Raw genomic sequence first — 57,671 nt, forward strand, 5'->3', positions numbered from 1 at the left:
ATGGTACGCCTAGCCGTCCAGTTGAAGTAGGCCCAAGTAACCCAATTGAAGATGTTACGCCTAGCCATCCAATTGAAGATGGTACTCCTGAAAATATGGCTAAAACGGTTGAGGCTATGTCAGCAGAGCAAAAGTCAAACCTTCGTCGCAAGGCTGCTCAAATTCGTGATGCTGTTAAAGCCCGTTTTGATCGCTAAGTTATAAGCTAATTAAACATATATTAAGGAGGCAAGCGCCTCCTTAAGTTTTTGTGGAAATAAATTATGATTAGTAAATTTCTCAAGGCACGTTTAATTGTAGGTTTATGTGTCGCGGCCAGTTCGGCTGCAAATGCAGAGTCAACTGGCGGCCTGCAGGTGTTTCAATATAATGATGAAGTCATTGCTGTAGCGAGTGGTAGTGTGCAAGTGACTGAAGAGTTGAACTTTAGTGCTGAAGTTGATTCAACGGGTTACTTAGAGGTCGGTGCTGGCTACGGCATGATGTTGGGTCAATTCTATACCGAAATTGGCGGACGTTATGGCCGTGCAGATACACTTGATATCTATGATGTGAGTTTAATGTCAGGTGTAATGTTAGGTCAGAAATGGATGCTTTTTGCTAATACGGCACATGAATGGCGTGAATCAAACCGTATTATAGGTAGTTCTATGGGACTGTTTGACCAACGTGAATGGCGTAATAGCATTGGTGTTAATTACAGTCCTGCTTCATGGGTTAATTTGGGTTATACGCTCAATCATGATCGCTTACTTTCAGGTAACCGATTTTTAGAAGTGGAAAATGACAATATAACCAGTCATGACTTTATGTTGACGTTCAAACCTAAATACGTTTCACCTTATGTGAAATACACCTATGGTGAATACCGAGTTAGACCAGGCGAACCTGTGACATCAGAAAGCCAAGTTGAATTTGGAATTAATTTTAATTTTTAAAAAAATTTATTATAAAATCAAAAATAACCGCTTTTAACCATTTGGTTGCTCTCGCCCATTACCTAAATTAATGGGCTTTTTTACGTTTGCTCTTCAAGCGTTTTTAGCACTAAATCATTTAACCATTGCGTTAATGGATTTTGACGATTTTTATAATGAAAATAAGTAGATATTTTGTAATCAAAAACATCCTCTTCGGTGTTAACCTTTATTGCCCTTAATTGAGGGTAGTGACTTATATCTAAGAAACCTGATAAAGGTGCGATCATGTCGGTTTCGCTAATAACATCTAAGATGGCAGATGGTAATTCTGAGCGAAATTTAACCCGATAGTTTAGATTGTTTTTTGCGAAGACTTCCTGTGCTATCGTTCGTTGATAATTCCAGTCTGCAGCAATAATTGTAGCGAAATCATATTGAGCCGCTTCAGATAAACTGATAGAAGTTTTTTTACAGGGATGATCTTTTCGAACGTAACATTTAAAACGTTCTGTCGAAATATACTTCTCACTCACTTCAGATGGCAATTCAGGCATTTGATAGGTGATACCTAAATGAAGTTGGTCTTGCTGAATTTGAGCTAATGAATCAGTAGACCATTTATACATTTGAACATTACATTTAGGTGCTGATGCCATAATATTTAGAAATAGTTTGCTGCCGATGCTGTTGAGCAAAAATGGCGAAAGCGCAATGTGAAACGTGTCTTCTAGTGCGGCGGGGTCAAATTCATTAACACTGTTTACCGCCAGTTCAAGGTCTTGATAAACAGGGCTAATCGATTGAAATAAGTTGACAGAAAAAGGAGTCGGTTCGAGCCCTGAAGGGATCTTAACAAACAATTCGTCGCCAAAGTGGTGTCTTAATTTTTGTAGAGATTTACTGATAGCTGGCTGACTTACAAATAATCGGCCAGCGGTAAGGCGCATATTGCGTTCTCGATACAGAATAAAAAAGACATGCAATAAATTTAAATCAAGGTTTTGAAACAAGTTTTTAGCCATAATACGCCTGATATTTTTACTTTTGTTTAATTTACTCCTTATTCTTTGACCTTACAATTGAATCTCTTTTTTAAAGATTTTTACATATGTGGCTGTTATGTCTGTATATTAACTATACAATTACTAAGCTTTCAAATATCAAATCATTTTTAGGTCTTTTTGCTTTTTAGTACTAATGCCTGTTTGTTTAGATGACTTCATATCGTTAATCTTAAAATGCATCGTTTTAATAAGTTGTCTAACTCTGAGAGTGACTTACATGGTTAGATTAGTGACTACAGCACGCAAAGGATAAGCATGATGTCTACAGTTATATCTCGTTGGTTTCATAAGATCATAGTTGGTGTTGTCTTGTATGGCTTTTCGTATGGCGCAATAGCACTGGAATGGCCGCAGGAAGTTCAGACGAAACTGGGGACATTGGTTGTCTACCAACCGCAACCAGAGTCGCTTAATGGCAATGTACTACAAAGTCGTGCAGCGATGTCATTTGAGGTTAAGGATCAAACAGATCCCGTATTTGGTGCATTTTGGTTTAGTGCCCGAATTGATACCACTGACGATGTAACAACCGTGCGTAATATTCAGGTGACTGAAGTGCGTTGGCCATCTTCAACAGAAGAAGATCAGCAAACCTTTACCGATACCGTTTCAGAGGCACTAGCCACTACAAGCTTTGAAATCTCAATGGAGCGATTGTCCGCCAGCTTAGAAACCGCGGAGCAAGAAAAACGTAGCTTAGATAATATAAAAAATGATGCACCAGAGGTTATCTTCAGTTCTACCTTGAGTGTTTTGCTGTCTTACGATGGTGAGCCACAATTTAGGGAAATCGAAAATAGCCCTTACGAACGTATTCTCAATACTCCTTTCGCTGTTGCCCGTGACACCCAGTCAAAGAAACTCTATTTAAGTAGTGGCACATATTGGTATGTGGCAGAAAATCCTATGGGGCCATGGCAAGTCACACTTTATCCACCTGAAGATTTGGTTAGTATGGTGAACACCGAGGAGGATGAACCAGCTAAAAGCACCGCCAATGCACCGCATATTATTACCTCGGATGTCCCGACAGAATTGATTTCAACTGATGGCTCGCCCAATTGGCAGAGTTTAATCGATGGCAAACTTTTATATGTCAGTAATACAGAAACGGCCTGGATCCGTGAAACAACATCAGGTGATATGTATCTGTTACTTTCGGGTCGCTGGTTTAAATCAAAAAAACAAGCTGGACCTTGGGCATTTGTGCGCGGGGATAAATTACCTGAAAGCTTCAAAGATATTCCACCAGAATCCGATATTGGTGGTTTAAGGGTTTCTGTTGCGGGCACTGATGAAGCAAATCAAGCCATGTTAGATGCGCAAATTCCGCAAACAGCAGCGATTAAACGTGACGAAGCTAAGCTTGAAGTGGAATATGATGGTGAGCCTAAATTCGAGGCGGTAACAGGCACTTCAGTTTCTTACGCCGTTAACACTTCAACCCAAGTTTTATTGATCAACAAAGTCTATTACGCCGTCGACAATGGGGTGTGGTTTACATCGGCATCAGCAAAAGGCCCTTGGATTGTTGCTGATGATATTCCGAATGAAGAAATTGCAAAAATCCCGGCAAGTTCACCTGTCTATAACACCACTTACGTACAAGTTTATGACTCAACACCGGAAGTCGTCTATGTAGGTTATACCCCAGGCTATATGTGGTCTTATCCATATTACGGCGTGCCTATTTATGGCACTGGTTGGTATTACCCGCCATATTGGGGAAGATATTATTATCCTCGTCCACCGACCTGGGGCTTACATGTAGGTTATAACCCTTGGACAGGCTGGAATGTGGGCGTGAGCTGGAGTAATGGCTTTTACCGTGCTGGTGTTGTGTGGGGAGGTGGCTACGGCTATCACCGTCCTTATCGATGCTGCGGTGGCTATTATGGTGGTGGATACCGCCGCCCTGTGGTGATTAATACCGGCAATATTAATATTGGTAACAGTATTAGTGTGGGTAATCGAACTAAGGTGTCTAATCGAATCAATTCTACAAACATTAATGGTAATAGAATTGGCAAGCAGAACAATTTGTATAACCGCCCAGCCACTCGCGATCGTTTAGCGAGCCCTGCTGTTGCCAATAAAAACTTGAAAAAAGCCACTTACAATAAGAATCGCAGCAATGATGTGTTTGCAGATAAACACGGTAATGTGGCTCGTGATAATCAAGGTAAGTGGGAGAACCGCAGTGATGGCAAGTGGAATACGGCTCCTGCTACTCGGGACTTGAGCAAGCCCGCTAATATCAATAAGCCTAGTAATATTAGTAAACCTAGCACGCTGCCATCCACTCGTCCGTCGACGTTACCTTCGTCAAGGCCGTCAAATATGCCAGCAACGATGCCTTCTTCACGTCCATCGAATATGAATAACTCGATAAACCGCAGTCGTCCAAGTGGTGGATTTGATCACCAAAGCTTAAATCGCTCTCGTCAAGCCCGTCAATCAGGCATGGCAAGAGAAGGGCGAGGGCGTGTACATCGCTAATTGAGCCAATAAGAAAATAAGCCTGCAAGTTGCAGGCTTTTTTATTATTCTGACTATTAAGTGAAATATTTAGCTGCACAACAATAAACGGACATTATTTATGTGGAACACCCTGCAAGCCTATCGGTCATCAATTATTTTATTGTCAGCTTTATTGCTTGGCGGATTACTTGGGACTGCATTGCCAGAATTTGCTATCAAGCTTAAGCCTATTGGGCAAATCTTCCTGAATTTATTGTTTATGATTATTGTGCCTTTAGTGGCCGTGAGTGTGATGTCTTCAATTGCGAAGATGACGGACTTAAAAAGGTTAGGTTCTATTTTGGCTTCGATAATGGCCGTGTCTGTGGTGATGGCAATGGTGCCTGCCATTGGGATTGTGTTATTGGCACTCGCCTATGATCCTGCTCAAGGAGTCACACTAGAACTTGCGGAAACCGTAGAAGCCGCTGGCAGTATGGACTTTGTGAGCTTATTGACCACCAATGATTTTGTTGGGTTGTTATCAAAATCGAACATTTTAGCGCTGATTATCATGTCAGTAATCAGTGGTATCGCCATCGGTCAATCAGGCGAGGATGGCCGTAAAGTATCGGCGTTACTTGATAGCTTGAATACCGTGATAATGAAAATTATTGCGATATTAATGCATGTTGCGCCAATTGGCTTAGGTGCTTACTTTGCGGCAACGATGGCCAGTCAAGACGCTGAATTAATGGGAACATTTGCAAGAGCTGTAGGGCTATTTTTAGTCGCAACAGTGGTGTATTTAACCTTAGGTTCGACGCTTTATGCATGGGTCGGTGGCGGTTTAGCAGGAGTGAAACGCTTTTGGCAAAACATGCTTGAACCAGCGGTGACAGCGTTAGGGACAAGCTCATCATTAGCAACCTTACCAGTGAATATCAGGGCTGCGGCCAAAATGGACTTAAATGAGCAAATCGCTGAGATAAGTTTACCGCTACTGGTGAACCTTAATAAAGGCGGCGCAGCGATGATAACTGCACTCAAAATCGTATTTATTTATTCGCTATTGGGTATGGTGTTCACTTCCGATGTGTTTATGCTAACCATCTTGATATCTGTACTGTCAGCGTTTGTTATTGGTGGAGTGCCTGGTGGCGCTTTTTTAGGTGAGATTTTTATTGTTACTACCTTAGGCTTGCCTTTGGAAGTGATCCCTATTTTGGTGGTATTAGGCGCGATAACTGATGCGGCTTCAACAGTCATTAATGTGGTTCACGACTTGACTGCAACACAAATTATTCAACGTATTAATGGTAAACACTATCAAGCTGCAGCAAACACTGCTGAATAAACTTTCATATTAACTCATCTATCATTCGAGCCTTGTTTTAGGCTCGAACACCCGAAAAGCACCTATATTGTTAAGCCTATTTTGAGTATCAACTCAATATTTATTGATGATCCTCTCACTTCTTTAGAGTAACTATTCAGTTTTGCGTGCTAATGGTTGAACACTCTTTGAGCGTGTGTAACAATGCTGCACCAAATGTGTAGCATTTTTTTTACAGGTTGAGCAGGCTTACATTAGTCCTAGCTTTTCTAGACTGTAAGGCAATAAAACGTCGGTATAAGGCGTATTAATACAATAACCTGAGCATGGAATCTCAATGAAACTTTCTTTTCGCCATTTGTTATTTTTGGTGATGATTTTAACGTCACTCATCCCCATTACTGCAATATCATTTTGGTCGGCAAATTCAGCTCTTGAGAACGAATATAATATGGTGCATGACAAGCATCTATTACTCGCGCAAAACATTACCAAAGCACTTAATCGTTATGCGATTGATGCACTCGCTATTTTTACCACAGTAACCAACAGCAACTCCCATCAGGGTGTTGATAGCATCATGTTTGATTTATTGAACACCGTTGATGTGGTTTCAATTGGTGTCTTTAACCCCCAAGGACAACGAGAAAGCGTCGTATATGGTGCTGAAAACTCTCAACCTTTAAGCCTAACCGATACCAATAACCCATTTGATTTATCTGAATTATCAGAAGCGCATTTTACTCCTATTCATAAAAATGGTGTGCTACAGCCAACCTTATACATGATACGTCAAACCCCAGATATGCGTATTTGGTTAGCGACGATGCATGCCACTTATATTGAGCAATTACAATCGGCGGTGATGTTCGGCGATAAAGGCCATGCGGCAATTGTTGATAAGCGAGGTAACGTGTTGGCTCATCCCAACAAAACGTGGCAAGCAGAGGCTAAAAATATCAGTAAAGTGAGCATCGTTAAGCAGATGATGGCGGGTGAAACGGGGGTAAGTCAGTTCTACTCGCCAGCGGTAAAAGCGGACATGATTGCGGGCTTTGATGTGGTGCCTACCACGGGCTGGGGAGTCATGATCCCACAACCTCTTGTTGAGCTCGATCAACGTGCTTTTGTCGTTATAAAATTTACTCTTTTAGTGGCATTGGTATCGCTGATTGTATGCAGTGTGTTTAGTTGGTGGATTGTCGGCTTAATTACTCGACCTATCGATATTTTAACGGCTAAAACTCGTGTCATCACTGATATTCGTTCGGATACGCAGAGACACCCTAGAGGTTTTCATACCGCAGAATTTGCAAAGTTATTTGATAGCTTTAGACAAATGTCATTAGAAATTAGAAATGGAAGAGAAGAGCTAGAGGTGAGAGTTGCTGATCGCACCGCTGATTTAGCCGAAGCTCAAGAAAAAGCCTTACAACTCGCCAATCATGATGCGGTGACAGGGCTAGCTAATCGGGTCGCGATTAGAGATAAAATTGCTGAGTTATTACAGCAGCAAAAACATTTCTCATTATTGTTTATCGACCTCGATGGTTTTAAAGGGGTGAATGACCAATATGGACATAGAGTGGGTGATAAATTACTAAAAACCTTAGCAGATAAAGTCAATAACCATCTATTTATTCACGATATTCTTGCTCGTTATGGTGGTGATGAATTTATCGTATTAATGCCGAATATGGATTCGATCATTGCTGCAGAGTGTGCGGCTGAAAAATTACTGCAACTATTTTCTGAACCGGTAATTATTGAAGACAGTGTGATTTGTATTAGTGCGTGTATTGGTTTGGCTTTATCAAGTGGCTTTGATAAAGACACTGATAGCTTGATCCATAGAGCGGACACTGCAATGTACCGCGCAAAACGCCAAGGCAAAAACAAAGTTACCATCGCGAGTTAATCATGCATGCGCAATATATACTAGAATTTATATAATGTCGTTAGAGGTCATATGTCAATAAAATCTGTATGTTACAGCAACCCCTTATCAAACGCTCACAAGGGTTTCACCTTAATCGAGCTTGTTGTGGTTATCATTATTTTAGCGATACTTGCAGTGATTGCTGCGCCAAAGTTTATTAGTTTAAAAGAAGATGCATACGCAGGACAAATGCAAGGGGTGTCTGGTGCGATTAGCAGCGCTAAAGATTTAGTGTATTCCGCTTGCGTAATTAGTGCTGATTGTGATGAAACGGCTGCTGCTTCAGGTATTAGTAATAGTATTGTTGTAGAGGGCCAAAACATTACGCTAGCTTATGGTTACCCGAGACATACTAACGCTGGTATTGCCCGCGCTATTAATATCGTTGATGGAGATGATTTCGAAGTTACTTCATATAGCATTTCTGGACGCAGTGGTTTACGTATTAGACCTGCTGCAGATTATTCAGTGAATGATTGCGAGATCCGCTACTCTGAGCCGCAGGCCGCAAAGGAAACCCCGGTAGTTGAAAGGGATTTAGAGGGGTGCTAGTTCTTTTTTAGGTTCAAAGTCTGACTTTATCATTCACTATGTTCAACAGCGATGATGGCTTAAGCTAATTTTTAAGACTGAATTTTAAGACTGAATTTTAAGGCTGAGTTTTATCTAAAGTTAATTAGGTCATCGCGTAAGATAAATCAGCAGTCGTTTCAAATATCACCTAGCCCGCGTATAAAAATGGATTTTTACTCAATGAAAGTTTTGATTTCAATATCGGTTTTCTCTTTTTTAATGCAGATCTGCCCACCTGTGATGGCAAATGTGTTCAATACGGTTGTGAGTGTGCAATGTAATGAGTGCGTTTCTAGTGATGATTATCGTGTTGCCGCCATATCAGCCCTGAGAGACAGAGAACAAAAAGTCGTTAATGTGGTTAATTTTAATGAGTTTGACGTTCGTAAATTTGATGTCAAAAAACTGCAAGTGGAAGTGTGTAGTGATTATAGTAAATCAGCGACCAAAGGTTTCTGCAGGATGGAAGATGGCTCGATAGTAAAGCCGCTTAAGCTAACTAATATTGCCCGTGAACAATTTATCCTTTTCGCAGAAGAACTGTATCAAATCGATTTCTTTCAACCCATTAACATATCAGTAGATTACCAAATTGCAGGCTCTGCTTGGGAGTTAATCGGCAGTGGATACTTGCCTAATAAGGTGAGTGATACTTGGCGTCAACAAAGTGAATATTCAGATCTGGTAAATCGTTATAAACACGGCATGCAGGTAAGCTATCAAACTGGGATTTTTGTGACGAATTTATCCCCGAAAATAGTGTATAGATTCTCTGATGAGTCGCAGTTTAATTCTGAAGTTGACATGATTGATATGGACGAACAGCTGCATTATAAATTTATTGCCCTGCAAGATGAGCATAATAATTTCCTCGACATTGCCGAAGATCCAATATTTACTCTCGGAGATAAGTTTCAGTTTGAATCGCAACAAAGTGAAGACTATATGGTGATGAAAAAGGTTGTGGGAGCTTATGGTTTTATGACTGAGTCAAAAGCAACACTTTCAGGCATTGCCGTGACTATTGTGGCATGTACTTCGAGCGATAACCCTTGTCAATATAGTGCTTTTTAGGTCGTTATTGACCAGCTCACATCTAGTTATTCTTTTTGCTCTTTTGGTACAAGGTTTCCCTAAGAATCAATTCAATCCGAGTAACAGGGATTTTAATAAGATTGGTATGGGGGAATTATTTAGTCAGGTTTAATGAGTGGTGATATTAAAACCTAACTTGGTTACGTCCGCGATCTTTAGCACGATACAGGGCTTTATCAGCAAGTTTCATACTTTGTTCAAAACTTTGGTCTGACTTATGTTCTGCGCAGCCAATAGAGACGGTGACATTCACGGTTTTCTTTTTTACCGGCGCTTTACCGCGACTCTTCTTTGAATTGGTTTTACGGTTTTCGTCCCGTAGAACGATGTCATAATCTTCAATGCTTTGTCTAACATCATCAAGGTGTGAATAGACTTGGTCTATGTCTTTACGTGGAAATACAATGGTAAATTCCTCACCACCATAACGGAAAGTTTTACCACCGCCTGTCACCTTAGCGAGTTTTACTGCGACCAGTTTTAACACATCATCACCAACATCATGGCCATAGGTGTCATTAAAGCTTTTAAAGTGGTCGATATCGACCATGGCAACGGTATATTTACGTCCTAATGCTAGGCTCAAGTTAAATAATGCTCGTCTAGAAGGCAGTCCAGTTAACTCATCTCGGTAAGCTAAGAAATACGAGTCAAATAGCACTGTAATTAAGAAGCTAATCGCGATGCAGCAAAATAGGATAGATAAGGGTAAATTGGTCGGGATTAAAAAATAGCAAAGCCACAATAGTAAGCAGATCCCTAAGCTGGTTTGCGCGAGATTACTGTGCCAACTGAGACGGAAAATCAGCACGATGGCTAGCGGATAAATTGGCAATAAATGCAGTGGCGAGCTTTCTACACTCAGGCCAAAACTTTGCTGAAATTGATGTAATCCCTGTGAGTATTGTCCGATAAGATAAACCCAGAGGTAAGCCAGTACCCCACATATAACAACTCCCCCCATGCGGTAAAAGCTATGCACACTTATCACTCCACGATCTTTAATAAAGCAAAACATGCAAATGACCAGAGTGCCAAATAGCGGTAAAAACTGATGGATTATAGGGGAAAGAAAGAGTCGATGACTTTGCAGGGTATAAAAGCATAGTAATAAAAAGCCGATATAAAATAGACGGCTGCGATTGAATTGCAGACAAATTAATGATGATGCAGCGAGTAACCAATACGGTGCGTAATGCAAAGTATCTTGCCAATCTATCCAGTGACTCTGAAAGTGCGCCAATAAGGCTAATGACAGAAATGTAATAAAGAATGGCAGTATAAAAAAGCGCAAGGTATGCATTAAGCTGCTCATTAAATCCACCGTAATAAAGCTATCGTTAAACGAAATTGAAAAGAAAAAGCTGCGGCTACATTAACGATGTAATTGTTTTGAACCGACAGATAAAAGCTAAACCTAAATTAAAAATCTGCTCTAACAGAGCGACCTTGGACTAACTAAACTGAAATATAAGTTAAATAAATTGGTTTCTATAGCTATTTGTCTCACTTTTGAGACTGTGACTCATTCTGGTTAGGACAGTGTCAGTAAGTCGGAATATCCCAGTTTTGTTTGTTGTGTTTTATCTTATGATTAGACAAGCAATAAAAAAGGCGTAAACAACGATGTTACGCCTTAGTATTTAGATTGCAGTAACTCTAACGAGGTTATGACCTGAGTTAGCCTTTTTCCATCGCTTCGATGAATTTGTTTGATTCAGCAATCGATTTGTTCATCTCAGTAATCAAGCTTGAAATGTCAGATTGTAAGCTATTAAATTCACCTTTAATTGCGCCAATTGCTTGGGCATTTAGGTTGTGCTTTAAGTACAGCATATTGTCTTTCATTGCAGTTAAGATTGGCGGCATTTTCGCTTCTGCACGACGCATTCCCTTAACTAATGAATTATATGAGCGCTGAGTTTCATTGAGTTTATTGGTGCTATTACGACGAAGGCTCGCTTTACTGATTTCTTGAATTTCAGTTTCCCATTCGTCAAATAAAGCTTCGGCGACATCTTCGACTTTATCAATACGGCTGCCAACTTCATCTGCAGCAGCTTGAGCTGACTCATATTCATCTTTTGCTTTGTTGTAAGCATCCTCAAGATCGCCACCATCAAACGCCAGCAAAGCCTGCATTTCTTCTAGCGCTGAACTGAATTGCTCTTGAGCTTCTTCTTGGGATTCTTTCGCTTCTTGAACGCGATCGACCATGATGTCACGCTTGTGATAGCCTACTTTTTCCATTGCACCATAATAGGCACTTTGGCAGCCACTTAATAACAAGCTGACGCTAAGGAATACTAGTGATATCCATTTCTTCATCTTCTGATCTCTTTATTGTTGTCGTTGCACTAATCTGCTTTAAATATGGCTGCGTCGATAACGCTCCAAAGATGAAAAACAGCACCAATAATCGCTGGGATAATTAACACCCAAAAAAAGTAACCTACTGCTGTAATACAGAAAAATAGAATTGCAGCTATAATGCGTCCTTGAACCAGTTGGCCTAAACCTGGAAAAAAGAAGCTGGCAATTGCGGCAATAACATTGCCTGCAGAACCTTGTTGAGACATTAAATTGCTCCCTAGGAGTGTAACTATCGTGTTATAACATTGTACGAAGTTAAACGCGTAATTGAAATTAATAAATCAGAGAATATTGTGACAAATAAGATAGATGTAGCTTATCTAAAAAATATGAATGTCAGCATTTGGCGGTTTTTAGTTCACCTGAAGCAAAGATTGCAGGAAGACCAAATCAATGTCAAAGCCGGACATTTAGCCTATGTGACTTTGCTATCGTTAGTGCCAATGGTGGCAGTGATGATGTCGATGTTATCTGCTTTTCCTGGTTTTTCAGGTATTCGCGGTCAGATCGAAAACTTCATTTACAGTAATTTTATGCCCGCATCAGGGGATACGGTACAAATTTATATTAATGAATTTGTCGATAATGCCTCAAAAGCGACCTTTGTCGGTGTCCTGGCCTTAGTTGTTGTCGCATTAATGTTGATCTCGGCGATTGATAAAGCCTTAAATAATATTTGGCGCACCACAGAAAAGCGCTCTTATGTGGTGTCATTTTCCATGTATTGGATGGTACTGACACTCGGACCCGTTTTAATGGGGGCGAGCATTGTTGCGACGTCTTATGTTGTGTCACTCAAGGTATTTGATAGCAGCGAAATATCTGCCTTAATGACTTGGATGGTGGAGCGTTTGCCGATGCTATTTTCAGTGGCTTCAATTTTACTGCTGTACATGGTGGTACCTAATAAAAAAGTGCATTTTTGGCATGCTCTTATTGGCGCAAGTGTGGCAGCAATACTCTTTGAGGCGGGTAAAAAAGGGTTTGCATTTTATGTGACTCAGTTTCCAAGTTATGAAGCGATTTATGGTGCGCTAGCAACCATTCCTATTTTATTTGTTTGGGTCTATTTGTCTTGGGTCATCGTGCTATTAGGCGCTGAAATTACCGCAGCGTTGCCAGAGTATCTCACCTCGGGTATTTTTTCAGTTAAGAAAAAAGCCCAGCTTCACGCACAGGCTAAAGCAAATACAAGTAAAGATAACGCTGAAATTGAAGACGTTGATTCTCACTCTGATGTGATTGAGCTGGCAGTGTCTAACCCAGAAAATGACGCCACAAAATCAACGGAGCGATAAGCGATACAGTAGGTGTTCATGAACAACATGAATAATTTATCTGTGCTTAAGCTAGCACTACACGGTATATTGCTATCCAAGTGGTAAATAATAATAAAATATTGGCTATGACTTCATCATGAGGTTATACCGGAAGTACTTACAAGGAACGAAAATGAAAAAATTGCTTATTGCGGCATGTGTATTAGGTTTAACAGCTTGTGCTGCAACCGACAATTCAACAACAGAAAGTGCAACCAATGCTGCCCCTACAATGATTAATATGGCAGGTATGACAGATCAGCAAGCCACTGATGAATTGTATAACGCATTATTGAAATCAAGCTATTTAGCCACCAAACTCAGCCCAACCAGCGTGGCTGTCCAGTTTGGTGATAATCAATTTGTGTTACAGCCAAGTATGAGTGAGGAAGGCGTAGATAGAATTTTAACTAATCGCTTATTTGCTGTTCATCCGCAATTACATGGCAGTAAAGAACTGCTTGTATTGATTGGATCATTAAACCAAAAACTGAACTTTGCTAAGTTTGTTATTCGCGAGAATGGCGGCGTGATCCAAGTGCAAGGTGCAGCTACATTTGTCGATTCAATTGAGTTAGAAGAATTACGTCGTTTCATGTTGTGGACCGATGAAGGCCTTAAGCAAGTGGGTAAATCACTGCCAAAAGGTTCAGAGGATTTGATTAAGCCAATTCCTGTTATTAAGCCTGACGCAGGCGCTTAATATTGTAGAATGTGTTCATAGATCCCGTAAATTAGGACATAGCATTGATTGGACTAATCCAAAGGGTGGCACATGCCAGTGTCACTATTGCCGCTGAAGGCGAAGATCCCGAACAGGCTGAGCAAGTTACAGGTAGTATTAATAAAGGTTTATTAGTGCTGCTTGGGGTCGAGAAAGATGATGACCTTGAAAAAATGCGCAAGTTAGCTAAAAAAGTTATCGGCTACCGCATTTTCAATGATGAAAATGACAAAATGAACCTTAACCTTCAACAAGTTGGCGGAGAGTTATTAGTCGTTTCTCAATTTACCTTGGCTGCCGATACCGGTCGCGGTTTACGCCCAAGTTTCTCCTGTGCTGCTACACCCGAGCAAGCAAATGAATTATACCAAGCGTTTATCGCCTTTTGCCGTGAACAAGGCGTAACAACGCAAACGGGCTCATTTGGCGCCAATATGAAAGTTGAACTACTTAATGATGGCCCAGTGACTTTTAACTTGCAGGTGTAACAGGTGTAATCAATGAAAACTGACTCAACAATGACAGCAAGATTATTGCTTGAGCTGCAACAGACATGGCACCAAACCATTCCTGTGAGTCAGTTTATGCAAGTGACCCCCGTTCATTTTGATGGTGATCAATTTTCCTGCACAGCACCGATAGCACCCAATATTAACCTACATCAAACGATGTTTGCTGGCAGTATTTATACTCTGATGACGTTAACGGGTTGGGGAATGTTGTGGCTGCAGCAACGAGTCCATGGGGTTGAAGGTAACATCGTCTTAGCCGATGCCCATATCCGCTATACCGCGCCTATTACTCAAGCGCCTCAAGTCAGTGTCACTTGGCCTGAATCAACATCACTTGATGCATTAAAAACAGGCGGCAAAGTGAAAGTGACACTAGAGATTCAGCTACATTGCGCAGATAAACTCTGTGCAACTTTCACTGGTCTTTATGTTAGTTATTAAGTGACTCACAACACAGTAAGTCTTTCATTGCACCGGCATTTACAGCGCAGCTAAACCCTTCAGCTTCAAAAATATCACAGCCCTTTTGTGCCCGAATGCCTGCACCACAATATACAACAAATTGTTGTTGCTTTGCTTTATGTGCGCGCAACCATTGAGCAAGCTCTGTTAATGGAACATTGATGGCATTAGGCAGGTGACCTAAAGCAAATTCATCAGGGTTTCTAACATCAATTAACGGCGCGCCTTGCTTAACGAGCTGCCAGCAAATATCTGTTTCTTGTTTGCCTGCTAGTTTTGTTGCAGTGCTTGATAAATTGCTATGGTCTGAAACTATAGTTGCGTCTGTCATGATGAACCCACCTGCTAATGTTAACTCTACGAATCGTTTATTGACTATCTATAAAACTTATCTCTATAAAATTCATTTCTATAAGATTTATCTCAATAAGATTATTCTAATAAAGCGTTTAAATCAAGCCTGAAATAATTGCTTCAAGCTATTGGTGTCGGTAGAACAATTAGCAAGTTGACTTAAAGGGGGCTGTTTATCGCGGGAAAGTTGAGTAGTGAGTAAGCAGCAGGCAGTAGGGTGGATCAGTTTTATCGCTACAGCATTTATTGATGCTGTAGCGATTTGTCATAAGGGCGCTAGTAATATTTTCTTAAATATTTAGTGGCGTACTTTCTCAGTTTTTTCTGTTCTGCAGTTTGTGATACCGCTTCAACAACAGGTTTATATTTTTCGTTGCCTGAGCTTGCTAGTGCGCGAGTTACCCAGGCATAAGTATCAATAGCAAGCTTACTGTCATCCATTAAGCGCATTGGTTTGAGCTGTGTCGCTAATTGCTCTAGCATAAAATCGTCAAAAAGGTATTCGTTGGCGATTCGTTTAGCTGCGATTCGCATTAACTCTAAATCGTCACCTCTTAAGGCTGCGGCATAGATATTTTGACGATGTGGCTGCTTATTATCATAGTGGGTTTTATCTTGAAGGATCACATTCCACACTTGAAATTTAGATAAATCGTCAACGGCACGTTTAGCATATTTACGGATTTTTTTATGGGCATACCCTTCAGAGAGGGTTAATAAGAAATCATGGTATTGTGGGTCGCCTGAATATCCTAAGCCCTTAATTAACCAAGCAGTATTATCAATGGCGTGCTTATCAGTTGCAGTATGCATTTGGGCGACAATTTTTGCTTGGATGGTGTTGTAGATACTTGGGTCTTCAAGCCCCACCAAGATCATTGATTCAACAGCTTGCTGTTGTTTATAGGTATCATCACCCGTAAAAATCTGTTGGTACTCTTCTGTGGTGTAGGTTTTCGCTAATGTCATAGAGCTGAATAAACAGCAGCTAATGATGAGTGTATTCAAGAGTGTATTGAGTAGCAGTTTCATTCTATATCCTTATGAATGAGTGTAGAGTCATAGCAAGCATTTATGCCTGCCACCGTTTAAAGATTAATGACGTATTTATGCCACCAAAAGCAAAATTATTGCTCATGACATAGTCGGTGTTAATCGGTCGGACGTCGTCCTTAATATAATCAAGCGGTGCACACTCTGGGTCCACTTGATCAAGGTTAAGACTTGGAGCAAACCAGCCTGCATTCATCATCTCAATACTGACCCAAGCTTCTAGCGCACCACATGCGCCGAGGGTATGTCCTGTGTAGCTTTTAAGTGATGAAATTGGTGTGTGTTCACCAAATACTGCATAAGTGGCTTTTGACTCTGCAATATCACCACGGTCGGTGGCGGTGCCGTGAGCGTTAACATAGCCAATTTTTTCTGCATCAACATCGGCATTTTTTAGTGCAAGACGAATAGCCACTTCCATGGTGTCGGCATTAGGCTGTGTAATGTGCAAGCCATCAGAGTTAGTGCCAAAACCAACGAGTTCAGCATAGATGGTTGCGCCTCGAGATTTTGCGTGCTCAAGCTCTTCCAAGACTAAGGTACAAGCGCCTTCGCCGATCACTAAACCGTCTCGTTGACTATCAAAGGGTCTCGGAGTGGATTGAGGTTCATCGTTCTTAGTGCTGGTGGCAAATAAGGTGTCAAACACCACCGCTTCAGTGGGACAAAGCTCTTCACCACCACCTGCTAGCATTAAGGTCTGTTGACCAAATTTAATGGCTTCATAGGCATAACCTATTGCTTGGCTACCTGATGTGCATGCACTGCTGGTGGTGTGAACGCGGCCTTTAAGGCCAAAAAATACCCCGACATTTACCGCTGTCGTATGCGCCATCATACGAATATAGCTGGTGGCATTGATACCCGACATATCCCCGTTTTTTAGCATATCGCCAAAACCAATAATGGGCTCAGTGCTCCCAGTTGATGAACCGTAGGCAATGCCCATGTCACCAGAAGATACCACCGGGTCACCTAGCAGACCTGCATTTTCAAGGGCGATTTCGCTGGCGCGTGTTGCCATAATGGACACTCGCCCCATAGAGCGAATTTTTTTACGTGAATAATGCTTTGGCTGTTCAAAATCAGTGACTGGTGCAGCAAGGCGAGTATTGAGCGAAGGGTATTTATCCCACTCCGTCATAGTGACAACGCAGTTATATTTTTGCTGTAATCGCTGAGCAATCGTTGGCCAATCATGGCCTAGTGCTGAAATGCCGCCGATGCCGGTAATAACGACTCTATTGCTCATATCATGCCTCCATTAACTGAGATTACTTGGCGAGTAATATAAGCTGCATCATCAGACATTAAGAAGTTAGCCAGCCCTGCAATTTCATTGACTTTACCCATACGGCGCATTGGCACAATTTGGTTAACCATATCTTTAGGGAAGTCACTTACCATATCGGTTTCAATTAAACCTGGTGCAATACAGTTAACGGTGATTTTACGTTTAGCAAGCTCAAGTGAGAGTGCTTTTGTTGCGCCAATAAGCCCAGCTTTAGAGGCGCTATAGTTTACTTGACCACGATTACCAGCAATCCCTGAAACAGAAGCCATAGTAATAATTCTGCCACCATTTCTAGCTTGGATCATGGGCATAATAGTGGGTTGAATAACGTTATAAAAGCCGTCGAGGTTAGTATGGATCACGCTGTCCCATTCATCTTCTGTCATTGCAGGAAATGCGGTGTCTTTGGTTATCCCAGCGTTTAAGATCACGCCGTAATAAGCTCCATTCTGGGCAATATCTTGTTCAATTTGTGCTTTAGCGGCTTGTCTGTCTGCAACATCAAAAGCAATCAAACTGGCATTAACGCCAAGGGCCTGAATTTCAGCTTGGGTCTGCTCTGCAGCATTCACATTACTGTGGTAGTGAACTGCGATATCAAAACCTTGAGAGGCCAATTTTAACGCGATGGCTTTACCTATTCCGCGGCTTGAGCCTGTGACTAAAACTCTGTTATTCGTTGCTGTCATGTTTTCTCCAAAAGTGCAGCGCCAGCTTGCTGTGATTGTTCTGCGCAAGCGGCTATGCTTGGCTACACTTGATTGTCTTGTATGTACGCTTGGGTATCTTGGGGTTGAAATACGTTAACATTGGCTGAGGCGATAACCGTGGCACCCGCTAATATTTGGCAATCAAATACCGCTAAACCAGAGTCTTCTTGATATAACCTTGTCACGCTAATTCGATACTTTTCGCCTAGTGTAAATTGTGGCTGATGCATGACTAATTTACGTGTGCCTAATAAAAAACCGACTCGAATTTTATCATCTCTTAAGTGGGCTTCAACACCGGCTAATGCAGCAATACTTTGCGCCATATATTCAATGCCGACATAATTGGGAACGCCACTAATTGCGTGGTTAAAGTAAGCACTTTGTGGGGTAATTTCCACTTCGGTGATAAGGCTGTCTTGCTGGTGTTGAATGACTCTATCTATCAAGATCATCGGTGCTCTGTGGGGCACAAACTCAGCAATGTTTTTTGCTAGTAAAGTGTTATCTGCAATATTTTCAGACATCTTGGTTTCCTGCTTTCGCGAAAATGATACTGGCATTACTGCCACCAAAAGCAAATGAGTTACTCATAATATAATTCAGTGGCTTTGACTGAACCGTACCATTTAAAGGTGCTGACTCAACAAGAGGTAATATTGGATCGTTTGGATCTTGTTGCTTATCCCATACGTGGGGAGGCAGTAATTGATCTTGGTTGAATGAGCTTAATAACAAATAGCAAAATGCTGCTTCAATGGCGCCAGCAGCACCCAAACAATGACCCGTTAAAGGCTTGGTCGAGCTGCATAGAGGGATTGTATTTTGAGTACTCGTGTTAGAAATAGTATTTGTTATTTCGCCTGCAAACACTTGATGCATGGCGACTGATTCCATCGCATCATTCTTAGGGGTCGCTGTGCCATGTAAATTGACGTATGACACTTGGCTTGCATTGATATCGGCATCATTAAGTGCAGCCTTCATTGCTGCAATCGCGCCTAAACCTTGAGGGTGCGGCGCTGAAATATGGTGTGCATCAGAGGACTCCCCGATACCAGCAAGCATCACCTCAGGCTGACTATCTAGGGTATTCGCTTTTTGCAGTAGGAATAACGCTGCACCTTCGCCAATATTAATCCCATCTCGATTTTGGCTGAAAGGGTTACATAGGCCTTTAGAAACAGACTCAAGGGAATTAAATCCATTTAATGTTAATTGGCATAAGCTATCAACGCCACCGACAATGACGACATCGCATAAATTAGCATTAAGTAATCGTTGGGCGCTGGCAAACACTTTGGTGCTAGAAGAGCATGCTGTTGAAACGGTATAGCAAGGGCCTGTTAGCTCAAAGAGTTGGCGTAAAAAGTCACTGGTGCTACCAAGTTCTTGTTGAGCGTAATGAAAGCTCGATGGGAAATGACCGTTTTGCTGATGATAATCAAGCGCCGCTTCGCCTTTTGAAATACCTGATGTACTGGTACCAAGTACAATGCCTATTCTATCGTGACCAAATCGTCTTTTGGCTTGCTCAATGTTCTGTTTTAACTGAATTGCAGCCGTAAACAATAATCGGTTGTTTCGACAATTATACTGCGCAAGCCTTTCGGGAATCGCCAACAAGTCAGTGTCTTTGATTGCACCTACGCGAGTGGTTGCATTAAACATTAACTCATCACGCGGCACCATAAAATCAGTATTACCAGCAAGTAAATGTGCTAATACAGATTCAGGAGTTTGGCCTAATGGAGTACATAGTCCAATTTGTGTAATTGCTATGGAACGGCTCATCGTCATTGGCTTTTATCTTGTTGGTGATGGTTAATATTCACTTTGGTTACAAGCATATTGATTATAACCTGTTTCGTTTTTACCATTTTCATCATAATAAGGGCGATATCGATAAGGTGATATTTGCGGCTGGGAAATGCAATATTACCTCAGCAAGCCAAGGATCCGTATTAGAGTAATCAATAGTGATGGCTTGCTGATCATTGACTATAAGTGCACTACAGCGCTGCTTAGTGCAATCGATATCATGCATTTCACCTTGATTAAAGTACGGATTAACTTGCTCATGAGGCCAATATATCAGCTGCATGATCGCCATCAAATACTCTGCCTTAAAATCCTCACCCATAAGCACGTTTTGCTGACTGATGACCTCATCACCATCAAAGGTCACTGTGAATAAAGCCTGGCCTATTGGCGCAAGACCCACCAAAGTCATTTGGGTTGAGTTAAGTTCCAATTGAGTCAGTAATTCGTGGTGTTTTTCACCATGAGTAAAACTGTTTTTTTGGCTGAGCAGTTGTTCATTATTGGTTGGCGCTTGTAGCATAGGTGCAAGGCAATAATTCACTTCTGGTGTCAGTTTAACGCAAGTTTGACGCTGCAATTGTTGACTACAGCCAGAAACGAACATGGCCATAATGACAATCGAAAAAGCAATGATTCGAGACATAATTAACTCGCTTTATTGTGGTCGCGACACAGGTCGACAATCATATTGAGTCGACGCTCAGAGTCTTTTACAAACGGATTGTTTCTATCCCAAGCATAGCCTGCCAAGATAGAGCAAATCATTTGTTTTATGGTTGGGTTTGGGTCGTCATAAAAAATGACATCCTGAAAACGACCATCGTACCAAGCTTGAACATAGGTGCGGAAGGTATTCACCCCTTGCATTAATGGCTTGGCGTATTCTTGTTGCCAATCGACTTCATTGCCATCAAGTTGTTTGATTAAGGTCTCAACAGCCATTGATGCTGACTGCATGGCAATCGTCACACCTGATGAAAATACCGGGTCTAAAAATTCTCCAGCATTACCTAATAGTGCAAACTGCGAAGTCGCTAAGGTTGATACATTGGCCGAATAACCCTTTAAACTGGCGCAAGGCTGCAATACTTTGGCATTGCTCAGTAGAGCTTTTAAGCCGGGTTCTTCGTTGAGTAGTTGCCATAACTGTTCTTCAAGATCGCCTTGGCAATGCTCAATTAAATGAGGCTCAGCAACAACACCGACTGAACAACGTCCATCACTAAATGGGATAAGCCAATACCAGATATCTTTTTGACTAGGGTGAACACTGATGAGAATCTTCTCGCGATCAAAACTAGCATCAGTGATGTTATCTTCGATATGAGTAAAAATGGCACTGCGAGCAGGTAAATTAGACGGTTTTTCTAAGTGTAATAACCTTGGTAATACTCGACCAAAGCCACTGGCATCCAGCACATATTTGGCGGTGACGCGATAAACGCTATCGTGCTCATCTGTCACTGTTAAAATTGACGTAGATGAAGCATTTTGACCTAAATCGATATCATTAACCTGGTGCCCATAACGAATTTCAACGCCTTGTGAAACCGCGGTATCAGCGAGTAGTTTATCAAACTGTCCTCGTTGAACTTGGAATGTCGTTCCTGGGCCTTGAGTAAATTTTTCGGTAAAATCAAAAGTGGTGTAAGTGCCATTATGACGAAATGCCGCGCCGTTTTTGAATTGGAACCCAGCCTGCTCAACGGCCTCAAGCATGCCTGCCTGTTCAATAAACTGCATGCAATAAGGCAATAAACTTTCGCCAATTGAAAAGCGTGGGAAATGCTGCTTTTCAAGTACAAGCACTTGTTTGCCTTGTTGATGAAGTAAACTTGCAGCAATGGCTCCAGAAGGCCCTGCGCCGATGATGACGACATCGATATTTATGTCTCGCGGTGTCTCTTGTGGTGCATCCATACTGGAACCTACAGGGTTATTTACCATTATGTACTACTTCTCTGGTTATTATACTTATCAAGGGGGCGAGTAAAAAAGTGAATCCAATGCCAAATAATAAAGTGAGGCCAAAATAATGTATCGCATTGGTTTGACTAAAGGCCAATAAGCCAAAAGCCAATAAGGTTGAACAGGCGGACATCAAGACTGCCATCATCACGCCACTTGCCTTAGCTGGAGAACTTGATTTTACCGAGGCAAAAAACAAACTGTAATCAATGCCGATCCCTAACACGAGGATCAATGCTAATGCGTGAAATAAGCTCAGTGGTGAGCCGACGACGCTAAGGCTAGCTAATGTAAGCAGTATCGAGCTCGCGGGTACAGATACAATACCGATGGCCAGTTTTATGCCAAATTTAACACTAAAAATGAATATTGCGACGACGCAGACTAAGACCAGCAATTGTAAGGTCAGCTGCTTAAATTGTGCCATTAGATTAGATATTTCGCCGACTTTATCGATAACGTTAACCGATAAACCACTTTGCTCTGCGCGAATGGTGAGCGCGGATAAATCATTAATCCCGCCTAATAAAATAATGCTGCCAAACTGATGTGATTCACTGTTCGAACTGGCTTGAGAATCCGTTTTTATATTAGCTCTTATATTAGCTGTTATATTCGCTGTTATAGGAGTCGTTGTACTCATTTCTGCGTTAGGGCTTAACCACAAACTGGCCAAATCATTGCTGGCAATATTGAGCACAGAATCTGGAGGAATAAACTGGTTTTCGCTCAAGGAAAGCTGGTTCAGCAACTCTGCTTTAAGCGATTCATCTAAACCAAGAGCGTCAATAATCTCATCTAAATGATGGAGGTATAACTGCTGATAAGCGAGATAGTTTTGCTTTTGTTTCTGCACACTCGGTAAGTAACGATTTAAGCTAACAAAACTACTGATTTCGTTGGCAACAACCGCATCAGATAGCAAGGTTGACGCTTTGTCGAGTTCGTTGAGTAAGGCTTGTTCATCATTTGCCGTGACCAAGATAAATTGATTATCCGTTCCGCCACTTAGCACTTGTCTGAGTTTATTCTCTTCAGTGGTAATCCGTTCAGGGCTTTGTTGTAAGTTACGAATATCATCGTTACTTTTGAGTGTGGATATCCCGCCAATCATGAAGAGAGCAATAACACATGCCACCGCAGATATTTTCAAATTTGCATGTGCGCTGTGAGTCGTAACGTTAGTGAGCCACTGCAAATACCGCTCAGCCCAAACCAGCAAGAACGATGAGGTGGGGAGTCGAGAGTTAGCTAATAATGGATAGGCAAAGACTAACGTTAAGTATGCGCCTAACAGACCTGCTGCGCAGAATATTGCCACCTGTTGCATACCTGGAAATGGTGTCATTCCGATCGCAATAAAGGCGATGGCGCTGGTTAATAAAGCCAGTGTCATTGCAGGTAAAATTCTATTGATGACTGCTGTGGCGTTAGGTTTATTTAACAATAGCTTTTCACAGTAAAAGTGAAAACTATAGTCAATGGCAACGCCAATCAAACTGGTGCCAAACACCAACGTCAGCAAGTGTAATTCACCAAATATAGACAGGGTGGCAACCACTGCAAACAAGAAACCACTAGATAAGGTCAGCACGGCAAGCGCTAATGGCATCACACTTCTAAACCCTAGCCAAACTAATATCATCACGCCGAGTAACGACAAAGAGCCAATGGTCGATACTTCAAACTTAGCGGAATCGGTTGCCGCTTGCGCATGAAATAAGGTTCCCGCTTTCAAGACTTCAATATCGGTATTATCACCGCGGTATGAATTGGAAGCGTGTTGTGAATGAACAGGTTTGAGCGAGCTGAAAGCATCATTTAATACGGTCATTTGTTGCTGCTGACCATCAGGGTTAAAGGCGCTCTTAACGCCTTTTGCCATAACGATAGCCACAAATTTTTGCTCAGATTTACCCAATAAAATATGTTGTTCACTCGTGAGCTTTTGTGTCGGAGCGAGCGCAATGAGGTTGTCAGGAAAAAGCAGTAAAGGGTCCTGAGTCAGCAATGCACTGCTGGCATAGCCAAAGCTACTGTATAGTTGCTGCTGAGCTGCGAGTAATAATTGCTGCCAGTCTGCAGAGTGTTCAGTATCAGCAAGCAACCCGTATTGCTCATCGGTCAGTAAAAAAAAGCGCTTATCAAAGTAATATTGACTTAATGTCTGCATCTGCTGACTTTCGCCACTGCGGATATCGGTAAATACATCGGGTGACTGCTGTAACTGCTCGATTAAGTGAGTTGCAGCATTGATAGCTTGCTGCTTGTTGTCCGCTAATAGACCAATATATACCTGATCTGCTAAGCGCTGCTCAACCTTATCAAGTGCTTTTTGGGTTAATGGGGTTTCAGTAAGCTTTGGCAACATAGCCAAAATGTTACTCTGAATTTTAGCGCCTGATTGCCATAGCAAAACGCCATAAGCGCTCACTAGCGCAATCAATAAGCACCAGATGATAAAGCGTGGAACAGCTTGTTTGGGTGAGTTAAACCAACTAGCCAGTTTGGACATTACTTGGCTTCACTAACGGCATCTTCAGTCGCTGCGACTGGCAAGAGTGTCATTTTTTGCACATCCTCTTCAGTCAGTTCTTGGACGACATTTGAAAAATGAATAAGGGTTATATCCGTCGTGGCACTGGCTTGTTTTTGGGGAAGGCTAGATAGCATAGTAAGGCGATTAATTTGCTGCTTACCATCAACATTGCCACCTTCTAACACCATCGCGCCAATGGCTTGTTGAATTAATGGATCTTTTGCCACTAAGCCCAGTTGCCAGTCAGTGTTTTCCGAGTTGTTATCTGGTGTTTCATTAGCCGCTTCAAACATAAATAAATCAAAGTCTTGAGCTAATACATCAAGATCACCCGTTAACAATGCTTGCATCAATTGCGGCAACTGCTCAGCCATTGCTGCGCTGGTTTGATTGGCTTTGCTTTGAGTGATATTGCCTAAGCTATCTTGTTGAATCAGGGTATTTTGTTTCAGTAATAAGGTGCTGTTGAAAGGAGAGGTTTGTTGCCAAAGTAAGCCGATATTTTGACTAAAAATAAACTGACCGGCGCTTTTAAGTGGGCGTTTTAGTACCGCAAGAGAACGCGTTTGCTGAAACTCACCTTTAGCTTGTTCACCTAACTGAAGGTTCTGCGCTAAGGTGTTGAGTTGTGCAGCGGTCGCTGGCGTCGTAAATAGCGTAGCTAACTGCAGGTTGGATAGCTCAGACTCAGTCTCAGTCTCATCTTGACTTGTAATGGCTGCAGTTGGTTGAGCTATCGCAGTACCAGTAAGCAGCGTTATAGCAATGATTGCGGTAAGTAAGGCTCTCATTAACTGACACTCTTATTAATAAGGGTTTCATTTGCAGTGGCATTTTGCGCTACTTCTTGGCTATGACTGGCAAGTTCAGCAGCTAATTCATTTTTTACATCACCTTCAGCCAACAACGGTAAAATTTTCTGCCTAAATACAGCAGGGGTGACAAAGCACAATTCTTCGGTTTCGATTTCTACCGCTGCTTGAATGGTATAGCCTTTTGTTATTCGCTGGCCGGTTTCAGCATCGCGAATTTGATAGTTGATCCTCAGGCGATTTTCCCACTCAACAATGGCAGCATGCACAATTAAGTGCTGATCGAAGGTACTGCTTTTTACATATTTAAGCTGAGTATCCACAATGGGCCAAGCGTAACCTGAGTGCATCATTTGACGGTAGTTATAACCGAGTTCATCGAGCAATTTACAGCGAGCGACTTCAAAATAGCGTAAATAGTTACCATGCCAAGTGATGCCCATTGAGTCCACATCATGAAAGGGCACCACCATAGCGAGTTCGGTGCTGAAAATGGCTTTCATATCAGCAAACCTCCCACTGACCTAATTGAATTTTCTCGACCGTTTGACGTAAAACCGCTTCCAGTGGGCGATCTTCAGTGAGTAACTCAAAGTCTTCGCTGACCTGTGCAACAGTTTTAGCTAACGATGGTGTTAATGAATCTTGTGCTAATTCATTTTGGGCGATACGTAAGTGTATCCCCTGTGTCATCGCTAATAATGCGGCAGCAGCCACTTGTTCAGTAAGTTGTAATACACGCATACAGTCACGTGCAGCAATAGTGCCCATGCTGACTTTATCTTGGTTATGGCACTCTGTGGAGCGAGAAAACACACTGGCTGGCATAGTGTTCTTTAATGCTTCAGCAGTCCAAGCAGACACGCCAATTTGCACTGCTTTAAAGCCGTGGTTAATCGCTTGTCTTGCCCCAACGGCTGCCGATAAGTTAGCGGGTAAGCCGTTATTAAATTTGGTGTCCATCACCAATGCCATTTGACGATCGATTAAATCGGCAAGATTAGCGACGGTGTTTTTCATTGAATCCATCACAAATGCGATATGACCACCATAGAAGTGACCACCATGAAGAATATGCTCACCTTCGCCATCGACAATTGGGTTGTCATTGGCGCTGTTTAATTCGGTTTCAATGAATTGACGCATAAATGGCAATGCATCTTGTAGTACACCAATGATATGCGGTGCACAGCGAATCGAGTAACGATCTTGTAATCGGTCTGAGTTTCTTGGGTGGGTGTGATGGTTTAAATCTTCACGGATCCAAGCTGCAATTTGGTTTTGCCCCGGGTGCGGTTTAGCATCAAATAAGATGTCATCAAAGTGATTTGAATTACCTTTAAGTGTCAGCGATGCCATAGCAGTTATGCGACTGGATAAGCGTGCTAAATACTGAGCGCGATCGTAAGCTAAACAGGCTAAAGCAGTCATCACTGCGGTGCCATTCATTAATGCTAACCCTTCTTTAGGACGCAGCGTTAATGGCACAATATTTAGCTCGGCGTATACCTCTTTTGTAGCGCGGCGCTTACCTTGATAAACCACATCTCGCTCGCCAATCAATACCGCTGCTAAGTATGACAGCGGGGTTAAGTCACCGCTTGCGCCTACCGATCCTTCTTCAGGAATAACAGGGGTAATATCGAGGTTAAGTAATAATTCAATGCGCTGAAGTAACTCATAAGTCACTCCTGATTTACCCACAGCGAGTGAGTTTAATCGACAAGCCATAATGGCTCTAGATTGCATCGGCGAGAAAATATCACCTAATCCGCAGCCATGAAAACGGGACAAATGTAGCGGTAATTCATGGACTAAATCCAGACCAACAGTGACAGTACATGAGTCGCCATAACCTGTTGTTACGCCATAAACCACACCTTCTTCGTTTAATAAGCTATCGATAAAACGAGCACCTTTTTGAATGTATTCTTGGTACTCAGGTGTCTCATTTAACTTTACAGGCGCCCCTTTAGCGACACTGACGACTTGCTCAAGGCTAATAGATCGTTGACCGAAGTTTACCGTTGCCAAATTTGGGGTTGCTGAAGATGAAGTCGATTGGCTCATGGTATTACTGTTCCTGCTTATTGTTAGGTGAAGAGTGCTGTGACGAAGCCGGTTGTGCAGAACTGCTCGGTGTTGAACTGCTCTGTGTTGAAGTGCTCTGCGATGAATCAGATTCAGCAGTTGTTTGTGCTTGTTCTGCCTTTACTCTTTGTGAGTCTTCGTCGCGACGCCAAAAATCATAAAAATTAAACCACTGCAACGGTTGGCTGGTAGCAAAATGTTCAAGACGGCGGCTATATTCACAAGCCGCGTCATCTAAACGCTCAGTACGTCCGGCTCGTGGGCCTTTTAAACTATCTGACAAGTGTTCTACATGAACTCGGTATCGACCTTGTTCTTGTAAACAAAACATGGTGTAAACAGGACAATCAAGCAGGCCAGCAAGGATAAATGGACCTTGAGGAAATGCCGCTTGTTGATCAATGAAGTCGTGATAAAACACTCGACCGGCAGTATCTGATGAAGTGCGATCTGCGGCTATCACTACTAATTCGCCAGCTGCAATTTTATCTTGCAATAACATGGCTGTACTTGGGCCAAGTTCGTTAACCTGAATAAGGTTTAATCCACTATTCGGGTTAAGCTGCTTCAGGACATTATTAAAGTTTTCAGCATGGCTAGTGAGCACCATGACATTCACTTTAACCTGCTGCTGGTGGATAGAAATCGCTCGGCAAAGTTCAAGATTACCTAAGTGAGACACTAACAATACCGCGCCTTGGCCTGATTCAACTTGGTCGGCTAAGACATGCCTATCAGGAAAGTCGACTTGGGCGAGTTTAATCCGATCGCACCAAGCATCAATTCTGTCTAATGCAGCATTACCAAAGGCAAAAAAGTGTTTCAGGCTGTCTCGCCAAGTGACAGGATCTGATAACTGTTCATGTTGTGGGTGCTTGAGTTTAACTCGACGTAAAAAGTCCATTGAAGCATTTCTAGCTGTCACACCCGTCAAGAAGAAGTAACAAATCACTGGGTACATGATCGCTCTACACAGCCAATGACCGCCTAAACGGTAACTGTCGGCGATGAGCTTTATACCCCAGTAGCTGCCACGTTCTCCCATGGCAGACCAATGTTTATTAGCGTTTTTTTTTGAAAGTATTTTCGGTAGGCGCTTTAACATGCCGAAGAACAACCCAGTGTGCATGGCTGAAATACGGATGTTGTCTTTAACTCCCTGAAAGTGGCTGATGCCATCTTCTGGGTAGATCACTTTGGTTGGAATGTGTGTTACTGGTACACCTTGCCAGTGCAGTTTCACCATGATTTCAATATCAAAATCCATTCGCTCACCTAATGCTTGCTCGCGAAAGAGTTGCTCAGTTGCCGCTAAAGGGTAAACCCTAAAGCCACACATAGAATCTTGAATATCAAAACTTAAGGTTTCAACCCATACCCAAAAATGAGTGATGTAGCGACCATATAAACGGCCTTTAGGCACAGATTCATCATACTGAGGTTTACCAGAAATCAGTGCAAGAGGCTCCGCTTCACTGGCGGCAATCATAGTAGGAATATCATCTAAGCAATGCTGACCATCGGCGTCGATTTGCAATGCATGGGTGAATCCATCCGCGAAGGCTGCACGCAGTCCAGTCGTCACAGCAGCGCCTTTGCCACGATTAAATGGGTGAGTTAACAGCGTCACCCAGTCATATTTATCCGCTAACGATTGTAATAAATAACGAGTCTCGTCATTACTACCGTCGTTAATCAGATAGCAAGGTAAGCCAAATGGCGCTAACGCCACTAAGGTCTCTGCGATGGCCTGTTGATGATTATAATTGGGAATGATCAGTGCCAATTTCATGATTGGCGCTCCTTGCTGCTAGTGCTTGAACCAGCATTTTCTGTCAGTGCAATACGGCCAGAAGCATAGCGTTTTTCACCATCACGGTAGCTGAAAGTGAGTTTTGATTTTGCGGCGTTATGGCTGATAAATAACTCCACTTGGCTGTCGGGCAGCATCAGCTGCTGGAATTTAAGTACTTCAAGGCTGGCAACATCGGGCTGATAACCAAATGCCTGACAACCTAATTGAATAGCCCAGTCGAGTTGGGTTACGCCAGGTAAAACTGCTTGCTCTTCAAAATGGCCTTTAAAGTAATCCAGTTCTGCGGCAACAAAAATTTGCCAACTGATGCCATCATCAGTGGTTTGCTGACTGATTATTTGGGGTAAAGCTGATTTAATCATCATTAAATACTGTCAATAAATCCGTTTGTATACGCTTACCTTGTGCATTGACAGGTAAGGCTTCTGGGTAGCGCCAACGACGAGGTAAAGTCACTCGTTCGAACTCGCTAAGTAAATGTTTTTTAAGGTGGTTGTTAACACTCAATTTACCGGAGTCATCCAGTTGTGCTAGACCTTGTTCTGTTAAGGTGATGGCTGCACCTAGCATCATCCTTGGCTCTGTTAATTGAACCACCGCAGCTTCTTTGACAAACGGGTGCGTGCATAGCAAGCCTTCCATCTGCGCCAAGGATAAGCGTTTTTCTTCTACTTTCACGATACGATCGAGACGGTGAAGCAAGGTAAAACGCCCGTCGGCTGCAAGCTCAATTTTGTCATCACATTTTAGCCACTCAGAATCAGAGGCTAAATATGGCGATTTGATCATTAAGGCGCCATCTTCTGGATTGCTGGCAATATCAATTTGACTGAATGGTAGCCAGGTTCTGTTTGGCGACATTTGACGACGATAAGCAACGCCGCCAGTTTCAGTGCTACCAAAGACTTCAATTGGAAATTGGCCATAACAGGTATGAATATGCTGCGACGCTTCATAGCTTAACGGACCGCCAGAGCTGAAGATAAGGCTTGGTGCAAGCTGTTGTTGCTCAAACTCAAGGGCTTCAGGTAATCGTGACAATTGCGCAGGACTGCTGACTAAACATAGGTTTGGCATTAATGCGATGTAATAACTCAGGGTTTCTGGGTATTCAATTAAGTCACTTAAAAAGGGACGGCTGGCAGCTAATGGCCACAATATTTTAAACAGTAAACCGTAAATATGTTGGTGAGAAACCGTTGATACCACACTACATTGGGGTAATCTTGACGCAAAAGTGCTTTCTAATACGCTGACTTCGGCATCTAGTTGTTCAATGGATTTTTGAATCGCTTTAGGTTCACCACTACTGCCTGAGGTGAATAGGACTAAATCACCGATTTGAGATGATTGTGGCCAAGGTTTATTGGATAAGCCCATTTCTTTTTTTAATAGAATAAAGTGTTTAACTTCAGACAGTGGCTGATCTGCAATGATGCCATCGAAAGCATGATTTAATTCGTTTAATGTGCCGCCCTGGGTATTTGACGGCAATATGACTTGTTTACCTGCTAATAGCGCTGCGCAAATGCCAGCTGCAAATAAATCACTGGTTTCAGCGGCCAATAACCAACGCTTAATTGGACTTGCATTGAGTTGCTCGAATAGATGGGCAACATGAGCTGTAAACAGTGAGCCTGTTACGATGTCATGATGATTGAAACTAATTAGTTGTTGCGTTTTAGGGCCAGTATTAAGCCAATTTATCAGCAAGTTATTCATGTTTTTTCAACCAAAAGTTGCGATATATCCATTCTCCACCGAGCAGTAAACCCATGAAGATATAGGCAATTAATCCATTATAAAGTGTCCACAATTCCAATGTGGCAAACTCTGCAGTATAAAATGCAGCTAATCCATTAATGATAAATAATCCGCACCAAAGGCGAGTAACATTATTTAAATATGGAATGGCTGAATCTGGTAAATCAGGCTCTTTTAACTTGGCCAAGCGTTCGATCATGCTTGGGCCTTTTATTAACGAGCTAGTAAATAGTCCCAGCATAGTCATGTTAATGACTACAGGGTAATACAGTAGCCAGTCATTACGTTTGGCAATAAAACTGGCAGCAGTTAAGCCAATACCAACCAGTATGGGCAACACCATGGTTTTTAACTGCTGTTTATTTAGCGCTAAGCGTGCGATTAATATGGCGCAAAGTAATAGGGCAATGGTGCCTGGTGGAAGGTACTGCAGGCCAAAGTAAACTGCTAACGGGTAACAGATAATGACGATGGCTGTGACGATTTGCAGTAGTAGCACCATTAATCTTTCATTAAGCCTTCAATGGCATTGACCACATCTTCAACTGTGCGCACAGTTTTAAATTGCTCTGGTTGAATCTTCTTGCCAGTCATTTGCTGTAGCTTAATCACTAAATCAACAGCATCAATGCTATCTAAATCTAAAGACTCATAAAGTGAAGCATCTAGGCTGATATCTTCAGCTTCGATTTCAAACTCATCGACTAATATTTGCGTCAGCATCTCTAGGATTTGATCACGATTTTTCATGATAACTCCTAAGAACGTTGAGATTCGATAAAGCTAGCTAAACTCGCCACACTGAAAAAGTGTGCTTTAGTGGCATCAGAGTTTGCTTCGATTTTGATGTCGAATTGCTTTTTAATCGCTAAGCCTAATTCAAGCGCATCAATTGAGTCTAACCCCAGTCCTTCACCAAAAAGTGGTGCGTCGGTGTCAATATCATCAATACTGACATCTTCTAAGTCGAGGCAGTCGATGATCAGTTGTTTAATTTCGTTATGTAGATTCATATTAATATTCTAATTTGTTTGATTGTAATTATTTCTTAGTCGTTGCAGATAAGGGCGGTAGTGCGGTTATCTGCTGCGAATAAAGCTGCTCTAACTCTCTGGTCAGTACGCGAGCCATTTTTGCATCACTAGTTTGGTTTATATCATACCTTAGCTGGTCAAAAGCTGCGCCAATTTCTACAGACATATTTACTGTTTGTCTTGGCGGTTCGTACCAAGGTTGTTGCTTAGTGAGTCCTGCTACGTCGACATGTAGCAAAACAGGAAGGATATCTGTGCGGGTGCGTATTGCAATGTTTGCTGCGCCGCGAGCAAATGGGTTGATTTGGGTGCCAACCACAGTGCGGGTTCCTTCAGGAAAAATGATGAGGTTGGTGCTATCGTTCAGCACTTGTTGGCAATCTTTCAGTAGTAATTCTGCGCCGCGATTTGGAATATAACCAGCTGATGATAAGACACCGCGCATAAATGGGTTGCGCCAAAGCGATTGTTTCACAATGCACCCCGCATTGGGGATAAGGCTTATTAGCACCACCACATCGATTAAGGTTGGGTGATTAGCAATAACAATCACGCCTTTGGCATCTGCTAATGCTTGGGTATTTGGGGCGCTGACTTTAATTAACCCTGTGAAGGTTAGCATCCACACAAAACCTTTAAACATATAGTGCACCGCTTTTTGGACTCTAGCGATACGCTGCTGTTTTGAGCCAGGCCAAAAACGCAGCACAGGCAAAATGGTTAATGAACTTAATAACCCTCCTATGCCAAAGACCACATAACACATCACGCCACCAATCCAGCGAGGGATATAGGCCATTCCTGTTAAATATGGGAATGGCTTTGGATGCTTAAAGTGACCTTGATGAGTTAGGCTCATTGACTACAACCGCCCAACTGAGTCAGAAGTGGCTGTTAACTGCCAGTGCCACTGACTTATATGGCCTGATAGTGATTTCTGGCAAGCGATGCCATTGATGAACTCTGCAAAGCTTAATGTTTTCTGGCCGCTTACGTTATCTGCCATAGCTTGTTCGTTTGAAGGGCTTAAAGTCAGCTGGGCAATAGCGGGTTGTTGGCCATTATTTGCTGGTGCTAAATACAAACCCATGGCTAATGGTAGTTCATTCTCTTGGGTATACTGATTATAAACCGCAGGCACCGGATCATCGCCAAACACTAATAATACAGGAGCTGGATTTTCAGCTAACTGAGCATAAGTTTCGATCACGGCTTGAGATAACGTTTCTTCACCTGCTGCAATTGACGTTGAAGGCGCAGTATTGCCCGTTACGATGCCATATATCCCACTGGCGGTATTATGTACTGACTGACTAAAGGCGAGGGGAGATAAGGCTTCTTTAGCAACAATATCTTCTAGTAAGCCAAGGGTGCGCGTGAGTTCACCATGACGTGAGGAAAATACACTACGGCAATCTTGGGCTGGCTGACAATCATGGGCAGCAGAGAGCATCATTTTAGTTAAACGACTAAAACGGCGACGCTGCATCGCAGGAACATGGGCTAATGCAGGAGAATCTTTTTTGTCTAATGACGGTGCGGTGTTTTTATCCCAATGAGTCCAGCTTTCTTTATCTTGAAAGTCCACAGACCAAGCGCCCCACGACAGGATATCAAATACTAATTGCACTATTTTGCCTCTGATATGACCCCGTTATCCCTAACTGGGTGACATTTTCCGTGCTTTTGATTTATTAATGCGTTGCTCTAAAACAACTATCAGGCTGAACTGTAATAACGGTACCGTAATAATTGTACCGTAATAATTGCGACTTAATGAAGCTTTTTGCAATGAGCAGAAATAAAAATAGCGACACGAATGTCACTATTTTTATCAAGCTCACATAGCTATGCAAAAATTCCAAATAAATATGGAACCAGCATTCACGATATAGCGTTACGCTATTCGTTATTTGCTCAGTTGCTGCTGCAGTTTTCTGACGGCAGTTTTGATTTTACGGGTGTTTTCAGGGCCCATTCTGACCATCAGCTTTTGCACATTAGGTAAGGCTTCAAGCTTAGTGTCAACAAATTGATAATTCACGCTGATAGATGACAGCTCAATAGGGTCTTCAATAATCGGCGCTGCTAAAATCATCTGGAAAGCTTCAAGCATGCGTTCATCAAAGCTCATGTCGCTGTAGCCTAGTTCTTCAAAAGCTTCATTGAACAAAGGCGATAACTCTTCAAAGGTACTAACAAGCTGCTCGTCATTCATACCTGCAATCATGTCTGCATATAAATCGTAACGGTGGTAGCTATCTGGATTTAAGTAAGTTTTGTTAGTGATTTCACTGACGCTAAAGTTGTCTTTAGGGCCCTTTAATGGGCTAGCTTTGTGAATGACTTCGCCTTGTGCCATGTTATCGACAAAGACCACAAATTGGCGTGCGATATCCTTTTTAAGGATCATCGACTCGATTTTCATGCCATCAGCCATAGCAATGGTTTTTTGTTCCACAAAATCATCGCTTTCAGTCAGTGCAGGTAAAGGCTCAACGACCACTTCAGGTTCTGCAGGAATAACTTCAGGCTCAATGATTTCAGGTTCAACAATCACTTCTTCAATTGGCTCTTGCTCGATTGGCTGCTCTGGCACAGGTTCTGGTAATTGAACCGGGATAGGCTCAATGATTTCAGGTTCCTTTTCTGAAGTGAAATAGAAATACCCCGCCCCCGCTAATAATACGGCTACCGTGATCCCAATGACGCCTGCATTGCTACCACTCGATTTATCTGATTGTGGCGTCGCTCTGTCTTCTTGATTGACTTGCATTTCTATTCCTTAGCTTTAAACGTCGAAAGTGGAACTGAACACGGGATAAAGTCTATCTAACTTAAAATCAGACTATTTAGCCTTAAGCTCAAATCTCATTCTGCAATATTCCTAAGACTTGTCTAGTGATAACAGCTTAGGTTAACAATAATTTATGCTTGTACGTATTGTTGGCGATCACCTAACCAACGGTGAATGATGCCATCAACATTACCAGGGACTTGTTGCATAACATGTGCGGCTAACTTTTGCGTATTTTCAATTAAATACTGGTCTCTGACCAAGTCGGCAATTTTCATCTCTGCTAGCCCTGTTTGACGTGTACCGAGGACTTCACCTGGGCCACGAATTTCTAAATCTTTTTGTGCAATCACAAAGCCATCACTGCTTTCGCGTAATACCCCTAAACGTTTGGTCGCCGTTTGCGATAAAGGCGCTTTATAGAGTAATACACAGTGACTGGCAATCGAGCCACGCCCCACGCGACCACGTAACTGATGCAGTTGCGCTAAGCCTAAACGTTCCGGGTTTTCGATAATCATTAAGCTGGCATTGGGCACATCCACACCGACTTCAATCACTGTGGTTGCTACTAATAAATGTAGCTCACCTGCTTTAAATTGGGCCATTATTTGTTGCTTCTCAGCGCTTTTCATCCGCCCATGAACTAGGCCTATTTTAAGCTCTGGTAGTAAACGACTGAGTTCTTCGGCTGTATCTTCAGCGGCTTGGCACTCGAGCACTTCAGACTCTTCAATTAAGGTACAGACCCAATAAATTTGTCGATTGTCATTTAGTGCAGCTTGTTTCACTCGCTCAATCACTTGATCACGGCGATTATCACTGATGGCGACAGTAGATACTGGCGTTCGACCAGGTGGCAACTCATCAATCACCGAGGTTTCTAAATCGGCGTAAGCCGTCATAGCGAGAGTACGGGGAATAGGTGTCGCCGTCATAATTAACTGATGAGGATGAAAACCTTGGCTGACGCCTTTTTCGCGCAAGCCTAAACGTTGATGCACCCCAAAACGGTGTTGCTCATCAATGATAATTAATGCGAGTTTATTAAAGCTAACTTGCTCTTGGAAAATGGCGTGAGTGCCAATCACCATTTGCGCGCTGCCATCTGCGATGTCCGCTAACGATTGCGCTCTTGCTTTGCCTTTTAATTTTCCTGCAAGCCAGCCAATTTTTAGCCCCAGTGGCTCAAACCATGCAGCAAAGTTAACCGCGTGTTGTTCTGCCAGCAATTCAGTGGGCGCCATCATAGCGACTTGGTAGCCATTTTCTATTGCTTGTAGCGCCGCGAGCGCCGCGACTAAGGTTTTTCCGGAGCCTACATCCCCTTGCACTAAACGCATCATTGGGGTGGGTTGTTCGATATCACGGCTAATATCAGCGCCGACTCGTTGTTGTGCGCCTGTCGGCTTAAATGGCAATGCTTTCAAAAATGGATTTAGCAACTGACCTGTAGCGGGCAAGGTCACCGCCTTATCAAGGTTATTACGCTGACGTAGTTTCAGCATACTTAAGTTATGTGCCAGTAACTCTTCTTGCACTAAGCGCTGCTGAGCGGGGTGCATACCCAGCTCTAAATCAGACTGTTCAATGTCGTTTGGGGGGCGATGAATGAGGTGAAGCGCGCGGCCAATGCTCATATTGTTGGGCTGCAATTCGCTAGGCAATAACTCGGTTAATCCACCTTGTGTTAATTGATTTAAGGCTTGTTCGGTCAGTTTAATCCAGCTGGCTTGTTTCAGGCCTTCAGTGGATGGATAAATAGGCGTAAGCGAATCACTCAAAGCAGGGTTTTCACCTTCTTTGATGATTTTGTATTCGGGATGAATGATCTCGAAGTGACGTTTGCCACGTTTTATTTCGCCATAAGCACGAATGATGGCGCCGTTTTGCATGCCATTACGTTGGGCAACTGAGAAGTTGAAAAAGCGCAGAGTCAGCATGCCGCTGTCGTCAGCTATGGTGCAAGTCAGCATACGTCTGCGACCGGGTACGATTTGGGTCGAAACGATTTCAGCTTCAACAGTGCCATACATGGCAGGGTATAGACTGGCAATGGGATAGATTTGGGTGCGGTCTTCATAGCGCATAGGCAAATGAAACAGTACATCTTGCACTGTTTTAATACCCAGTTTTTCGAGCTTTTCGGCGACTTTTTTCGCGACGCCTTTTAAGTCGGTTATAGGAACCTGATCCAATGGTTGCAAATCCACAATGCCTTTATAGTGTCTGGTAACGACTTTATCTACGGTTTATCTCATTTTGCGCTTAGCAGGCAAAGAGAGTTATCCAAAGAGTTATACAACTCACTTTGCAGCGTTAATCAATGCTAGGGACAATAGTACTGTAAATATATACAGATGTATGGCTTATCTTAGCAGAGTTTTAAAACAAGGCAATAATATTACCTGATTCTATGCTAAGCGACTCTATAACCAGCCTTTTTGTTTAGCAATCCGCGCTGCATCAATGCGATTGGTGGCATTTAGCTTACTGATAGCTTCGGACAGGTAATTACGTAATGTGCCTTCGGCAATAAATAATTGTGCTGCGATATCACTGGTTGATAAACCTTCGCTGGCAAGCCTTAAGGCTTTGCGCTCTTTATCATTGAGTGGATCGATATCGCCAATTGCGCTGATCGCCAATTCGGGATCAATAACCTTTTTACCTGACATCACCTGCTTAATGGCTGACAGTAAGCTCTCGGTTGGGGCATCTTTAAGTAAAAAACCTTCAACCCCAGCGGTTAGTGCGCGCTTTATGTAACCCGCACGGCCAAAGGTTGTCAGGATAATAATCTTAGTTTTATGGGATGAGTCAGCTTGATATTGCTGCAGCCATTGTGCGAGTTCGAGCCCCGTATGTTGTGGCATCTCAATATCACTGAGCAGTAAATCAAAGGACTGCTGTTTTAATAATGCCATCGCTTGGGCGCCATCTTCGGCTTCGGTGACTTCTACCTTACCGAGTGCGGCATCGTCTGTCAGGGTTAGCAATGCAGAAAGTGCCCCACGCACCATAGCTTGATCTTCTGCCAGTAAAATTCTCATTCAACCACGTCCTTGTCTTGTGCTATTTGTTGGGCTGAAAGTGGTAAAGAAATCATGAATCGATAACCCTCTTCCGTAGTGTAATTAAACTCACCTGATAACAACTCGACTCGTTCTCTGATTCCTTTAAGCCCGTTGCCTTCAATGATCTCCTTAGTCGAGGCATTGTCGCTAAAGCTAATGCTCAGTTGTTCATCTTCATGGGCGAACTGCCATAAACATTCAGTGGCATTGCCATGCTTAATTGTATTATTGACCAATTCGGTGAACATTAACCCTAATTGTGATTCATGTAATGCAGGCATCTTGGGCAATGTCCCTTTGAGATGCACTTCAATACTTTGTTCACGCAGTAACCCCGTTAACTGCTGCAGTGTATCGGTCAGCCCTTTATGTTTATAGTCCGATACCGTCTGACGTATTTGGCTTAGGCTTTCACGAGCAATATCGGCCAGTTGACTCAAGTGTTGTTGGGCTAAAGGTAAATTTCCTGTTTCAACTAATTTTTCAGCCAGCTGGGCTTTAAGGGCAATAGACGACAAGTTGTGACCCATAATGTCATGTAAATCACGGGCAATACGTTCTCGTTCTAACGCGGTTGCTAAGCTGGCTATTTCATCGCTTGATTGACGCTGCTGACGTCTCACTCGCTCGCTGTTGTGTTCAATCACGCCAAGTAATCCCACGACAAACATGATGAGCATGCCATAGAGCGGGAAGTAATAGGCTTCAAATCCAATCAGAAAATCCAGTGTCCACAACCATCCAGATAAAATGAAAAAGCAGAATACTGCGGTGCGAAGCGAATAGAAAAAACCAATAAAAAAGGCGGCAAAACTGAAAAGTGAAATGGCACCACTGGTAAATGGTGCTGCAACACTGGCGGTAAGTAGCATCAATCCAATGGGGTAAATGGCTTTAGCTGAGGCGCTTTTAAATGCCCAATAGTAACTGTATACAAAAGGGATTAGGAGCAACAAACTCACGCTGATACGTAATACGTCGTCCCGCATAAACCACAATGGGATGAAGTAAAAAATCAAGTTAAGTAAGTATACCCAAGCGGTTTTTTGCTTATAGTCACGTTCAGGTTGAATTGTGTCGCTGTTGGTCATTTTCTGGTGAACCTTTCCTTGCTCAATTTGCTGGGCTAATCGTTGATGATTCATAACCTCTCCTTGCTGAGTTAGCATACAGTAGCAGATTAAAAACCTGCAACTGTATGCTCGTTTTACACTATCAAACAGTTTGACGTTACTCGTCAGCCGCTTAAGTCACTCAAATTGTGTGAATACTGGGATTTATTAATACTGCTGCGCTGAAGTCGGTGGATTAAGTAAAAAATTAGCCCAGCTATAGTTAGGGTCAATATCGATAGCCTGCTGCCAGTCTTGCTCGGCATCTTGTTGATTACCTAACTCTTGCTGAGCAAGTCCGCGCCAGGTATAAGCTTCGCTGTGTCCCCAACAAATGTCATCACATGGGCTTTGGAAGCGCTCGATAGCAACAGAGGCATATTGTTTTGCTTTATCCATACCGCCGCCATATTGAGTTGGTGTGTAATAAGCACTCATGGCTTTCACCAATGCAATACGAGGATTATTGGGGTCAATCTGCTCAGCTTGTGCGAGTAGAGTGCCAGCTTTCATGCCCAATGTTTGCCCCTTCGTTGGATCATTTGAAATTTGCATGCCATACACTGATGCGAGTAATGCCATTGACTCAACATCATCTTCACGGCCAAGAATATTTTCGAGAGTGGTTTGAGCTTCATCTAATGAGCGCTTGAACATGCTACGCTGTCCGACAATATTCGCGGTAATTGCGGTGCGATATTCTGCGTAAGCATGTTCGTAATCCACGCTTTGTTCGCTGATTTGTTTAAGCTCATTTATGTTCATCGCGTTTGCTGCTGAATCAATTGCGTTAATATCTGCCATGCTACTTTGGCTGACTAATGAAAGGGTGACTGCAATAAATAATGTTTTCATGATTAACTCCGTTTATTCAATTAAAGGTTTGTTGCTTCGGAGTTAGTATCTAAGAATGGGCGTAAACTGTGCAGGCACAAACGTCATCAGTTTGAGGTGACAAATGTCATCAGTGAAAACATTCGATATCAAGTGATAAGCAAAAGCGGTAGCAATGAGTAACAAAAACGCCAGCCTATCGGGTTAATAGGCTGGCGTTCATTAACGGTATTGGGAAGCTTATAAATCTCTAAGCCTGTCAGGCTTATACTTGTACGATCAGGTAGCTGATATAGGCAAGATAACTGAGAACTAATACAACAGCCTCACGGCGACCAATCCGTAAACCTGTGTAAGCAAACGGCAGCAATACTACGGCAAGTGCGATCATCGTTATCCAATCAATCGAGCTTATCTCGCTGTTTAATATTGGATGGATCAAGGCGGTAACCCCTAATATACCTAGAATATTAAATAAGTTTGAGCCAATCACATTACCAATGGCAATATCACTTTCACCTTTCATTGCCGCAACAATGGAGGTGACTAATTCTGGCATGCTAGTACCAATAGCGACGATAGTTAAACCAATAATAACTTCACTAATACCAAATGACTTAGCCATGGCTACTGCGCCATCAACAAATAATATTCCGCCACCTACAAGCATTGAAATACCAATAATAATTAAGGCTATCGACAACCAGTTACTTTGCGCATTAACTGCTAAACCATCTTCATTACTTTGCTTATCAGCGGTGATATAGCTAAAAGATAGGTAACCGATTAATAAACAGGTCAGCAGCATTCCATCCCAAAAGCTTAAGCCGCCATCGAGTAACAAGCTCCAAAATAGCAGTGATGCCGCAATCATAATAGGAATGTCACGACGCACCATTTGTGACTCAATTTTAATCGGGCGTATTAATGCCGTAATACCTAAAATAAGGCCAATATTGGCAATGTTTGAACCAATCACATTGCCTAAAGCTATACCACTATTGCCTGCCAGCGCAGATTTTACACTCACGGCAAGCTCTGGTGCACTGGTACCAAAGGCTACAATAGTCAAACCGATAATTAAGGGGGTTAGTCCTAGCTTTAGGGCAATTTGACTTGCACCACGCACAAGGGCTTCAGCCCCAATAGTTAGGATGACAAAACCACCAATAATCGATAATAGAATTAACATGAACAAGGCTCACAAATGGGTTAAATCGAAAAGGATGGCAAGCATAGATATTTTTTAATAATACGCAATCTAATTTATCCAATCGAGTGATTAAAATTCATTAATTCAACCAATAAAAAAGCACACAATGATGTGTGCTTTTAAGTGCTATAAATCGGCGTGGTTACGCAAGGAAATTACAGTTCATCTTCCCAGACCACTTTAGCACCGCGTACACCATCAACTTTGGCACTAAACTGCTTTTCAAGCACATGACGCTTAATTTTTAATGTCGGCGTAAGGGCATCGTTTTCGACAGTCCATGGCTCTTTGACTATCACAACGGCATCGACATGTTCGTGTGATTCAAGATTAGGGTTGATGCTATCAAGCGTTGCTTTGAGTGACGAGCGCACTTCTTCGCGAGGCTGAAGAGCTGAACCTTCTGATAACTGCACTAAGGCAACAGGGTGCGGTAAACCTGAACCAATAACACACAATAATTCAATATGAGAATCCTGTGCTAACTTACGCTCAATTGGCACTGGCGCCACATACTTACCTTTAGACGTCTTGAAGTTATCTTTAACGCGGCCAGTAATTGAAATGTAGCCATCTTCATCGATTTCACATAAATCACCCGTATGGAAAAAGCCGTCTTCATCAAAACAGGCTTTAGTGGCTTCTGCTTGTTTGTAATAACCCGTCATTAAGCCAGGGCTTTTCACCATTAATTCACCATCGTCAGTACGACGTACTTGGCAACCTTCAACAGGGCGGCCTACAGTGCCGATTTTAGTGGCATCAAATGGGAAGTTAATAATGGAATAGGCACAATTCTCGGTCATGCCCCAAGCTTCTGAGATATTCATACCGATTTTGTTGTACCACTCTAATTGAGTTGGCGGAATAGGCGCAGAACCAGAACCTAATAAACGACAATGCTCAAGGCCTAGTCCTTTTTGAATTTTGCGTTTTACTAGGCTGCTAATAATTGGCAGCTTAAGTAAGAAATTCAGTTTAGACTCACCCGCTTTGTTAATAATGTTGAGCTGAAATAGCGTCCACAAACGCGGCACTGAGAAAAATACCGTTGGTCTGCATCGCTGAACATCGGCAACAAACGAGTCTAAACTTTCAACAAAAGCCACTGAAGAGCCTGAATAGAAAGAAGAACCTTGAATCGCCACACGTTCAGTAATGTGCGCTAAAGGTAGGTAAGAAAGTAATCGATCAGCCGTATTGGTTTTTAAATCGCGTACTACAGCTTCGCAAGTCCAGCCGTAGCTGCCAAAGGTTTGCATGGCACCTTTTGGCTTACCTGTTGAACCTGACGTGTAAATCAGGGTCATCATATCTTCAGCTGACGGAGTAGGCGCGTCTACTAATGGCGTGCCTAATTGAACAAACTTTTCCCAGTGGTACTGAGCTGGCATAGTTTCATATGGCATCGAAATACGTAGGATTTCGCCGCCGACACCGGCTTCTTGATCTGCCCAGTAATCTAACTTACCGGTGAAAATAGCTTTTGCACCGCTATGTTCAAGGACATAACGAATCGTTTCAGCGTTAGCGGTAGGGTAAATAGGCACACTGATATAGCCGCCGTGCATTAAGGCTAAATCGGTAATAAACCACTCTGCGCAGTTTTTTGAGAGTACAGCGATTTTGTCACCAGGCTCTAAACCTAAATGACGCAGTGCACCTGCGACTTGCTGTACTTTTTGTTGTACTTCACGCCATGTAAAGTCAACGTATTGACCGTTAATTGGTTGACGTAAGTATACTTCGTCGCCTTGAGTCTCAACCCAGTGCGATAACATTTCTACTGGTGTTTTCATTAGATTTTCCATCGACAATTCCGTGTTCGTTTTTGTTTTAATGTAGGACGTACATATTTCAATGTCATTAACGCAATAATCTATTGTAATCCTATTGAATATCTAATCAGTTCAGACCAGTCTCAATTCGCTATAGATTAGTTTTATGCAGTAAAAGCGAATAGCCAATACTGAATGTTAAAACTAAAAAGCGTACCTTGATCAGCCCCCAGTGAACGATAAGATATTCAATACGATCGGTATCAGTATGGCTTTATAAAGATACCTGCGCAAACGATAACCTATAAAATTTAGGCAATTACGACTAATAAACTAGCAGGTTTTGCTGAAAAGTGAATCAATATCGAGTAATAACTCTAATAAAAAAGGCGCCAATAGGCGCCTGTAGTGGAAAAGTCGGTTTGTGACCTAGATCTCCATTATTCCATCCATTTCGACTAAAGAGTCTTTTGGCAGTTGTTTTACGCCAATAGCAGCACGTGCTGGGTAAGGTTGAGTGAAGTAACGTGCCATGATTTCATTCACAGTTGCAAAGTGAGATAAGTCAGTCAGGAAGATATTAAGCTTAACGATATCTGCCATACTGCCGCCTGCCGCTTCGGTAACAGCTGTTAAGTTTTCAAATACTTGAACAACTTGTTCTGAAAAGTCATCGCTAACCATTTGCATGGTGCTTGGTACAAGTGGGATTTGGCCAGACAGGTAAACAGTGCTACCTACTTTTACAGCTTGAGAATATGTGCCAATTGCTTGTGGAGCTTTATCAGTTGCGATAATGATTTTTTCTGCCATGACGCCCTCTGGGTAATTTAAATTAGATGCAAGCAAACCTAAGCCTGAATCTTATAAAAGAATCATTCAGCTTAGGTAGTTGCTTTAATCTTACTAGCGATTACGTGAGGTACGCAAGACTTCCGGTAATACACGAATACGGCGCATTACATTGGCGAGGTGAACACGGTCGTCGACCGAGATACGTAGGTTGATGAGATAAACTCGGCCATCACGTTCTTCAGTGCTCAAGTTATGAATATTTGAGCCTGCAGCTGCGATGATATTGGTGATTTTTGCTAATGCGCCTTGATGATTCACAATCTCAACACGTAGATTTGCTTGGTAAGTTTCGCCTTCGACGTTATCCCAATGAACAGGAATATACTTGTCAGGCTCACCTTGGTAACCACGAATGTTGGCGCAGTTTTCCATGTGGACCACTAAGCCTTTACCTGGACTTACGTGAGCAACAACCGCATCACCTGGAATAGGGCGACAACAGTTAGCAAAGGTCACTAACATGCCTTCAGCGCCACGGATTGGCATCAAGTGCTCTTCAGTGTCGTCATCTTTATCAGTAGTCGTCAGCTTTTGACCTAACAAACGCTGAGCAATCACAATACTCATGGCGTTGCCTAAACCGATATCAGCCAGCAATGAATTTAAATCGTCATGCTTGGTTTCTGAAATCACTTTATTGAGTTGTTCAGGGTCAATGCTATCAAGCTTGGTTTCACCCAAAGCGTGATTCAATAGGCGTTTACCTAGTGCTACAGCATCGTCACTGGTTAAGCTCTTTAACACTTGGCGTATTTTGCCGCGCGCTTTACCTGTAACCACAAAGTTTAGCCACGCCGCATTCGGGCGAGCACCTTTAGCAGTAATAATCTCAACGGTTTGACCTGAGATTAATGGCTGACTTAACGGATATGCTTGACGGTTAACGCGTGCGCCAACACAGGTATTACCTACATCGGTGTGGACTTCGTAAGCAAAATCGACTGCTGTTGAGTTAACGGGTAATTCTAAAATACGGCCTTCTGGGGTGAAGACGTAAATTTCTTCTGGGAATAGTTCGGTCTTAACGTTTTCCACAAACTCAAACGAACTGCTGGCGCTTTGTTGCAGCTCCAGCAAGCTTTGCATCCACTTATGGGCGCGAATTTGAGTGGTACTTTGTTGCGAACTATTGGTGCCGCTCTTATACATCCAGTGAGCAGCAACCCCTTTATCCGCCATGAGATCCATTTCTTCAGTACGAATTTGTACTTCAACAGGAACCGCATGAGGGCCAAATAATGAGGTATGCAATGATTGGTAACCATTGGCTTTAGGTATGGCAATATAATCTTTAAAGCGGCCAGGGTGTGGCTTATAAAGACCATGCATAGCACCTAACACGCGGTAACAGGTATCAATGGTATCGACCATGACTCTGAACGCATAGATGTCCATGACTTCTTGAAACTGCAGTTCTTTATTACTCATCTTACGATAGATGGAATAAAGGTTTTTCTCACGACCTTTGACAGTGCCTTTAATACCAGCATCTTCAAGGCGAGTCGTAATAGCACCTTCAATACTATTAATCAGTTCTTTTCTATTACCACGGGCTGCTTTGACGACTTCTTTAAGCACACGATAACGCATTGGATAATAGGCTTGGAAACCTAAATCCTCTAACTCGCTTTTGATATTATGAATACCAAGACGGTTGGCGATCGGAGCATAAATTTCTAAGGTTTCGCGGGCAATACGACGACGTTTGTCAGGACGTAATGCACCCAAAGTGCGCATGTTATGCGTTCTGTCTGCAAGTTTGATTAGAATAACGCGGATATCCTGCGTCATTGCCATCATCATCTTGCGGAAGTTTTCAGCTTGGGCTTCTTTTTTATCGCGGAACTTAATTTTGTCGAGCTTTGACACGCCTTCGACAAGTTCAGCCACAGTAACGCCGAATAACTCAGTGAGTTCTTCTTTGGTAACTGGGGTGTCTTCGATGGTGTCATGGAGCAGGGCTGCCATTAATGTCTCGTGATCGAGACGCATGTCAGCCACGATGCGGGCAACCGCAACGGGATGGGTAATATAAGGCTCGCCACTTGTGCGCATTTGCCCTTCATGGGCATCACGCGCAACAATATACGCCTGCTTGAGTAACTCTACTTGCGCGGGTTCTAAATAACCTGACGCAGACTCCTTTAGACCTTCAAACAGATACAAGTGGCGCTACTCCTTAAAGCGTACGGCCTTCAGCAATTGCAGCTACTGCAGCAATTTCAGCGGCTTCACGTTCGCGAACAGTTTGACGCTCATCAGCGTCTAAAGTGTTAGAGGTGACTAAGCCTAATTCGATTTCGCGTAAAGCGATAACCGTTGGCTTATCATTCATCTCTTCTACCATTGGGTCTTTACCTTGCACAGCGATTTGGCGTGCACGACGCGCTGCAACCAGGATCATATCAAAACGGTTGCCGATTTGTTCTACGGCGTCTTCTACAGTTACGCGAGCCATGTGGTGAAACTCCAGTGTTATATATGGGAAAAAATGACGCAAAATTGTACACTATGACAATTAATCTGCCAACAGATCGTTTATCATATCATTGTGAGTATGGATCTGACTAGCACAGGTTGATCTTTGACTGCGAATGATCGCGCAAAGATCGCCTAAAGCGACGTCAAAATCATCATTAACAATAATATAATCTGCATCTTTATAGTGTGACATTTCTGATACGGCTTCAGCCATACGTCCATCGATGACTTCTTGACTGTCTTGACCGCGACCAGTTAGGCGACGTTCAAGTTCAGCTCTAGAAGGAGGTAAAATAAATACCCCAATCGCGTCAGGCATCAATTTTTTAGCTTGTTCGGCGCCTTGCCAATCAATATCTAAAAACACATCAATACCGTTCGCTAATGTTTGTTCAATAACCGTGCGGGATGTGCCGTAGTAATTACCAAACACTTCCGCCCATTCAAAAAAAGCTTCATCAGCGATAAGAGCTTTAAATTCTTCAACCGAAACAAAGTGATAATGTTGACCATTAAGTTCACCTGGACGCGGTTTACGGGTGGTGTGTGACACAGACACTTGCATGTCGCTAGGTTTATCTTTTAGTAATGCAGAGATAAGTGAAGACTTACCGGCGCCACTTGGGGCAGACACAATAAATAGATTTCCACGAGCGCTCATAGTGCAATTTCCAACCAGATTATTTATCAGGGCGAGTATTATACTCAAAGCGATAAAATTTGCGAGATACGTGAAGGATAAAAGTGCACAAATCTGAGCTTTGAAAAAAAAGATTTAATGCAGCGCCATTGTTTGCTAACGCCTTTGTGGCATGCGCTTAACCCCCAGATAGACTGAAATTAACCTTAATTAAAAAGCAGACTGATTAAGCTTTCGAGCCGATTTAGGTTCAAATTGACATTTTTAGAATTTTTTAAGCCATTTTTTGGTGGTTTCACTGACTTTGGCGGTGAAATTGTTTAGTCTGCCAACAGATCACTTTTTAGATATTAGGATTTCTTGTGTCATTCGCATCCTTATTTTGTCGTCAAGGTCGAGACAACGGCCTAAGAGCTATCGCTATTCAAATAAGTTGTTTAGTGTTGGTATTACTCATCTCGCTATTATTTGCCAATACCGTTGTGACCCTAATCGCAGCTGTCATTGCGATACCTGTTTGTGCCCTAAGCTGTTTACGCCGTTTACGAGACGCCGCTAAACCTAGCTCTCTTGTCGCTTTGCCTGTGACTTTATTAATACTCTTTAGTTTATCGCTAAGCCTTAGTTTTCCCGCAGTTGTATCCAGTGTGCTGTTTATACTTGGCGTAGCGGTGGCTGCTGGGTTTGGTTGGTTTGCTGATTCTAAAACGAATCAACGTAAAACAGTCTATGTGCAAGGCTATAACGGCCCGCATAATAAAGATGATGCAGGCCATGGGCACGCACGCCGAAGAAGAGAGCCAACCATTGGTGAGCAAAACCAAAGTAGCTTTAATACTGAGGACGTTGACAGTGGAAGTGACGCCAGCTTTTACGATGAAGAGCATGGATATGAGCCAGGTTACCAACAAGAAACCGTATATAAAGAAACGCCAACAGCAGCAAACCATAGTGAGATACCTGAAGATAGTGAATCCCAATACGGCGCAGATGACAAACCAAGTTATCGGGTTGATCGCGGTGCACTAGAGTCTGGTTCATTGTCTGAATTACTTAAATCTTGGCTGATTTGGGCACAGGGCAATCAAAAAATGTTGATAATGGTCGCTAAAGGCTTAGGCGTTGTCCTAGCAATAAGCATTATTATCTATTTGATCAGTTTGCTATTTACCGGCGAAGAAGTAGAGCAAGCACCATTAGAAACAGCCCCGATTGAAGAGCCCGTTACCATTAACGACACCACAAGGGTTAAATTACCCGATGGTTTTTGGTTAATTCTTGAAGATGAAGTATTAGTACTTCGCTGGTTAGGCGACGAAGGCGACGCACAATCTATTTGGCGACTTGATACCGCAGAAGGTGATAAGCGCTGTGCTGAAATGACCTTTAATGATGGCAGCAAGTTTAGGCCAATGCAGGTCGATTTAATGGCTGACAGTGGCACAGAAGCCAGATTCTCACCGTTAGATAATAGCCGCATTATTAATAATGTCGCCATGCGCGGCAGCTTTAAATTATGTGGCTATAACTTTAGCTTGAAAGGCAGCCAAGCCACGCTATCAAGTCAACCTGCCTTTGAGAAATACATTAAAGGTTTATGATAGAAAACATCGCGAATTACACTAAACGGTGTTAATTCGCGAGTAAATGTCTTTGTAAGTAAGTGTTGTGGTTTATATCAATCGTATTAAACTGTCTCGCTCGCAATGAAAAGATATGGAGAGTTGGGTGGTTGAGTTTATTAGGCAAACGATTTTGCCTTTGTATGGAATTAATGATGAACATGCGAGTATTTCGCCGTTAGGCAATGGCCATATTAACCAAACTTACTTAGTAAGATGGGCAACAGGCCAGATAGTGCTACAAAAAATTAATACTACAGTGTTTACTGAGCCTGAAGTGTTAATCGAAAATGCCGCTAAAGTCAGCCATCACCTCATTCAAAAAGCCAACAATGGTGAGTATCAGCTCGATGTGATTTCTCCGGTAGTGCTAAAAGACGGTCGCTTATCTGCCGATTTAGGCGATAAAGGATTTTGGCGCGCCATCAGCTATTTAGCTAACAGCCACACTATTGAAGTCGTAACTAATCAAGCAGAAGCCAAAATGGCCGCTAGTGCCTTTGGGCATTTCGCCCATGCATTAAGTGATTTAGATGCTAATAGCCTAAATGATGTTATTCCTAATTTTTTAAATCTCCCGCAGCGTATTACTCAGCTTAAACAAGCAATAGCAGATGATAAGTCAGCACGATTGGTTGATTGCCGCGAATGGGCAGAGCTTGTCTTGTCGCAGCAAAGCTTGTTTGATGAGCTTAAGCACGTGGAAAGTCAGCTGCCACTTCGTATTTGCCATAACGACACCAAAATCAACAATATGCTGTTTGATAAGCGTGATATGTCGAGCATGGCAGTCATCGATATCGACACCTGCATGAAAGGCTACTTAATGTATGACTTTGGTGACATGGTGCGCGCGTTTTGCTCGCCAGAGGAAGAAGACTCAACAGCGCTTGATAAAGTCATTGCACGACCAGAAATTATCAAAGCGGCTTGTGAAGCCTATACCGAGCAATTGGCAGATATTCTCACCCCGCTTGAAAAGCGCAGCCTTTGGTTAGGCATTAAAGTGATGGCACTCATGTTGGGTTCTCGCTTTTTAGCCGACCATTTAAATGGTGACGTGTACTTTGGTATTCATCGCGAAGGTCATAACCTAGATCGCGCAGCTAACCAGCTTACCGTATTCAAAAGTTTAGTCGCACAAGAGTCGTCACTTAAAGCATTTTTTGAATAAGACTTTTTGAATAAGTACCTGATTTAATAAAGGTCTTGTTGGTCAAAAAATCTTGATTAAATTGGCGATTTCGATTATTTAAATCTTCCTTATTTAAAAACATAAAGAGTAAGCAATGAAGTACCAATGGATATTGTTTGACGCAGACGAAACCTTGTTTGATTTCGATATTTTTGCTGGCTTAAAACTCATGTTTTCCCGTTTTGATATCGACTTTGATAACAATGATTTTGCTTTTTATCAGTCGGTAAACAAACAGCTCTGGGTCGATTATCAACAAGGCTTGATTGATGCAGCGCAATTACAACATACGCGTTTTTTACATTGGTCTGAAAAACTTGGGGTTACCACTAAGCGCTTGAACAGTGACTTTTTAGCTGCCATGGCAGACATTTGTCAGCCCTTACCAGGTGCAAAAAAACTGGTATCAAGCTTAGAAGGTAAAGCGAATCTGGGCATTATCACTAATGGTTTGACTGAATTGCAAAATGTACGCCTAGAGCGCACAGGCTTTAAATCTTCATTTGAACATGTGGTGATTTCAGAGCAATTTGGCAAAGCGAAGCCCGATGTGAGCATTTTCGAGCATACCTTTGAGCTCATGGGTAACCCAGATAAAAATACCGTTTTGATGGTGGGTGATAACTTACATTCCGATATTTTAGGTGGCGTGAATGCTGGTATAGATACTTGCTGGCTTAATCATCACGGTAAAGAGACCGTTGATGGTATTACTCCTACTTTTGAAGTGAAAGATTTGCAGCAACTGCATGATGAGTTGCATGCTGTGAAGTAGGCTGCTCGTCTGTTTAGCATAAAAAGAAGCCACTCGATTGAGTGGCTTCTTTTTGGCAAATCGTTAGCTCGAAGCATTAGCCCTAGATATTAGTGTAATGCACTAGTTCAAGCATCAGCTCGTAGCATTAGTGTCAGCCGCTTTAGGAAATGCTTCATGATAAGCAATCATAAAGTCTTCTCTAATGTGTTGTTCTAAATGGGTTGCGCGCTCTGTTGGGCAAAAAATCATAATATGCACCATTTGTTCACCCGCAGGTCCACTATGAATATGAATGTGTGGCTCAGGTCCTGGTAAGTCAACGCCAGCATGTCTTTCGATAATATTGTTATAGCGAGTTGCCACTTCTAAAAAGTCTTCACAATGCGCTTCAATCTTGCTGGTTAATGCTGGAAATAAAGGGTACAGATTTACAAACTCAACCACAGTAATCGTAAAGCTATGGTAAACATAACGCTTCATGAAATTGAGGTTTTTCACCGCATAACTAAAGAACATACTGTTAGGGAAAGTGACTGTTTTACCCGTGTAGTGATACTGGCCATGGTGCAAATCGATTTCTTGGATCACCGTTGCCATTAAGTTGTGCTCAATGACCTCACCACAAAGCTTACCCACTTCAATCCAATCCCCAATCACAAATGAGCGAGAACTCGCCCGCTGAATCGAGCCAGTAAAACATAAGATAATTTCTTTAGATGCCACCACAAAGGCAATCGCAATTGCAGTCACTGACAGGGCAAATTTATTGATTTCGGTTTGCCATAATAAAAACAGGATCATGACAATTAAGATAAAAGTGCCATTTTTCGTTCGTGACATCCATTTACGTTGCCCTTCACTGACAAACGCAATATCACCGCGAATTTTAGACACCACAAAGCGTTTAAGCATCGACAGTAATAGGATGATTAATACGGTTACAAACAACTTATAGGTTGCTAAAAAGTCGATGACGATATTCAGTTCTTCCACAACACCCTCTTAAAAAACGGCAACTTAAAGACAAAATCAGTTAGATAACTCACTTTATCATAGCTATAGACTAAGTCAGCTTTGACCAGTGTTTTTTATTTTAAAAGAGTCAATTGGGGTTGGGTTGGGTTGGGAAAGGCTTTAAAGCTTAAAAGTTGAAACCGCACTGGGTGATAAGGTGCGCGGCTTCAACTTAATTTTATGCAGGCTGTTAATCTTTCAAAAAAATATAACCAGCTTTTTCAGCGCCCCACACTTGTTTATCGTTACTGTCATAACCGCGATCCCAACTGACAATACTGTCTTTGGTAACCGTGACTTCAGAAGTGGCGTAACTTGCACCGCGTAGCTTGCTTAAACAGCTTTTCTCATCAGTAGAGCCTGCAAAAGATTGTGACTTATCAGACCAAGTTAACAACACAGTGCAGCCTGACTTTTCAGTTAAGTCTTTAGGCGTTAGCTCGCTCAGAGGTGCATCATCTTTATAAACGCCAGCGAAGCTTTTATCGTTTTCAAAGGTATACACTTTACTAGCAAACTCAGTTGCCGATAGTGCAGTGACCTCATAAACCCGCTGCCTGTACGGTTTTTCTAAATGTGTTGCAGCGGCTTGTTCAACATAAAGCCAAGTGGATTTATCCTCGGGCCAAATTTGCACCATATTGAGATGGATATTAAAAAAATCTTTATCACTAATAGATTGCTGTTCGCTATCAAAGTGGCCTTGCATCCACTCAAGTAATAAAGCTTGCTTGTCTTGTTCAGTTGCTTGAGACGTGATTGGCATAAAAGCCAGTGCTGAAAAAGCACTGAAAACCGCAATGCGGCTAAGAGATGTGTTCACAGGAAATCCTTTCCGATTAATGGTGTTTTTGTATTTTTAGTTCGTATTTGTAATGAGTCGTTTAGCCTCATTGCTAGGTAAGTTAACTCATCGGTTTGAAAGAGTAAAATAGGCAATTACAGCTTATATCTGCTATGGCGTGTAGAAATGTTTTTAACGGTTGTAGCGTGTAAAACTAATCTCAACGGTTATAGCGTGTAAATATAGTTTTAACGGTTATAGCGTGTGAAGCTTGATTTACCTGCTATAGCGTGTAAAGTGAGTTGTATGCATGTTTATAGGTAGAAAAGTATGAAGGTCACAAACTCAAAGCAACTCAGCGCGTTTCTCAAAGATACACGGCTGAATATGAAATTGCCCCAAACTAAAGTGGCAAGTAGCGTGGGTATTCGTCAGGATACTGTTTCAAGCTTTGAGAAAAATCCTGATTCAACAAAAGTAGACACCTTATTTAAAATCTTATCGGCATTGAACCTCGAACTCGATATTAAGGTGAGGGGGACTGAACCGGAAAGTCAGCGAACGGGTGATGACGTCAAAGCTGCGAAAGCACAGTGGAAAGAGGAATGGTAATGGCCACGCTTGATGTTTATATGAATGGCTATTTGGTTGGCGAGTTTACTAAATCCTCTACCGGTTCGCATGTCTTTAAGTATGCTGCACAATGGCTAAGTACACCTAGCTGCCGCCCTATCTCTCTGTCTATGCCGCTGCGAGTACAAAGCTATAAGGGAGATGAAGTGTATAACTTTTTCGACAACCTACTGCCAGATAATATTGAAGTCAGAAATAGAATTGTTGCTCGGCATAATGCGCAATCGACTCAAGCATTCGATTTATTAGCCAAAGTGGGGCAGGACAGTGTTGGCGCGTTACAATTTGTGCCTCATGAACAGCTCCCTTTAGATGTTAAGTGCATTGAATCTAAACCGTTATCCAACATTGCGTTGGAAAAAGTCTTGCAAGGTTATCTTTCAAATATTCCGCTAGGCATGCTCACAGGTGAAGACGACTTTCGAATATCCATTGCTGGTGCGCAAGAAAAAACAGCGCTGCTGAACTTAGATAATGCTCAAATAAATGCTTGGCGCCTCCCCATTAAAGCCACAGCAACAACGCATATTATTAAGTTGCCGATTGGCAAAATACAAAGTCATTCCCACACCATTGATATGACAAACAGTGTAGAAAATGAATACCTGAGCATGATGGTAGTCAGGGAGTTTGGCTTAGCAGTGCCGCAATGCTCAATACTAAATGTTGGCAATATGAAAGCACTGGCCGTTGAACGTTTTGACCGCAAACTATCATCAGATAAGCAATGGATTATGCGCTTACCCCAAGAGGATTTTTGTCAGACCTTGAATATCCCTTCTGCCAAAAAATACGAAAGCCATGGTGGACCAGGTATTGAGCAAATCATGGGTTACTTATTGGGCTCAACCAATGCCGCACAAGATAGACGCGATTTTATGAAATCCCAAGTGCTGTTTTGGCTGCTCGCCGCAACAGACGGCCATGCAAAAAACTTTTCATTGTTCATCGACGCTGGCGGCGGTTACAGGCTAACCCCTTTTTACGATATTTTATCCATGTATCCAGCAATGGGTGGGCAAGGGCTAAATATTCGCGATGCCAAATTAGCCATGGGGCTTAAAGCGACCAAAGGTAAAAAATATGCGGTGGATAAAATATTTCCAAGACACTTCATCCAAACTGCTAAAGCGGTTGGGTTTGATCCAATAATCATGGCTGAAATTTTACAAGAGGTCGCAGAGTCTGTGGAGAGTGTGATTCATCGAGTCACAGTCCAGTTACCAGATGATTTTCCTGAGCATATCAGGGATTCAATTTTAAATGGATTAAGTGAAAGAGCTAAAAGGCTGTTAATGAAGGAGCGTCTTCAGTAGGATCAATTTCCGACGGATATAAAGATAAATATAGTCGGGTTATCAGTAATCAGGCGAACTCACTTTGCTACTTAGAAAGAAGCGCAGCAAAGCATTTTAGAAGTGGTTGAGGCAATTGATCAGTTTACGCCAATAGCCGTGATGCTTGTATAAAATGATGTAGCTAAGATGAATAAGGTGAGTTTATAAACATGAAGCAAGGTCGAAATGAACCTTGCTCTTGTAACTGCGGTAATAAGTACAAACGTTGCCGCATGAACAGTATCTCTAAACAACACGCATCTATGTTGGATGATATTGAACAAGTTGCCGCAATGAATCCTAACTTGTCTTTAGAATAGCTTAATGTCATTGCATATAAAAAATGACGCCTGCCAATGAGAGGCCTAATTCTTACTTTTGTGGCCTTTCGCTAGTACAAATGATCAATTGGTTATATGCGCCTTTCAAGGAACTGGAAGGAGTAACTATACGCACGCCAGATGACCTAAGAACCAGCCAAGTGAGTTTTTACCAGAATCTGTTGTTTATTAATTTGAACTAGATAGCATCATTAATGAGTATGCAGGTAGTAACGAAGATAAGTTTAATTCTATTTACTCGCCAGTCAACAAAGACGTAGGCAACCTTCGAAATACTACTTCATGTGACTCATAGTCCGTAGACGGAAAAGCTACAGCTATAGATTATACTACTCTGTCTAATTGAATGAGCTTTAAGCGTGAACACAGCTGTCCTTACTTCTTTTGGTGCACATGTCCGCCAAATCCGTCAAAGCTTAGATATTAGCCAGGAAGAACTGGCTGCTATCAGCGGTTTAGATCGTACTTACATCAGCGGAATTGAGCGCGGTGTTCGCAACCTTAGTTTACTCAATATATTCAAGTTGGCCGCAGCACTTAAGGTGACGCCAGCATCATTACTAACCTTTGAAATAGAAATTAGTAATGCTTAGTCATCGCGCATTTTATAGTGCGGAGCTAGAGGTTTTTCTATCTGCAGACAAAAGCAGCATTGTTGGCGAGCTAAGTAAAAACCATACGCAACAATTGGAGCACCTACAAACAGGGGCGTGGCTGTCTCAAATTGAGCTGTTACAACAAGAATTCAAGACACTAACTAAAAGTGATGGGCAAATATTCTTTGAATTCATGATTCCTAGAATGGGTCGGCGTGCAGATGTCGTATTGTGTTACTTAGGAATTGTTTTCGTAACAGAGTTTAAGGTTGGTGCAACGCAATATCAGCAGGCTGATATACGACAAGCACATAGCTATGCACTTGATCTGAAGAATTTTCATCGCGGCAGTCATAGCAAGCCAATCATCCCAATCCTTGTCTCTACGCAATCAGACAATAGTTCAAACCAGTTAACTCTCGCGGACGATCTTGTCGCTAAACCAATTTTAACTAATGGTGTTGGTATTGGTGCTTTAGTGGGTGACATCGCACGCCAATGCAAAGTAGCCGCTTTTAATGCAATAGAATGGGCTGAGAGTGGTTATTTGCCTACCCCAACCATTGTAGAAGCTGCACAGGCATTATATGCCCAACATGCGGTTGAAGATATCGCGAAAACCGAGGCTGATGAAACTAATCTTGGAGTGACAAGCGAAAGGTTACTAGAGATTATTCGTAAGGCCAGGCTCAATAAGCAAAAAGTGATCTGCTTTGTGACAGGTGTTCCAGGTGCGGGTAAAACCTTGGTTGGCTTAAATATCGCAAACAAACATTCTCAACCTAGTGATAATGAATATGCAGTTTTCCTAAGCGGTAATGGACCATTGGTTACTGTTCTACAAGAAGCATTAGCTATAGACAGAGCTAATACAACCAGCGAAACGAAAGCCAGTGCCCGCAGGCAAACCTCGCAGTTTATACAGAATATACACCGGTTTAGAGATGAATCTCTTGATGGTAGTAAACCGCCTGAGCAAGTCGTTATTTTTGATGAAGCACAAAGAGCTTGGAATGCTGAGCAAGCATCTAAGTTTATGAAGTCAAAACGTAAGATTGATGAGTTTAATAAATCTGAACCAGAATTTCTTATTGAAGTTATGGATCGACATGATGATTGGGCTGTCATCATTGCTTTGGTCGGCGGAGGACAAGAAATCAATACTGGAGAAGCTGGCCTTGCGGGTTGGCTTGATGCTTTAAAAAATCGATTTTGCCATTGGAACGCGTATTGCTCAGAGCAGTTGTTATCAGGCGAATATATATCTAATGGCGTTTCACGGGATAGCTTAGAGTCTGTTCAGCAACTCCCCGGCCTGCACCTAGCTACCTCTATGCGCTCATTTCGTGCTGAAACATTATCCAGTTTTGTGCATTTTGTCGTCGGTGGTGAAGCTGATAAAGCGGATGCTATATCTAAGTCACTATTTGAGCGCTATCCTCTTTTTGTTACGCGGGATCTGGCACTGGCTAAGAGATGGTTAAAAGGTAAATCTAGAGGTTTGGAAAGCCAGGGTATGCTTGCATCATCTAATGGTATTCGTTTAAAACCTGATGGCATTTTTGTTAAGAACCGATTTGACCCAGTAGCGTGGTTTTTAAATCCTCAAGATGATATTCGGTCTTGTAATTTTTTAGAAGACACTGCAACTGAGTTTGATATTCAAGGATTAGAACTTGACTGGTGCATAGTGGGGTGGGATGCAGACTTTCGATACAATGGTTCTACTTTTGAGCATTGGAAATTCAAAGGAACGCGTTGGCAACAACGTAAAAAAACTGAAGATAAGCGATATTTGGAAAATGCCTATAGAGTGTTATTGACTAGAGCACGTCAAGGTATGGTCATATATGTACCCGAAGGCAGTGATACCGACACGACTCGTAAAGCGAGTTATTATTCAGATACTTATAAGTACTTGCTGGAATGCGGCTTTGTTGAGCTAATTTAGCTTAACTGAAGCTCGTCCTGCTTCAGTTACGCGACATTGAAATTTAGGGAACGATTATCTCCAAATGACCGATGCTCTAGATGCGACGTATAAGGAGTTAAAAGAGAGTAAAGCCAAAAGCCCTGATGAGTTACAAAAAGTCTTTCTGTAATTAGACAATTTTAAAAATGTTGATAAGTGGTGGGTGATTGATATTGGTGGTAACAACCTTAGGCTTATCGCATTTATTGGTGACCGATTCATCTTTATGAATGTAATGGATATAACAGTGTCTATTCTTTGCTTAATAGAACCATAATGGACACTATAGTATCCTGTTAGGCTGCGCCGTGTGTATGACTTTTGCACTTTAGATGGCGTAGCAATGAGATGAATAAGGCGAGTAGATAAAGCATGAAACCCGGTCGAAATGAACCTTGCCCTTGTGGCAGCGGTAAAAAGTACAAACGTTGCTGCATGAACAGTATCTCTAAACAACACGCATCTATGTTGGATGATATTGAGCAAGTTGCAGCAATGAACCCTAACTTGTCTTTAGAAGAACTCAATATCGTTGCTGAGCAAAAAATGAAGGCGGCTAATGAGCGGCCTCATCCTGATTTTTGTGGCCTTTCGCCA

The 57,671-nt window shown here is 42.3% G+C and carries 56 protein-coding genes and 1 pseudogene (1 of these 57 running past the window's edge); 20 read left to right on the forward strand and 37 right to left on the reverse strand.

Translation table 11 applies throughout. The annotated features are described in order from the left end of the window. Positions 1-197, forward strand: a 197-nt coding sequence (locus tag AB4153_RS06790; RefSeq protein WP_371996806.1) for a hypothetical protein, incomplete at its 5' end; no start/stop codon positions are given. A 66-nt stretch (positions 198-263) separates the two neighbouring features. Then, positions 264-938: a hypothetical protein gene (locus AB4153_RS06795; protein WP_371996807.1), complete on the forward strand. Its 675-nt coding sequence runs from the start codon at positions 264-266 to the stop codon at positions 936-938. An 80-nt stretch (positions 939-1,018) separates the two neighbouring features. Here the strand turns inward: AB4153_RS06795 and AB4153_RS06800 are convergent, their stop codons facing one another. After that, positions 1,019-1,942, reverse strand: coding sequence for a LysR family transcriptional regulator (locus AB4153_RS06800; RefSeq protein ID WP_303517196.1), 924 nt, complete (start codon positions 1,940-1,942; stop codon positions 1,019-1,021). A gap of 300 nt (positions 1,943-2,242) precedes the next feature. Between AB4153_RS06800 and AB4153_RS06805 the strand changes: the two genes are divergently transcribed. From AB4153_RS06805 to AB4153_RS06825, 5 genes are all read left to right on the forward strand, one after another. Continuing rightward, on the forward strand, positions 2,243-4,483 hold the full coding sequence (locus AB4153_RS06805; RefSeq protein WP_371996809.1) for a carbohydrate-binding family V/XII: 2,241 nt from the start codon (positions 2,243-2,245) through the stop codon (positions 4,481-4,483). A gap of 100 nt (positions 4,484-4,583) precedes the next feature. Beyond that, entirely contained in the window at positions 4,584-5,801 is a 1,218-nt protein-coding gene (locus tag AB4153_RS06810) for a dicarboxylate/amino acid:cation symporter (RefSeq protein ID WP_371996810.1), read from the forward strand. Between the two features lie 316 nt (positions 5,802-6,117). Then, a complete protein-coding gene (locus AB4153_RS06815; protein WP_303517199.1) occupies positions 6,118-7,698 on the forward strand; it encodes a sensor domain-containing diguanylate cyclase in 1,581 nt (526 codons plus the stop codon). 51 nt (positions 7,699-7,749) lie between these two features. Further along, positions 7,750-8,271: a prepilin-type N-terminal cleavage/methylation domain-containing protein gene (locus tag AB4153_RS06820; RefSeq protein ID WP_371996812.1), complete on the forward strand. Its 522-nt coding sequence runs from the start codon at positions 7,750-7,752 to the stop codon at positions 8,269-8,271. Between the two features lie 201 nt (positions 8,272-8,472). After that, on the forward strand, positions 8,473-9,366 hold the full coding sequence (locus AB4153_RS06825) for a hypothetical protein (RefSeq protein ID WP_371996814.1): 894 nt from the start codon (positions 8,473-8,475) through the stop codon (positions 9,364-9,366). A gap of 145 nt (positions 9,367-9,511) precedes the next feature. On the opposite strand, the gene AB4153_RS06830 is transcribed toward AB4153_RS06825, so the two are convergent. The 3 genes from AB4153_RS06830 to AB4153_RS06840 form a co-directional block, all read right to left on the reverse strand. Next, the gene (locus AB4153_RS06830; protein ID WP_371996816.1) at positions 9,512-10,702 is read right to left on the reverse strand and encodes a GGDEF domain-containing protein; all 1,191 of its coding nucleotides are present in this window, start codon (positions 10,700-10,702) and stop codon (positions 9,512-9,514) included. 365 nt (positions 10,703-11,067) lie between these two features. After that, positions 11,068-11,715, reverse strand: a complete 648-nt coding sequence (locus AB4153_RS06835) for a DUF2959 domain-containing protein (RefSeq protein WP_102526780.1) — start codon at positions 11,713-11,715, stop codon at positions 11,068-11,070. Between the two features lie 29 nt (positions 11,716-11,744). Next, positions 11,745-11,966: a hypothetical protein gene (locus AB4153_RS06840; RefSeq protein ID WP_102526781.1), complete on the reverse strand. Its 222-nt coding sequence runs from the start codon at positions 11,964-11,966 to the stop codon at positions 11,745-11,747. An 87-nt stretch (positions 11,967-12,053) separates the two neighbouring features. Here AB4153_RS06840 and AB4153_RS06845 point away from each other — a divergent pair, with 87 nt between their 5' ends. From AB4153_RS06845 to AB4153_RS06860, 4 genes are all read left to right on the forward strand, one after another. Continuing rightward, entirely contained in the window at positions 12,054-13,058 is a 1,005-nt protein-coding gene (locus AB4153_RS06845) for a virulence factor BrkB family protein (RefSeq protein ID WP_102526865.1), read from the forward strand. Positions 13,059-13,212: 154 nt separating this feature from the next. After that, positions 13,213-13,782, forward strand: coding sequence for a hypothetical protein (locus AB4153_RS06850; RefSeq protein ID WP_371996817.1), 570 nt, complete (start codon positions 13,213-13,215; stop codon positions 13,780-13,782). A 44-nt stretch (positions 13,783-13,826) separates the two neighbouring features. After that, positions 13,827-14,291, forward strand: a complete 465-nt coding sequence (dtd, locus tag AB4153_RS06855; protein ID WP_371996818.1) for a D-aminoacyl-tRNA deacylase — start codon at positions 13,827-13,829, stop codon at positions 14,289-14,291. Between the two features lie 12 nt (positions 14,292-14,303). Beyond that, positions 14,304-14,756 (forward strand): thioesterase domain-containing protein, encoded by a 453-nt coding sequence (locus AB4153_RS06860; protein WP_371996820.1) that lies wholly within the window; start codon positions 14,304-14,306, stop codon positions 14,754-14,756. Here AB4153_RS06860 and AB4153_RS06865 read toward each other — a convergent pair. From AB4153_RS06865 to gmk, 31 genes and pseudogenes are all read right to left on the reverse strand, one after another. Next, positions 14,746-15,108, reverse strand: coding sequence for a rhodanese-like domain-containing protein (locus tag AB4153_RS06865; protein WP_102526785.1), 363 nt, complete (start codon positions 15,106-15,108; stop codon positions 14,746-14,748). The genes AB4153_RS06860 and AB4153_RS06865 overlap by 11 nt on opposite strands. Positions 15,109-15,407: 299 nt before the next feature. Next, on the reverse strand, positions 15,408-16,163 hold the full coding sequence (locus tag AB4153_RS06870) for a hypothetical protein (protein WP_303517204.1): 756 nt from the start codon (positions 16,161-16,163) through the stop codon (positions 15,408-15,410). A 40-nt stretch (positions 16,164-16,203) separates the two neighbouring features. Further along, positions 16,204-17,436 carry a beta-ketoacyl-ACP synthase gene (locus AB4153_RS06875; RefSeq protein WP_303517205.1) on the reverse strand — a complete coding sequence of 411 codons (1,233 nt, stop codon included), beginning with the start codon at positions 17,434-17,436 and terminating at the stop codon, positions 16,204-16,206. Next, the gene (locus AB4153_RS06880; RefSeq protein WP_102526787.1) at positions 17,433-18,167 is read right to left on the reverse strand and encodes a 3-ketoacyl-ACP reductase FabG2; all 735 of its coding nucleotides are present in this window, start codon (positions 18,165-18,167) and stop codon (positions 17,433-17,435) included. The genes AB4153_RS06875 and AB4153_RS06880 overlap by 4 nt, the downstream gene beginning before the upstream one ends. A 62-nt stretch (positions 18,168-18,229) precedes the next feature. After that, a complete protein-coding gene (locus AB4153_RS06885) occupies positions 18,230-18,715 on the reverse strand; it encodes a thioester dehydrase (RefSeq protein ID WP_371996821.1) in 486 nt (161 codons plus the stop codon). Next, positions 18,708-19,982: a beta-ketoacyl-[acyl-carrier-protein] synthase family protein gene (locus AB4153_RS06890; protein WP_102526867.1), complete on the reverse strand. Its 1,275-nt coding sequence runs from the start codon at positions 19,980-19,982 to the stop codon at positions 18,708-18,710. The genes AB4153_RS06885 and AB4153_RS06890 overlap by 8 nt, the downstream gene beginning before the upstream one ends. Before the next feature lie 91 nt (positions 19,983-20,073). Beyond that, a complete protein-coding gene (locus AB4153_RS06895; protein ID WP_371996822.1) occupies positions 20,074-20,655 on the reverse strand; it encodes a DUF3261 domain-containing protein in 582 nt (193 codons plus the stop codon). Between the two features lie 2 nt (positions 20,656-20,657). Continuing rightward, entirely contained in the window at positions 20,658-21,932 is a 1,275-nt protein-coding gene (locus AB4153_RS06900; RefSeq protein WP_371996879.1) for an NAD(P)/FAD-dependent oxidoreductase, read from the reverse strand. Positions 21,933-21,948: 16 nt separating this feature from the next. After that, positions 21,949-24,495 carry an MMPL family transporter gene (locus tag AB4153_RS06905; RefSeq protein ID WP_371996823.1) on the reverse strand — a complete coding sequence of 849 codons (2,547 nt, stop codon included), beginning with the start codon at positions 24,493-24,495 and terminating at the stop codon, positions 21,949-21,951. Then, positions 24,495-25,310: an outer membrane lipoprotein carrier protein LolA gene (locus AB4153_RS06910; protein WP_371996824.1), complete on the reverse strand. Its 816-nt coding sequence runs from the start codon at positions 25,308-25,310 to the stop codon at positions 24,495-24,497. Before AB4153_RS06910 ends, AB4153_RS06905 begins: the two co-directional genes overlap by 1 nt. A 98-nt stretch (positions 25,311-25,408) precedes the next feature. Then, positions 25,409-25,834: pseudogene (locus AB4153_RS06915) on the reverse strand (acyl-CoA thioesterase); the annotation flags it as partial. 1 nt (position 25,835) lies between these two features. Then, the gene (gene hutH, locus AB4153_RS06920) at positions 25,836-27,401 is read right to left on the reverse strand and encodes a histidine ammonia-lyase (protein WP_371996825.1); all 1,566 of its coding nucleotides are present in this window, start codon (positions 27,399-27,401) and stop codon (positions 25,836-25,838) included. 4 nt (positions 27,402-27,405) lie between these two features. Next, the gene (locus tag AB4153_RS06925) at positions 27,406-29,214 is read right to left on the reverse strand and encodes a glycosyltransferase (RefSeq protein ID WP_371996826.1); all 1,809 of its coding nucleotides are present in this window, start codon (positions 29,212-29,214) and stop codon (positions 27,406-27,408) included. Next, a complete protein-coding gene (locus tag AB4153_RS06930) occupies positions 29,211-29,600 on the reverse strand; it encodes a thioester dehydrase (protein WP_102526868.1) in 390 nt (129 codons plus the stop codon). Before AB4153_RS06930 ends, AB4153_RS06925 begins: the two co-directional genes overlap by 4 nt. Next, the gene (locus tag AB4153_RS06935) at positions 29,593-30,960 is read right to left on the reverse strand and encodes an AMP-binding protein (protein WP_371996827.1); all 1,368 of its coding nucleotides are present in this window, start codon (positions 30,958-30,960) and stop codon (positions 29,593-29,595) included. Before AB4153_RS06935 ends, AB4153_RS06930 begins: the two co-directional genes overlap by 8 nt. Then, the gene (locus tag AB4153_RS06940) at positions 30,953-31,504 is read right to left on the reverse strand and encodes a hypothetical protein (RefSeq protein WP_102526797.1); all 552 of its coding nucleotides are present in this window, start codon (positions 31,502-31,504) and stop codon (positions 30,953-30,955) included. The genes AB4153_RS06935 and AB4153_RS06940 overlap by 8 nt, the downstream gene beginning before the upstream one ends. Further along, positions 31,504-31,752: an acyl carrier protein gene (locus tag AB4153_RS06945; RefSeq protein ID WP_102526798.1), complete on the reverse strand. Its 249-nt coding sequence runs from the start codon at positions 31,750-31,752 to the stop codon at positions 31,504-31,506. The genes AB4153_RS06940 and AB4153_RS06945 overlap by 1 nt, the downstream gene beginning before the upstream one ends. 8 nt (positions 31,753-31,760) lie before the next feature. After that, the gene (locus AB4153_RS06950; RefSeq protein WP_102526799.1) at positions 31,761-32,015 is read right to left on the reverse strand and encodes a phosphopantetheine-binding protein; all 255 of its coding nucleotides are present in this window, start codon (positions 32,013-32,015) and stop codon (positions 31,761-31,763) included. 28 nt (positions 32,016-32,043) lie between these two features. After that, a complete protein-coding gene (locus AB4153_RS06955; RefSeq protein ID WP_229370451.1) occupies positions 32,044-32,895 on the reverse strand; it encodes a 1-acyl-sn-glycerol-3-phosphate acyltransferase in 852 nt (283 codons plus the stop codon). 3 nt (positions 32,896-32,898) lie between these two features. Further along, entirely contained in the window at positions 32,899-33,666 is a 768-nt protein-coding gene (locus AB4153_RS06960) for a beta-ketoacyl synthase chain length factor (RefSeq protein ID WP_371996828.1), read from the reverse strand. Positions 33,667-33,945: 279 nt separating this feature from the next. Continuing rightward, a complete protein-coding gene (locus AB4153_RS06965) occupies positions 33,946-34,812 on the reverse strand; it encodes a DUF3014 domain-containing protein (protein WP_102526802.1) in 867 nt (288 codons plus the stop codon). A 152-nt stretch (positions 34,813-34,964) separates the two neighbouring features. After that, positions 34,965-37,040: an ATP-dependent DNA helicase RecG gene (gene recG / locus AB4153_RS06970; protein WP_248956797.1), complete on the reverse strand. Its 2,076-nt coding sequence runs from the start codon at positions 37,038-37,040 to the stop codon at positions 34,965-34,967. A 222-nt stretch (positions 37,041-37,262) separates the two neighbouring features. Continuing rightward, complete coding sequence (locus AB4153_RS06975; RefSeq protein WP_102526804.1) at positions 37,263-37,886, reverse strand: DNA-binding response regulator; 624 nt, start codon at positions 37,884-37,886, stop codon at positions 37,263-37,265. Next, a complete protein-coding gene (locus AB4153_RS06980; protein ID WP_371996829.1) occupies positions 37,883-39,055 on the reverse strand; it encodes a sensor histidine kinase in 1,173 nt (390 codons plus the stop codon). Before AB4153_RS06980 ends, AB4153_RS06975 begins: the two co-directional genes overlap by 4 nt. Before the next feature lie 135 nt (positions 39,056-39,190). Beyond that, on the reverse strand, positions 39,191-39,877 hold the full coding sequence (locus AB4153_RS06985; RefSeq protein ID WP_371996830.1) for a tetratricopeptide repeat protein: 687 nt from the start codon (positions 39,875-39,877) through the stop codon (positions 39,191-39,193). A gap of 244 nt (positions 39,878-40,121) precedes the next feature. After that, a complete protein-coding gene (locus AB4153_RS06990; RefSeq protein ID WP_303517217.1) occupies positions 40,122-41,048 on the reverse strand; it encodes a calcium/sodium antiporter in 927 nt (308 codons plus the stop codon). A 176-nt stretch (positions 41,049-41,224) separates the two neighbouring features. After that, complete coding sequence (locus AB4153_RS06995; RefSeq protein WP_371996831.1) at positions 41,225-42,880, reverse strand: AMP-binding protein; 1,656 nt, start codon at positions 42,878-42,880, stop codon at positions 41,225-41,227. Positions 42,881-43,276: 396 nt separating this feature from the next. Next, positions 43,277-43,660 (reverse strand): RidA family protein, encoded by a 384-nt coding sequence (locus AB4153_RS07000; RefSeq protein WP_102526870.1) that lies wholly within the window; start codon positions 43,658-43,660, stop codon positions 43,277-43,279. A 93-nt stretch (positions 43,661-43,753) separates the two neighbouring features. Continuing rightward, on the reverse strand, positions 43,754-45,868 hold the full coding sequence (spoT, locus tag AB4153_RS07005; protein ID WP_102526808.1) for a bifunctional GTP diphosphokinase/guanosine-3',5'-bis pyrophosphate 3'-pyrophosphohydrolase: 2,115 nt from the start codon (positions 45,866-45,868) through the stop codon (positions 43,754-43,756). 13 nt (positions 45,869-45,881) lie between these two features. Next, a complete protein-coding gene (gene rpoZ / locus AB4153_RS07010; RefSeq protein ID WP_055025248.1) occupies positions 45,882-46,160 on the reverse strand; it encodes a DNA-directed RNA polymerase subunit omega in 279 nt (92 codons plus the stop codon). Positions 46,161-46,220: 60 nt separating this feature from the next. Further along, positions 46,221-46,844: a guanylate kinase gene (gmk, locus tag AB4153_RS07015; protein WP_371996832.1), complete on the reverse strand. Its 624-nt coding sequence runs from the start codon at positions 46,842-46,844 to the stop codon at positions 46,221-46,223. Between the two features lie 341 nt (positions 46,845-47,185). Between gmk and AB4153_RS07020 the strand changes: the two genes are divergently transcribed. From AB4153_RS07020 to yjjG, 3 genes are all read left to right on the forward strand, one after another. Then, on the forward strand, positions 47,186-48,424 hold the full coding sequence (locus AB4153_RS07020) for a hypothetical protein (RefSeq protein ID WP_371996833.1): 1,239 nt from the start codon (positions 47,186-47,188) through the stop codon (positions 48,422-48,424). Positions 48,425-48,551: 127 nt separating this feature from the next. Next, entirely contained in the window at positions 48,552-49,619 is a 1,068-nt protein-coding gene (locus AB4153_RS07025; RefSeq protein WP_102526871.1) for a phosphotransferase enzyme family protein, read from the forward strand. 115 nt (positions 49,620-49,734) lie between these two features. Further along, complete coding sequence (gene yjjG / locus AB4153_RS07030; RefSeq protein ID WP_303517219.1) at positions 49,735-50,415, forward strand: pyrimidine 5'-nucleotidase; 681 nt, start codon at positions 49,735-49,737, stop codon at positions 50,413-50,415. A gap of 114 nt (positions 50,416-50,529) precedes the next feature. Here yjjG and AB4153_RS07035 read toward each other — a convergent pair whose 3' ends face one another. Continuing rightward, positions 50,530-51,390 carry a mechanosensitive ion channel family protein gene (locus AB4153_RS07035; RefSeq protein ID WP_303517220.1) on the reverse strand — a complete coding sequence of 287 codons (861 nt, stop codon included), beginning with the start codon at positions 51,388-51,390 and terminating at the stop codon, positions 50,530-50,532. A 211-nt stretch (positions 51,391-51,601) separates the two neighbouring features. Continuing rightward, on the reverse strand, positions 51,602-52,234 hold the full coding sequence (locus tag AB4153_RS07040; protein ID WP_371996834.1) for a chromophore lyase CpcT/CpeT: 633 nt from the start codon (positions 52,232-52,234) through the stop codon (positions 51,602-51,604). A gap of 291 nt (positions 52,235-52,525) precedes the next feature. Here AB4153_RS07040 and AB4153_RS07045 point away from each other — a divergent pair, with 291 nt between their 5' ends. The 6 genes from AB4153_RS07045 to AB4153_RS07070 form a co-directional block, all read left to right on the forward strand. Beyond that, positions 52,526-52,807: a helix-turn-helix domain-containing protein gene (locus tag AB4153_RS07045; RefSeq protein WP_371996835.1), complete on the forward strand. Its 282-nt coding sequence runs from the start codon at positions 52,526-52,528 to the stop codon at positions 52,805-52,807. Beyond that, positions 52,807-54,144, forward strand: a complete 1,338-nt coding sequence (locus AB4153_RS07050) for a type II toxin-antitoxin system HipA family toxin (protein ID WP_371996837.1) — start codon at positions 52,807-52,809, stop codon at positions 54,142-54,144. Before AB4153_RS07045 ends, AB4153_RS07050 begins: the two co-directional genes overlap by 1 nt. A gap of 191 nt (positions 54,145-54,335) precedes the next feature. Continuing rightward, positions 54,336-54,485 carry a hypothetical protein gene (locus AB4153_RS07055; protein WP_303517224.1) on the forward strand — a complete coding sequence of 50 codons (150 nt, stop codon included), beginning with the start codon at positions 54,336-54,338 and terminating at the stop codon, positions 54,483-54,485. Positions 54,486-54,865: 380 nt separating this feature from the next. Beyond that, positions 54,866-55,099, forward strand: a complete 234-nt coding sequence (locus tag AB4153_RS07060) for a helix-turn-helix domain-containing protein (protein WP_303517225.1) — start codon at positions 54,866-54,868, stop codon at positions 55,097-55,099. Next, the gene (locus AB4153_RS07065; protein ID WP_371996839.1) at positions 55,092-57,053 is read left to right on the forward strand and encodes a DUF2075 domain-containing protein; all 1,962 of its coding nucleotides are present in this window, start codon (positions 55,092-55,094) and stop codon (positions 57,051-57,053) included. The genes AB4153_RS07060 and AB4153_RS07065 overlap by 8 nt, the downstream gene beginning before the upstream one ends. A 393-nt stretch (positions 57,054-57,446) precedes the next feature. Further along, positions 57,447-57,671: the 5' portion of an SEC-C domain-containing protein gene (locus tag AB4153_RS07070; protein WP_303517227.1), read on the forward strand. 774 nt of this gene lie beyond the right edge of the window; only the first 225 of its 999 coding nucleotides appear in the window; it begins with the start codon at positions 57,447-57,449; its stop codon lies off the right edge, out of view.

It is taken from the genome of Shewanella sp. 10N.286.52.E4 (assembly GCF_041468785.1).
Classification (GTDB): domain Bacteria; phylum Pseudomonadota; class Gammaproteobacteria; order Enterobacterales; family Shewanellaceae; genus Shewanella; species Shewanella electrodiphila.

Bases quoted from the DNA above. Each gene is read 5' to 3' on its own strand.
- AB4153_RS06795 (WP_371996807.1), top strand. From the start codon at position 264: ATGATTAGTAAATTTCTCAAGGCACGTTTAATTGTAGGTTTATGTGTC.
- AB4153_RS06800 (WP_303517196.1), bottom strand. From the start codon at position 1,942: ATGGCTAAAAACTTGTTTCAAAACCTTGATTTAAATTTATTGCATGTC.
- AB4153_RS06805 (WP_371996809.1), top strand. From the start codon at position 2,243: ATGTCTACAGTTATATCTCGTTGGTTTCATAAGATCATAGTTGGTGTT.
- AB4153_RS06810 (WP_371996810.1), top strand. From the start codon at position 4,584: ATGTGGAACACCCTGCAAGCCTATCGGTCATCAATTATTTTATTGTCA.
- AB4153_RS06815 (WP_303517199.1), top strand. From the start codon at position 6,118: ATGAAACTTTCTTTTCGCCATTTGTTATTTTTGGTGATGATTTTAACG.
- AB4153_RS06820 (WP_371996812.1), top strand. From the start codon at position 7,750: ATGTCAATAAAATCTGTATGTTACAGCAACCCCTTATCAAACGCTCAC.
- AB4153_RS06825 (WP_371996814.1), top strand. From the start codon at position 8,473: ATGAAAGTTTTGATTTCAATATCGGTTTTCTCTTTTTTAATGCAGATC.
- AB4153_RS06830 (WP_371996816.1), bottom strand. From the start codon at position 10,702: ATGAGCAGCTTAATGCATACCTTGCGCTTTTTTATACTGCCATTCTTT.
- AB4153_RS06835 (WP_102526780.1), bottom strand. From the start codon at position 11,715: ATGAAGAAATGGATATCACTAGTATTCCTTAGCGTCAGCTTGTTATTA.
- AB4153_RS06840 (WP_102526781.1), bottom strand. From the start codon at position 11,966: ATGTCTCAACAAGGTTCTGCAGGCAATGTTATTGCCGCAATTGCCAGC.
- AB4153_RS06850 (WP_371996817.1), top strand. From the start codon at position 13,213: ATGAAAAAATTGCTTATTGCGGCATGTGTATTAGGTTTAACAGCTTGT.
- AB4153_RS06860 (WP_371996820.1), top strand. From the start codon at position 14,304: ATGAAAACTGACTCAACAATGACAGCAAGATTATTGCTTGAGCTGCAA.
- AB4153_RS06865 (WP_102526785.1), bottom strand. From the start codon at position 15,108: ATGACAGACGCAACTATAGTTTCAGACCATAGCAATTTATCAAGCACT.
- AB4153_RS06870 (WP_303517204.1), bottom strand. From the start codon at position 16,163: ATGAAACTGCTACTCAATACACTCTTGAATACACTCATCATTAGCTGC.
- AB4153_RS06875 (WP_303517205.1), bottom strand. From the start codon at position 17,436: ATGAGCAATAGAGTCGTTATTACCGGCATCGGCGGCATTTCAGCACTA.
- AB4153_RS06880 (WP_102526787.1), bottom strand. From the start codon at position 18,167: ATGACAGCAACGAATAACAGAGTTTTAGTCACAGGCTCAAGCCGCGGA.
- AB4153_RS06885 (WP_371996821.1), bottom strand. From the start codon at position 18,715: ATGTCTGAAAATATTGCAGATAACACTTTACTAGCAAAAAACATTGCT.
- AB4153_RS06890 (WP_102526867.1), bottom strand. From the start codon at position 19,982: ATGAGCCGTTCCATAGCAATTACACAAATTGGACTATGTACTCCATTA.
- AB4153_RS06895 (WP_371996822.1), bottom strand. From the start codon at position 20,655: ATGTCTCGAATCATTGCTTTTTCGATTGTCATTATGGCCATGTTCGTT.
- AB4153_RS06900 (WP_371996879.1), bottom strand. From the start codon at position 21,932: ATGGATGCACCACAAGAGACACCGCGAGACATAAATATCGATGTCGTC.
- AB4153_RS06905 (WP_371996823.1), bottom strand. From the start codon at position 24,495: ATGTCCAAACTGGCTAGTTGGTTTAACTCACCCAAACAAGCTGTTCCA.
- AB4153_RS06910 (WP_371996824.1), bottom strand. From the start codon at position 25,310: ATGAGAGCCTTACTTACCGCAATCATTGCTATAACGCTGCTTACTGGT.
- hutH (WP_371996825.1), bottom strand. From the start codon at position 27,401: ATGAGCCAATCGACTTCATCTTCAGCAACCCCAAATTTGGCAACGGTA.
- AB4153_RS06925 (WP_371996826.1), bottom strand. From the start codon at position 29,214: ATGAAATTGGCACTGATCATTCCCAATTATAATCATCAACAGGCCATC.
- AB4153_RS06930 (WP_102526868.1), bottom strand. From the start codon at position 29,600: ATGATTAAATCAGCTTTACCCCAAATAATCAGTCAGCAAACCACTGAT.
- AB4153_RS06935 (WP_371996827.1), bottom strand. From the start codon at position 30,960: ATGAATAACTTGCTGATAAATTGGCTTAATACTGGCCCTAAAACGCAA.
- AB4153_RS06940 (WP_102526797.1), bottom strand. From the start codon at position 31,504: ATGGTGCTACTACTGCAAATCGTCACAGCCATCGTCATTATCTGTTAC.
- AB4153_RS06945 (WP_102526798.1), bottom strand. From the start codon at position 31,752: ATGAAAAATCGTGATCAAATCCTAGAGATGCTGACGCAAATATTAGTC.
- AB4153_RS06950 (WP_102526799.1), bottom strand. From the start codon at position 32,015: ATGAATCTACATAACGAAATTAAACAACTGATCATCGACTGCCTCGAC.
- AB4153_RS06955 (WP_229370451.1), bottom strand. From the start codon at position 32,895: ATGAGCCTAACTCATCAAGGTCACTTTAAGCATCCAAAGCCATTCCCA.
- AB4153_RS06965 (WP_102526802.1), bottom strand. From the start codon at position 34,812: ATGCAAGTCAATCAAGAAGACAGAGCGACGCCACAATCAGATAAATCG.
- AB4153_RS06975 (WP_102526804.1), bottom strand. From the start codon at position 37,886: ATGAGAATTTTACTGGCAGAAGATCAAGCTATGGTGCGTGGGGCACTT.
- AB4153_RS06980 (WP_371996829.1), bottom strand. From the start codon at position 39,055: ATGAATCATCAACGATTAGCCCAGCAAATTGAGCAAGGAAAGGTTCAC.
- AB4153_RS06985 (WP_371996830.1), bottom strand. From the start codon at position 39,877: ATGAAAACATTATTTATTGCAGTCACCCTTTCATTAGTCAGCCAAAGT.
- AB4153_RS06990 (WP_303517217.1), bottom strand. From the start codon at position 41,048: ATGTTAATTCTATTATCGATTATTGGTGGTTTTGTCATCCTAACTATT.
- AB4153_RS06995 (WP_371996831.1), bottom strand. From the start codon at position 42,880: ATGGAAAATCTAATGAAAACACCAGTAGAAATGTTATCGCACTGGGTT.
- AB4153_RS07000 (WP_102526870.1), bottom strand. From the start codon at position 43,660: ATGGCAGAAAAAATCATTATCGCAACTGATAAAGCTCCACAAGCAATT.
- rpoZ (WP_055025248.1), bottom strand. From the start codon at position 46,160: ATGGCTCGCGTAACTGTAGAAGACGCCGTAGAACAAATCGGCAACCGT.
- gmk (WP_371996832.1), bottom strand. From the start codon at position 46,844: ATGAGCGCTCGTGGAAATCTATTTATTGTGTCTGCCCCAAGTGGCGCC.
- yjjG (WP_303517219.1), top strand. From the start codon at position 49,735: ATGAAGTACCAATGGATATTGTTTGACGCAGACGAAACCTTGTTTGAT.
- AB4153_RS07045 (WP_371996835.1), top strand. From the start codon at position 52,526: ATGAAGGTCACAAACTCAAAGCAACTCAGCGCGTTTCTCAAAGATACA.
- AB4153_RS07050 (WP_371996837.1), top strand. From the start codon at position 52,807: ATGGCCACGCTTGATGTTTATATGAATGGCTATTTGGTTGGCGAGTTT.
- AB4153_RS07055 (WP_303517224.1), top strand. From the start codon at position 54,336: ATGAAGCAAGGTCGAAATGAACCTTGCTCTTGTAACTGCGGTAATAAG.
- AB4153_RS07065 (WP_371996839.1), top strand. From the start codon at position 55,092: ATGCTTAGTCATCGCGCATTTTATAGTGCGGAGCTAGAGGTTTTTCTA.